Here is a 57,452-nt window from a genome sequence, read left to right on the forward strand (position 1 = left end):
GACCCCGAGTCGAACGGCTACCGCCGCCACGCCTGGACCGGCGCCGACGCGGACTGCCGCACCTGGTTCCAGGAACAGGCCGAGACCCGAGGCCTGACCTACGAGACGGACCGCAACGGCAACCAGTGGGCGTGGCTGGGCGACCCGGCCCAGGGGGATGCCGTGGTCACCGGCTCCCACCTGGACTCGGTCCCCGACGGCGGCGCCTTCGACGGCCCCCTGGGCGTCGTGTCGTCCTTCGCCGCGCTGGACGAACTCCGCGCCAGAGGAGCGAAGTTCACCAGACCCCTGGCCATCACCAACTTCGGCGACGAGGAGGGCGCCCGCTTCGGCCTGGCCTGCGTGGGCTCCCGCCTCACCGCGGGCAGACTGACCCGCGAGGCGGCGTACGAACTCCGCGACGCGGACGGAGTCAGCCTGCCGGAGGCGATGGAGGCGGCGGGCTACGACCCGTCGGCGATCGGCGCGGACCCCGAACGCCTCGCCCGGATCGGCGCGTTCGTGGAGCTGCACGTGGAACAGGGCAGAGCCCTGGACCTGTCCGGCGACCCCGTCGGCATCGCGAGCGCCATCTGGCCGCACGGCCGCTGGCGCTTCGACTTCCGCGGCGAGGCCAACCACGCGGGCACCACCCGCCTGGTGGACCGCAGGGACCCGATGCTGTCGTACGCGGAGACGGTCCTGGCGGCCCGCCGCGAGGCGGAGCTGGCGGGCGCGGTCGCCACCTTCGGCAAGATCGCGGTCGAGCCGAACGGCGTCAACGCCATCCCGTCCCTGGTCCGCGGCTGGCTGGACTCGCGCGCCGCCGACCAGGACACCCTCGACACCGTCGTCACGGCGATCGAGAAGGCGGCCCGCGAGTACGCGGACCGGCACGGCATCGACCTGGATGTCGTACGGGAGTCCTTCACACCGGTCGTGGAGTTCCAGCACGCCCTGCGCGACGAGCTGGGCGCGGTCCTGCGGGAGCGCACCGGCCGGGAGATCCCCGTGCTCGGCACGGGCGCGGGACACGACGCGGGCATCCTGTCCGAGTCGATCCCGACCGCCATGCTGTTCGTGCGCAACCCCACGGGCGTCTCGCACTCGCCCGCCGAGTACGCCGCCGAGGACGACTGCCTGGCCGGGGTGCGCGCACTGGCCGACGTACTGGAGGGTCTCGCGTGCCGCTGACGCACACCTACTGGGCGGAGCACGCCTGGCTGGAGCCGAACGTCGAGCCCGGCGTGGCGCTCGACGTCGGGCCCGACGGCCGGATCGCGGCCGTCCGCACCGGCGTCGGGACCCCGCCGCCCGGCGCGACCGTCCTGCGCGGCCTCACCCTGCCCGGCCTCGCCAACGCCCACTCGCACGCCTTCCACCGCGCCCTGCGCTCCACCGTGCAGGTGGGCAGCGGCACGTTCTGGACGTGGCGCGAGGTCATGTACTCCGTGGCCGACCGGCTCACCCCGGAGACGTACCACGCCCTCGCGCGGGCCGTGTACGCGGAGATGGCGCTCGCCGGGGTCACGGCCGTCGGCGAGTTCCACTACCTGCACCACGCGCCCGGCGGCGCCCGCTACGCCGACCCGAACGCCATGGGCGAGGCCCTGATCGCCGCCGCGGCCGACGCGGGCATCCGCATCACGCTCCTCGACACGGCGTACGTCGCCGCGGGGCTGCGCGGCGCCGCGGAGGGCGAGCCGCCCAACCGCCACCAGCTGCGCTTCTCCGACGGCACGGCCGAGGCCTGGGCCGAGCGGGTGTCCCTCCTGAAGGAGGGAGACCGGGAGCACGTGCGCGTCGGCGCCGCCATCCACTCCGTACGGGCCGTGCCCGCGCGGCAGTTGGGCACCGTCGCCGAGTGGGCCGCCACGCGCGGTGCGCCGCTGCACGTCCACCTCTCCGAGCAGACCGCCGAGAACGACGCCTGCCTCGCCGTCCACGGCTGTACGCCGACCCGGCTCCTCGCCGACCACGGCGTCCTCGGCGCGCGCACCACCGGCGTCCACAACACCCACCTCACCGACGCCGACATCGCCCTCATCGGCGGCTCCGGCACCGGCACCTGCATGTGCCCCACCACCGAGCGCGACCTCGCCGACGGCATCGGGCCCGCCCCCGCCCTCCAGCGCGCGGGCAGCACCCTCTCCCTCGGCAGCGACAGCCACGCCGTCATCGACCTCTTCGAAGAGGCGCGGGCCATGGAGCTCAACGAACGCCTCCGTTCGCGCACCCGGGGGCACTGGACCGCCGCCGCCCTGCTGCGGGCCGCCTCCACCGACGGGCACGCCGCCCTCGGCTGGGCCGACGCCGGTTCCCTCGAACCCGGTGGCCTCGCCGACTTCGCCACCGTCGCCCTCGACTCCGTCCGGACGGCCGGGGCCGCGCCGCGGCTCGCGGCGGAGGTGGCCGTCTTCGCCGCCTCCGCGGTGGACGTGCGGCACACCGTCGTCGGGGGCCGCCATGTCGTCCGTGACGGTGCGCACGTGTCGGTGCCGGACGTGCCGTCGGCGTTGGCTGAGGCGGTGGGGGCGCTGCGCTGAGCCATCCCCCACCCCGCTCCTCACACGCCGGAGGGGCTGGAACTCAGCCGCACATTCTCAGCCCGTCCGGCGATTGAGGACGAGCCGCGAAGCGGCGACAGCGGGGGCCCGGGGGCGGCAGCCCCCGGTTTCGGGAAGGGGCGGGATTGGGGAAACCGCCGGAGGCAACCACCCACCCACGGACAGGACCATGACGACCACCACCCTCATCACCAACATCGCCAGCCTCGTCACCAACGACCCCGCCCTCGGCCAGGGGCCCCTCGGCCTCGTCGAGGACGCCGCCGTCGTCCTGGACGGAGAGACCGTCGCCTGGGTGGGCCCGACCGCCAAGGCCCCGCAGGCGGACGAGACGTACGACGCAGAGGGCCGCGCGGCCATCCCCGGCTTCGTGGACTCCCACTCCCACCTCCTCTTCGCAGGCGACCGCACCAAGGAGTTCAACGCCCGCATGGAGGGCCGCCCGTACGAGGCCGGAGGCATCCGTACGACGGTCGCCGCGACCCGCGCGGCCACGGACGCGGAGCTGGAGGCGAACGTCACCCACTACCTCCGCGAGGCCCTGCTCCAGGGCACGACGACGTTCGAGACGAAGTCGGGGTACGGCCTGACGACCGAGGACGAGGCCCGCGCCCTGCGCATCGCGGCCCGGCACACGGACGAGGTGACGTTCCTGGGCGCGCACATCGTGTCGCCCGACTTCGCCGAGGACCCGGCGGCGTACGTGGCGCTGGTGACGGGCGAGATGCTGGACGCCTGCGCCCCGCACGCCCGTTGGGTGGACGTGTTCTGCGAGAAGGGCGCGTTCGACGGCGACCAGGCGCGGGCGATCCTGACGGCGGGCAGGGCCAAGGGCCTGCACCCGCGGGTGCACGCCAACCAGCTCAGCTACGGCCCCGGCGTCCAGCTCGCCGTGGAGCTGGACGCGGCGAGCGCCGACCACTGCACGCACCTGACGGACGCCGACGTGGACGCCCTGGCGAACAGCGCCACGGTGGCGACCCTGCTCCCGGGCGCCGAGTTCTCGACCCGCGCCGAGTGGCCGGACGCCCGCCGCCTCCTCGACGCGGGCGCGACGGTGGCCCTGTCCACGGACTGCAACCCCGGCTCGTCGTTCACGTCGTCCGTGCCGTTCTGTGTGGCGCTCGCGGTACGGGACATGGGGATGACCCCGGACGAGGCGCTGTGGGCGGCCACGGCGGGCGGCGCGGCGGCCCTGCGCCGCACGGACGTGGGCCGCCTCACCCCCGGCGCCCGCGCCGACCTGGCCCTCCTGGACGCGCCGAGCCACGTCCACCTGGCGTACCGGCCGGGCGTACCGCTGGTGTCGGGCGTGTGGCAGCGCGGCACGCGGGTGCGCTGACGGGGCGGGCGGCGCAGGAGCGCAGGAGCACGCGAAGACGCAGGAGCGGAGAAAAGAGACGCAGGAACGGCTTGGGGGCCGCCCTCTTCAGGGCGGCCCCCAAGCCGTCGGTGTGTCCGGTCGGGACGGTCCCGTACGGACGTCCCGCTACTCCTCCAGCGTCAGCCCCTTGCGGAGCCGCACCAGCGTGCGCGAGAGGAGCCGCGACACATGCATCTGCGAGATGCCCAGTTCCTCGCCGATCTCCGACTGCGTCATGTTGGCGACGAAGCGCAGGGAGAGGATCTTCCGGTCCCGGGGCGGGAGTTCGGCGATCAGCGGCTTCAGGGACTCGACGTACTCGATGCCTTCGAGGCCGTGGTCCTCGTAGCCGATGCGGTCGGCGAGGGCGCCCTCGGAGTCGTCCTCCTCCGGCTGGGCGTCCAGCGAGCTGGCGGTGTAGGCGTTGGACGCCGCCATGCCCTCGACGACCTCTTCGTTCGAGATGCCGAGGCGTTCGGCGAGTTCGGCCACTGTCGGCGCGCGGTCGAACTTCTGGGCGAGTTCGTCGCCCGCCTTGGCGAGGTCGAGGCGGAGCTCCTGGAGTCGGCGCGGCACGCGCACCGACCACGACGTGTCGCGGAAGAAACGCTTGATCTCGCCGACGATCGTCGGCATCGCGAACGTGGGGAACTCGACGCCGCGGCTGAGCTCGAAGCGGTCGATCGCCTTGATCAGGCCGATGGTGCCGACCTGGATGATGTCCTCCATCGGCTCGCTGCGGGAGCGGAACCGGGAGGCGGCGAACTTCACCAGGGCGAGGTTCAGTTCGACGAGGGTGTTGCGTACGTACGCGTACTCGTGCGTGCCTTCCTCGAGGGATTCGAGCCGCTCGAAGAGGGTCTTGGACAGCGCGCGGGCGTCCAGGGGCGCCACTTCGTCGTACGGGGGGATCTCGGGGAGCCCGGAAAGGCTCTCGCCGACGCTCTCGGGCCGCGCGGGGTCGGCGGCGGTGTCGGCGAGCGGGGGCTCGGCCGTCGCGGCCCGTGCGCCCTCGGGGGCGGGACCCGGGATCCGGGTGTCGGTGCGGTTCGGCGGGGGTGTCGACGTCGCCTGGTCAGTGCGCGATTCGTCGAGCCGGGGTGACATGGTCTCCTCCATCGTTCTCGGCATATGGCTGCCGATGCCACTACGTGCACTGCGGTGTGCGGCGCCTCCATGGCCGTCCGTGTCGATTGATGTCTCTTCTACCCCTACCCGCTTCCGCGCCGGAGTCGCAAGTGCGTTCTGTAGTGAAATGTCCGAATTCGGGGGGTTGTTCGGCTACCCGGGACCGTAGGGAAGGCGTAATGTTCAAGGGCGTCATCGCGCGTCATCGCGCGCGGTAAACAGCCCACGACGGTCGGGAAGAGAGTGACGGCATGGACCGCGGGACGGTCGGCAGTGCACACAGGGGCCGGCTTCTGGTCGAAGTCCGGAAAGAGGGCCGCAGCGCCGTCGTGACCCCGGCGGGTGAGTTGGATCACCACACCGCCGATTTGTTGCGCGAGCCGCTTGAGGCCTGCGTCGACGACGGCTTCAAACGGCTCGTGGTCGACTGCTCGCGACTCGAATTCTGTGACTCGACGGGGCTGAACGTGCTCCTCGGTGCCCGGCTCAAGGCCGAGGCCGTGGGGGGCGGGGTCCATCTGGCGGGGATGCTGCCGGTGGTGGCCCGTGTGTTCGAGATCACGGGAGCCGATGCCGTCTTTACCGTCCACGAGACGCTCGAAGCGGCGCTGGACGACTGAGTCGGGGTGATTCTCGCGTATGGCGCAAAGAGTTACGCGTCAGTTGTCGCTGTGTGATCGTTGCGTTACCAGTGTCACACGGTTCGTGCGGAATCCATGGGTGTCCGGGCGGTTCGGCCGGGCAGGAGACACCCTGAGTCCGTCGTCCACATCCATCAAGTCATTCATCAAGTCAAAGTCAGAACGGCAAGCGGCCGGGAAGGCAGCCGGGCGGGCGGGGATCCGCCGGTCGCCGCACTTCCTCCCTTGTCCAGTCCTCTTGTCGGTGAGGTGAAGTGCTGATGAGCACCACCCGGCCTTACTCGCCGGGCGACCGCGGCCCGGAGCCGGACGCCGCCGTCGCGGATGCTCCCGTGCCCGCGGCCACCCCGGAGTCCGGGGGCCGCCAGGTCCGCAGGCTGAGCCTGAACGGGGCGAGCGGTGTCGTGCCGCTCTCGCGCGACTTCACCCGGGAGGCGCTGCACGCCTGGGGCTGGCTGCCCGCGGCGGGCGCCGACCGCCGCGCCGCCGCCGAGGACGTGCTGCTCGTCGTCTCCGAGCTGGTCACCAACGCGTGCCTGCACGCGGAGGGCCCCGAGGAGCTGTGGCTGTCCTGCGACGGCAAGGTCCTGCGCATCGAGGTCTCCGACCGCGGCGCGGGCCAGCCCGCACCCCGCACCCCGCACCGCGCGGGACGGCCCGGCGGGCACGGGATGTTCATCGTGCAGCGGCTGTGCCTCGACTGGGGGGTCGTACGGACGCCCGGGTCGACGGGCAAGACGGTCTGGGCGGAGCTGGGCGCGCCGGGCTAGCGCGGCGGCCCGAGGCCTCTCCCGCCTCTCCCGCCCTTCCCTTCCCTCCCTTCCCTCCCTTCCCTCCCTTCCCTCCCTCGTGGTTCCGGGGCGACTTCGTCCCCGGCCTCCTTCGCACCCCCTCGCTCCGCCCCCCACCCCGCCCCCGGCTTCCGGCCATCCGGCCCCCGCCTCCTGGGCCCCTTCCGCCACCCCGGCGCCCTCGCGCCCCGGCCGCCGTCGCCGAACGGCCGCCGCCCCGCTTTCCCCGACGCGTCGGACCACCATGGATCCGGCGCGTCCTTTGTCTTCCCTCGGCAAGGCCCCGGGCGTACCTTGAGCGCCAAATCTGATGTGCCGTCAGTAAATTCGCACAGCGGCACGGACTCGCCCGCACCACCGGCATGAGGGGAAAACGAGGTGTCGTACCAGAAACAGACGGCCGCGCTCGTGCTCGCCACGGCCATGGCCGGATCGGCTCTGCTCCTTGCCGCACCCGCCGCCCAGGCCGAGGTCCAGGACGTGGACTACCAGTGCAAGACGCCCATCGGGAACAAGGGGGCGGTCTCGCCCATCGAGATCAAGAGCGTCAAGAGCGGCAGCGCCTACAAGCTCACGATGTCCTTCCAGAAGGGCGTCTCCTCCAGCCCCGTCGAACTCGGCAAGGGCGCGATGAAGCCCAGCGCCGTGATCAAGCTGGGCGGCGCCGAGAGCGGCACGGTCGCGGTCTCCGGGCCCACCAACGCGGCGGCGATCCCGGCCAACACCCCCATCAAGATCAGTGACTTGTCGGGCACGTACACGCCGAAGAAGTCGGGGAAGGTCACGTTCACGGCCGGAGTGCTGACGATCAAGGCGCTCGGTACGACCACGACGTGTACGCCCGCGAACAACCCCAAGCCGTCCCTGACCCTGGACGTCAAGGGCTCCGGCGGTTCCGGGGGCTCCGGCGGCACGGGTCAGGACACGGGGGCGGGCGCGACGTCCGGCTCCGGTTCCGACGCGGGATCCGGGTCCGGATCCGGGTCCGGGTCCGGCTCCGGTGACCAGGCCGGCGGCGAGGAACTCCCGCAGACCGGACCCACCGACTCCGCCATCGCCCTCGGCACCCTCGGCGGCACCGTGCTGCTCGCGGGCGCGGCCGGAGTGCTGTGGCTGACCCGGCGCAACCAGGCGGCGCGGTCGCGCTGACCGGCCCCGGGGACCGGGTACGAACGCGGGGAGCCGCCGATGCCGCTGATGCCGTCGACGTGGAGCACGCGCGGGGCGCGGGCGCTGTGCGCGAGTGCCGCCGTGCTGCTCGCGTCGTGGTGCGCGGGACCGGCGCCGGGCGCGCGGGCCGCCGACGAGGGCGGACCGGCGTGCTCCGGCGGCGGCGCGGTCCATGGCCGGGCCGAAGGCCGGGCTGAGAGCCGGGCCGACAGCAGGGTCGAGAGCCGGCCCGGCAGCCGGACCGAGAGCAGGGCCGACAGCGGTCCCGCCTGGTCCATCGCGCCCTCCGCGGGCAGCGGTTCGCGGCCCGCGCGGTCCGACGGGCGGCCCTGCTTCTACGCGGAGGGCGGCCCCGGCTCCGTGCTCCGGGACACCCTGTCCGTCACCAACCCCGGATCCGCGCCGCGCACCGTGACCCTGCGCGGCGCAGGGCCCGCGGGCACCGGGACGTGGCTCGCGTTCGCGCGGCGCGAGGTGACCGTGCCGCCGCGGACACGGGCCGAGGTGCCGTTCACCGTGACGGTGCCTTCGGGGGCCGCGCCCGGCGACCACCTCGGTGAGGTCGTGGCGCGCGGCGACGGGCGGGACGCGCGGGTCGCCGTGCGGCTGCGGGTGAGCGGGCCCGCGCTCGCCGCGCTCACCGTGGAGCGGGTACGCGTCGACGCGGGGGCGCGGCGGATCTCGTACGACCTGGTGAACCGCGGCACCACCGTGCTCGCGCCGAAGGTCGTGGTGCGGACCGACGGGCTGTTCGGCGAACTGCTCGACCGGCGGGCGCGGCAGGTGCCGCGTGATCTCGCGCCCGGTCGGCGGGTGTCCCTGAACGAGCCCTGGGACGGGGTGCCCGCGCTCGACTCGGTGGACGTACGGCTCACGGTGACCGCGGCGGGCGGGGTGGCGGAGCGGGCGAGCGCCTCCGCCTGGATCGTGCCGTGGCCCGCGGTCGCGGGGAGCGCGCTCGGGGGCGCCGCGGTCCTCGCGGGGGGCTTTGTCTGGGTACGTCGGCGTCGGCGGGCGGAGGTCTGCGGTGAAGGTTGAGTCGGCACGAGCCCGCCGCGACGCGGCGGCACACTCCCCGCGGCCCACCGGACGCGGTCGGCCGGACGGCCGCCGCCCCTGGCCCGCCGCGTACGCCCGCACCCGGCGCGGCGACCATCGCCCCCGGCGCGCGATGCCCGTCCGCGCCCCCGCCGCCCTCCTGCGCGCCACCCTGGCCCTGGTGCTGCTGCTCGCCGCCCTCGGCGCCGCCCTCGCCGCGCCCGCGCCCGCCCGCGCCGCCGACAAGCCGACCCTCACCCTCTCCAAGTCCCAAGCGGGTACGGGCGGTTCGGTGACCGTCAAGGGCGAGGGCTGGCGGCCCAGGGCCCTCCTGATGATGCTCGTGTGCGGGCAGGCCACGCCCGCCGTCGGCGTGCCCGGCGGCACCAACTCCTGCGCCAACGCCCGGGGGCGGGCCGTCACCACCGACGGCGACGGCACCTTCAGCAAGGCGCTGCCCGTGGCCGAGCCCCCGGAGGCCTGCCCGTGCGTCGTGCACGTCGCCACGGTGACCGGCGAGAAGGCCGCGGCGGACGCGGCGTTCAAGGTCGCCGGGCACCCGGTGCGGCCGCTGCCCGCGCGGCCGGGCGGCGGCAGGCTGTCCGTCCTCACGGACACCCGGCTCGACGGGTCGAGCGGGCTCCTCACCTGGTTCGGCGCCCCGCCGTCGCGGCGGCTCGTCTTCACCGTCGGCAACGTCGGCTCCACCCCGGTCAAGAACCCGGTGTTCCAGGTCGGCACCTCGCACGGCGTGTTCGCTCCGCAGTGGGAGGAGCAGCAGTGGCGCGGCACGATCGCGCCCGGCAGGAAGGCGCAGATCAAGCTGTCCGTCGACCTCCCGGCGGGGGCGCACGGCGACTATCTGGTGTCGCTGCGGTACGCCGACCGGGTCCTCGCCGAGCAGCCGTGGGGCGTGGGCCGCCCCTGGGGCGTCACGCTGTTCTGGGTCCTGCTCTGCGTCGTCGTGCCCGCGGCCGTCTTCCGCGTCGGCATGGTCCTCGTCGACCGGCTCCGCCCCGCCCGCTCCCGCCGCTCGCCCGGCCGCCACCGCACGTCCCGCGTCGGCGAGTTCACCGTGCGCCTGCCGCGGCTGCGCCTGCCGCGGTCGGCCGTGACCGCCGAACGCGAGACCGCCGCGTCCGCGGCGGCCACCACCACCAACTTGCCCTGGTTCAGCCCGGACGCCGATCCGGGCGCGCCCGCGGCACAGCTCTCCGCACCGTCCGACAACGGCCCCACGACGAAGGGAGAATCATGAGGAGGACGCGGAGGAAAGGGAGCGCGAGGGCGGCGGGAGCGGCACCACCCCGTACGAGAGCGACCGCGGCCGGCGTCGCCCTGATGCTCGGCGGCACGGGGCTCGCGGGCGGGACCCTGCTCGCCGCCGCCGGTCCGGCGCGGGCCGCGGAGGTCGCGTACAGGACCGAGTGCGTGCCGCCCCCGATCTCCAATCTGCCGCCGGTGCACGGCACCACGAAGGTCGACGTGAAGGTGCCCGCCGAGGCGAAGGTTGGCGACGAGGTCGAGGTGGTGTGGAAGACCGTCGAGGCCGCGTCCAAGAACCCCGACATCCTCGACCTCGGCAAGGACACCGTCCTGCCGACCGGCACGATCAAGGTCGGCGGCGCGCAGAGCGGCGACCTGAAGCTGGAGGGGACGCGGACCAACCCGCCGATCCCCAAGGGCGGTGCGATGGTCCTGTCCGACATGAAGGGCAAGCTGAAGCTGACCAAGCCGGGCGAGGTGACGCTCACCCCGGACGCGTACGACATCAACGTCAACAAGCCCATCTCCACGGACACCAAGTGCAAGCCGGAGGAGGCCGTGAAGACCGCGGCGACCATCAAGGTGACCGAGGGCGGCGGCAGTTCGGGCGGAAGCACGTCGGGCGGCAACTCCGGCGGGACCACGTCCGGCGGCAACTCCGGTGGGTCCAGCGGCGGTTCGGCATCCGGTGGCGGGGACAGCGGTGGTACGACCAGCGGCGGCTCAGGCTCCGGCGGCAGCACGTCCGGCGGCTCCGGCTCCGGCGGCTCCACCGGCGGCGGTGACGGCCAGACCGACTTCCCCGGCAAGGAGGTCCAGATCCCCTACCGGTGCAAGACCCCCATCGGCGACAAGGAAGCCACCTCGCCGGTGCAGATCAACGCCAAGAAGAACGGCGGGAGTTACGGCCTCACCGTGCAGTTCAAGAAGTCCGTCATGGACAGCCCGGCCGACATCCCCGCGAACTCCGTCACCCCGTCGATGCAGGTCAAGCTCGGCGGCGCCGACAAGGGCACGGTGCCGGTCGAGGGCCCCGCGAACAAGGAGCCGATCAAGTCCGGCGCCCCGATCACCATCCCCGACCTCAAGGGCACGTACAAGCCGGGCGCCGACGGCAAGTCGACGCTGTCCCCGGGCGTCCTCACCGTGAAGGCGCTCGGCACCACCACGACCTGCACCCCGGCCAAGACCCAGGTGTCCCTGGAGCTGGACACGTCGGCGCAGCCGGGCGGCGCGTCCGGCGGCTCGTCGGGCGGTTCCGCCGCGGGCGGATCCGGTACGTCGGGCGGCTCCGCCTCCGGCTCGGCGGGCGGCGCGGCGACGTCCGGCGGCGGGCTCGCCGACACCGGCGCCGAGGACAACGGAGCGCTGCGGGCGCTCGGCCTGGTCGCGGGCACGGCGATCCTGCTGGGCGGAGCGGTGTTCACGTTCCTGCCGCGCGGACGCCGCCGGTGGCTGCGCTGAGGCGGGGCCCGGGACAGGGCCCGAGGCGGGGCCTGCGCTAGGGCTGGCGGCTGCGGGTGCCCGTGTGCGCCCGCAGCCACGCCAGTACGTCCTGGGCGAGCCCAGGCGCCTTCAGGAGCGGGCCGCCGTGCGCGGAGCCCGGCAGGGTCCGCACGGTCACGTCCCGCAGGCCCGCCCCGCGCTGGGCGGCGGCCAGCTCGGCGGAGTGCGCGGGCGGTACGTAGTCACCGGCCGAGTGCACCAGGTACAGCGGCGCGTCCCGGGCGCCCGACGCGTGCGAGGCCGCCGCCAGGTCGCCCCAGCGCGCCCAGCAGCGCTGCCCCGAGGTGTCCGGGTCGCATCCGGCGAGACGTTTCGCCGCCTGCCGCAGCGCCCGCTGCCGGGCCGGGGCGCCGGGGCGCGCCCCGTCCTGCCAGGCCCGGTAGGGCGAGGCGACGGGGGAGAGGGCGACGACCCCGCGTACGGACGTGCGGCCGTCGCGGTACGCGCCCACGCTCGCCGCGAGATGCCCGCCCGCCGACGAGCCGAGCAGCAGCGGCCGCGCCGCGCCGGGGCCCTCGCGGCGGGCGATCCAGCGCAGGGCGGCGAGGACGTCGGTGCGCTGGGCCGGCCAGACGGCGTCCGACGAGAGCCGGTAGTCGGTCTCGTACACGGTGAAGCCCCGCGCCGCGAACCACCGCGACCAGCCGCCCCAGTCGGTGTCCCGGGCCCACGACCCGCCGTGCAGGACGACGAGGGACGGCCGCTTGCCGCCGCCGGACGGGCCGCCGTACACGGTCACGGTCTGGCGCGCGTGCTCGCCGTAGGAGAAGACGGACGAGCCACGGCCGGGCGGCGGAGCATCGGGCGTGGCCTCGGCGGCGACGCTGGCGGACAGCAGCGTGCCGCACAGGCCCAGGGTCAGCAGCGCGCGGCGCACGGTCGGGGGGCGGTGCCGCACGGCCGGGCGGCGGTGGCGCGCGGTCGGGCGGCGATGGCGCACGGTCATGGGGCGATGGTCCACCGGGGGCCGTCGGCGCGCCCCGGGAAACGCCAAGGGCCACCGCACCGGGTGGTGCGGCGGCCCTCAGTTCGTACGAACGGCCTCAGGCGGGTGTCAGTTGACGTCGCCCATGAGCGCCTTGACCTTCTTGCGGTACATGTACACGGCGATACCCGCGATGACGGCGAGCGTGGCCTCCATGGCGACCACGCCGGTCTTGTTCAGGTCCACACCGGCCGTGGACAGCAGGCCGGTGGTGCAGTCGCCCGCGGTGACGGCGAGGAACCAGACGCCGAGCATCTGCGAGGCGTACTTCGCCGGGGCCATCTTCGTGGTGACCGACAGGCCGACCGGGGAGACGCACAGCTCACCCACGGTGTGCATGAAGTAGATCGCGACCATCCAGTACGCGCCGACCTTCTCGCCGTCGCCCGCCATCGTCAGCGGGATCAGGAAGACGAAGAACGAGGCACCGACGACGACCAGACCGGAGGCGAACTTCACCACCGTGTTCGGCTCCTTGCCGCGGCGGTTCAGCGCCAGCCACAGGAAGGCGGCGACCGGCGCGAGCGCCATGATCAGGACCGGGTTGACCGACTGGTACCAGGAGACCGGGAAGTCGAAGCCGAAGATCGAGGTGTCCGTGGAGTTCTTGCCGAACAGGGCCACGGTGGAGGCGCCCTGGTCGTAGATCATCCAGAAGACGGCGGCGGCCACGAAGAACCAGATGTAGGCCGTCATCCTGGACTGCTCGACCTGGTCCAGCTCCTTGTCCCGCTTGATGCGGGCGAGCACCCAGATCGGGATGACCAGACCCGCGACCGTGATCGGGACGATGGCCCAGTTCAGGGTGTAGACGCCGGTGGCGATCGTGACGCCGTAGAAGACGACGGCGGCGATGACCCACAGCATGGCCTTGCGCAGCAGGCCCATCAGCTCCGGCCGCTCGACCGGCTTCGGGACGACGCTGCTGCGCTCGCTCAGGTGGCGGCCGCCGAGCAGGAACTGGGCCAGGCCGAGGGCCATGCCGAAGGCGGCGAGGGCGAAGCCCAGGTGCCAGTTGACCTTCTCGCCGACGGTGCCGATGGCCAGCGGGGCGAAGAAGGCACCCAGGTTGATGCCGATGTAGAAGACGGTGAAGCCGCCGTCGCGGCGCGGGTCGTCCGGGCCGTCGTAGAGGTGGCCGACCATTGTGGAGATGTTGGCCTTGAGGAGACCGGAGCCCATGGCCACCAGGACCAGGCCGAGGAAGAACACCGCCTGGCCGGGCAGCGCCAGGGTGATGTGACCGGCCATGATCACCAGGGCCGCGATCGTGATCGTCTTGCGCGGGCCCCACAGCCGGTCCGCGAACCAGCCGCCCGGCATGGCGAGCAGGTACACCATCGCCATGTAGATCGAGAAGATCGCCGTCGCCGTGGCGGCGTCCATGTCCATGCCGCCGGGGGCGACCAGATAGAGGGGAAGCAGGGCCTTCATGCCGTAGAAGCTGAAGCGCTCCCACATCTCGGTCATGAAGAGAGTGGCCAGGCCGCGGGGGTGGCCGAAGAAGGTCTTCTCGGAACCAGGAGTGCTGGCCGAGTCCTTCGTCAGGCTGGACGCCATGGGTCGATCCTCGTGGTTCGGGACGCGGCTGGCGGCGGGGGACCGCGGGCGCGCCCGGTGGGGGGCGGTCGGCACCGGTGTCGTACCGCCCACCCCGCACGCCTGAGGAGGGGTTAGTGCCACGGTGTCCGTGGGGCACGAGGGACGGGTGACACCGAGATCCACACCCCGACGCGTCATCGCGTGCGGGGCCCGACCACAGGTCATTCCTTTCGAAGGCCGGCGAGAACCGGCCCACACACAGAAGAGACCTTTGGCGCGCAATAGCGGGCCAAAGGTCCTTGAGTAGTGCTACAGGCGTCTCGCCACCATACGTCACGACAGAGCGGGATTTGGAAGGACTTGAGACATGGATCACAGGTGACGCAGGAACCAACAGCCCACATTCCAAGGTGTACGCGAAACCACCCCAAGGATCTCATGCAGTGGACGGTGGAACGTGTTCCTCCGGTCTTGGGGGAGCGTGGGCGCGGCCGGGGGCGCGGGGCCGTCCGGCGATCACCCTGCTGCGCTGGTCCGGCGCGGACTACCATCACCCCATGACCCGTGTACTGCTCGCCGAGGACGACGCGTCCATCTCGGAGCCGCTGGCCCGCGCACTGCGCCGCGAGGGCTACGAGGTCGAAGTGCGCGAGGACGGTCCCACCGCCCTCGACGCCGGGCTGCAGGGCAGCGTGGACCTGGTCGTGCTCGACCTGGGCCTGCCCGGCATGGACGGCCTTGAGGTCGCCCGCCGGCTCCGCGCCGAGGGTCATACGGTGCCGATCCTCATCCTCACCGCCCGCGCCGACGAGGTGGACACCGTCGTCGGGCTCGACGCCGGCGCCGACGACTACGTCACCAAGCCCTTCCGCCTCGCCGAACTCCTCGCCCGCGTCCGGGCCCTGCTCCGGCGCGGCGCCACCGAACCGGCCCAGCCGCCCGCCACCCACGGCGTCCGCATCGACGTCGAGTCGCACCGCGCCTGGATGGGCGAGGAGGAACTCCAGCTCACCGCCAAGGAGTTCGACCTCCTGCGCGTCCTCGTCCGCGACGCCGGCCGCGTCGTCACCCGCGACCAGCTCATGCGCGAGGTCTGGGACACGACCTGGTGGTCCTCCACCAAGACCCTCGACATGCACATCTCCTGGCTCCGCAAGAAACTGGGCGACGACGCGGCGAATCCGCGGTACATCGCCACGGTGCGGGGGGTCGGTTTCCGCTTCGAAAAGAGCTGACCCAGGCCGGGGGCCTGCACCATCGGGGCCCGGCCCAGGCCCAGGCCCCGGCCCGGGGCCTGGTGCCGCCCTCCGGGTAGTCGGTGCCGCCCGGGTAGTCGGTGCTGACTGGGCGGTGGGTGTCGCTCGGGCGGCAGCCCCCTGCCCGTCCGCTGCGCGGCCGGGCGTCTCCCACCCGCCCGCCCGTTTCTGTGGTCCCCGGCTGACCGCCGAACCACCCGTCGCACCGCGACGGCCACCACCGCCCGCCCTCCGGCCCGCCTCACCCGAGCAAGCAGAGCCTCCGGCCTCGGCCCGTTGGCGAGCGTCGGGGTTCGGGCCTTTGGCTTCGGCCCGTTGGTGAGCGTCCGGGGGCGAGTCTCTGGCCTCGGTCCGCCCGTGAACGCCCGGTCCAAGGCCCCCGTTCCCGCCCTGCCCACGAACACCCAGGCTCAACGTTTCCGCTCCGCCCACGAACACCCGGTCCCAACGCCCCGCCCCCCGGCGAACACCCGGGCCCAACAGCTCCCCTCCACCCCCGCCCCGGCAGCAAGCCGGGTCCGACAGTTCGGGTGGGCGGGTGGGAGGAACCGCCGCGGAGCGGTGGGGAGGGTTGCCGCGGGGGCGTGGTGGCCCGGTGTGCTCCAGGTGAGGGGCACACTGGGGTGGTCCGTCCCCCTGCCCGGCCGGAGGGCCCCGTGCGTCGTCGCCTCATCAACTCGACCCTCGCCGTAGTACTCGTGGTGATCGCCGTGTTCGGCGTCTCGCTGGTGATCGTCGAGACCCGCACGATCAGCAACAGTGCCCAGGAGCGGGTGGACTCGGAGGCCCTGCGCCTGGCGGGCATCGTGGACAGCCGGCTGCTGAGCGACGAGCGCGTCAGCGGGGAGGTGCTGCGCAAGCAGGTCGACACGGACCGCTACGCCCGGATCGAGATCCCGGGCCGCGCCCCCATCGAGGTCGGCACCCGCCCCACGGGCGACGTGATCCGCGCCACCCGGGACGGGGAGGAGGGCGAGAAGGTCACGGTCGAGGAGCCCCGGACGGCCGTCACGCAGGAGGTCGGCCGGACCCTGCTCATCATCGGCGGCGTGGCCCTCCTCGCCATCGTCGCCGCCGTCCTCCTCGCCGTACGCCAGGCCAACCGCCTGACCTCCCCCCTCACCGACCTCGCGGAGACCGCGGAGCGCCTCGGCTCCGGCGACCCCCGCCCCCGCCACCGCCGCTACGGCGTCCCGGAGCTGGACCGCGTGGCCGACGTCCTGGACGGCAGCGCCGAACGCATCGCCCGCATGCTCACCGCCGAGCGGCGCCTCGCAGCCGACGCCTCGCACCAGTTGCGTACGCCGCTGACCGCCCTGTCGATGCGGCTTGAGGAGATCACCCTCACCGACGACCTGGACACGGTGAAGGAGGAGGCGACGGTCGCGCTCACGCAGGTGGAGCGCCTCACGGACGTCGTCGAGCGGCTGCTGACCAACTCCCGCGACCCCAGCACCGGCTCCGCCGTCACCTTCGACCTGGACGAGGTGATCAAGCAGCAGCTGGAGGAGTGGCGCCCCGCCTACCGCAGCGCGGGCCGCGCCATCGTCAGCTCCGGCAAGCGCCATCTGCACGCGGTCGGCACCCCGGGCGCGGTCGCCCAGGTCCTGGCCGCGCTGATCGAGAACTCCCTGATGCACGGCGGCGGCACCGTCGCCCTGCGCACCCGCGTCACCGGCAACCAGGCCGTCGTGGAGGTCACGGACAGCGGCCCCGGCGTGCCCGCCGACCTCGGCGCGCGGATCTTCGAGCGGGCCATCAGCGGGCGCAATTCGACAGGAATCGGCCTCGCGGTGGCCCGGGATCTGGCCGAAGCGGACGGGGGCCGCCTGGAGATGCTCCAGGGCAAGCCGCCGGTGTTCGGGCTGTTCCTGTCCCGTACGCCGTCATATCGGGAGGGCAGGGACGGCAAGTACCACGACGGCTCGGACCCGACCGAGGACACGGTGCGCTGAGCAGTCGCAGTCGCAGCGGTCAGCGCGGCCCAGCCGCCCCGCCCGCGCGACGCCCCTCAGCCCCGCCCCCGAGCCCCCGAAGCCGTGCTCGTCCGCCCCTCGCCGCCGCCCGGCTCCCGCTCCCCGTCCTCCAGGAACGATTCCGCATGCGCCACGGCCTCGCGGGCGGGCAGCGTACGGAACACCCAGGTGCGGTACGACCAGAAGCGGAACAGCGTCGCGATGCCCATGCCGACGAACTTGAAGACGTTGGACTGGAGCCTGCTGTCCCAGTCGAAGCCGTACGTCGCGACGTACAGGACGCCGTTCTCGATGACCAGGCCGACCGCGCTGAACAGCAGGAAGAGCGTCAGCTCCTTGGTGCGGCCGCTCTTGTCGCGGTCACGGTAGGTGAAGTACCGGAACCCCACGTAGTTGAAGGCGATGGCGACGACGGTGGCGATGACGCTCGCGCGCACCACCTGGAGATCCGTGAGATGCCGCACCAGGTTGAACACGGCGAAGTTGACCAGCGTCCCGACCGCCCCCACGGCCCCGAACTTGGCCACTTCACGTGCGAGTCGGTCGAACCGCACCCTCAGTGCGCCGCGCTCCGTCATGGTTGATCGCCCCAGCCCCCGTCGATTGCATGTGGTCCGTCGACGGGATCGATGTCGAGCGGGTGGTCCGCGTCCGCATCGCCGGTCGGTTTCCCCAGTCGATCCGTCGCCTCTCCCGGTCGATCCGTCATTTCGTTCGCGTCAACCCAGCCATGCTAACCAGCGACCTCTGTCGGCGCTCGTGGACGGCGTCACTCCGTGGCACCCCTGTGACGCCCGCGCACGGAATCGGGCCGCTCCCGGATGGCCGATACCCTGTGGGTGTGACGTTCCCGGTAGTCGGCATGGTCGGCGGGGGGCAGCTCGCTCGTATGACACACGAGGCGGGCATCCCGCTCGGCATCAGGTTCAAGCTCCTCAGTGACACCCCGCAGGATTCCGCGGCGCAGGTCGTCAGCGATGTCGTCATCGGCGACTATCGCGACCTCGACACGCTGCGTGACTTCGCGCGGGGCTGCGACGTGATCACTTTCGATCACGAACACGTACCCACCGAGCATCTACGGGCCCTGGAGGCGGACGGCATCCCCGTGCGCCCGGGGCCCGACGCGTTGGTGCACGCCCAGGACAAGGGGGTGATGCGCGCGAAGCTGGATGAGCTCGGGGTGCCCTGCCCCCGCCACCGCATCGTGAAGGATCCGGTGGACGTCGCGGCCTTCGCGGCCGAGGGGGCCACGGAGGGTGACGGGTTCCCCGTCGTCCTCAAGACCGTGCGCGGGGGGTACGACGGCAAGGGCGTGTGGGTCGTGCGCTCCGTGGAAGAGGCCGCCGAGCCGTTCCGCGCGGGCGTCCCGGTCCTCGCCGAGGAGAAGGTCGCCTTCGTACGGGAACTGGCGGCGAACGTCGTCCGGTCCCCGCACGGGCAGGCAGTGGCGTACCCGGTCGTGGAGTCGCGGCAGGTCGACGGCGTCTGCGACACGGTGATCGCACCCGCGCCCGGGCTCGGCGAGGAGCTCGCGGGGCAGGCCCAGGAGCTGGCGCTGCGCGTGGCCAAGGAGCTGGGCGTGGTCGGGCACCTCGCCGTCGAGCTGTTCGAGACCGCCGACGGCCGGGTCCTGGTCAACGAACTCGCGATGCGACCGCACAATTCCGGCCACTGGAGCCAGGACGGCGCGGTGACCTCCCAGTTCGCCAACCACGTCCGCGCGGTCCTCGACCTGCCGCTCGGCGACCCCCGCCCGCGCGCGAGGTGGACGGTCATGGCGAACGTCCTCGGCGGCGACTACCCCGACATGTACACCGCGTACCTGCACTGCATGGCACGCGACCCGCAGCTGAAGATCCACATGTACGGCAAGGACGTGAAGCCCGGCCGCAAGGTCGGCCACGTCAACACCTACGGCGACGACCTTGACGACGTGCTTGACCGCGCCCGTCACGCGGCCGGCTACCTCAGAGGGACGATCACCGAATGACTTCTCCCGTTGTTGGCATCGTCATGGGCTCCGACTCCGACTGGCCCGTGATGGAGGCCGCCGCGAAGGCCCTCGACGAGTTCGAGATCCCCTACGAGGTCGACGTCGTCTCCGCGCACCGCATGCCGCGCGAGATGGTCGCGTACGGCGAGCAGGCCGCGGACCGAGGCCTGAAGGCGATCATCGCGGGCGCGGGCGGCGCCGCCCATCTGCCCGGCATGCTCGCCTCCGTCACGCCGCTGCCGGTCATCGGCGTCCCGGTGCCGCTGAAGTACCTGGACGGGATGGACTCCCTCCTGTCCATCGTGCAGATGCCCGCGGGCGTGCCCGTCGCGACGGTCTCGGTGGGCGGCGCCCGCAACGCGGGCCTGCTCGCGGCCCGCATGCTCGCCGCGCACGACGAGGAACTCCTCGGCCGGATGCGGGAGTTCCAGCAGGAGCTGAACGACCAGGCGACGGAGAAGGGCAAGCGCCTTCGCGCCAAGGTCGAGGGCGCGGGTTCCGGTTTCGGCTTCGGCTCGGGAAAGTGAGCGCATGACCATGCTGTCCGAACGCTTGCCCGAACCCCTGGCCGAAGCCCGTGCCCTGCTCGCGGAGTTCCCCGTCGTCGACGGTCACAACGACCTGCCGTGGGCGCTGCGCGAGAAGGCCGGGTACGACATCGACCGCCTCGACATCGCCGCCGACCAGACGGGCCGGCTGCACACGGACATCGGGCGGCTGCGGGCGGGCGGCGTCGGCGCGCAGTTCTGGTCGGTGTACGTCCGCGCGGACATGGCGGGCGACACGGCGGTCAGCGCGACGCTCGAACAGATCGACTGCGTACGGCAGTTGCTCGCCCGCCACCCCGCGGACCTGCGCGCCGCGCACACCGCCGCCGACATGGAGGCGGCCCGCAGCGAGGGCCGCATCGCCTCCCTGATGGGCGCCGAGGGCGGCCACTCCATCAACAACTCCCTGGCCACGCTGCGGGCCCTGTACACGCTCGGCGTGCGCTACATGACGCTCACGCACAACGACAACATCGCCTGGGCGGACTCCGCGACGGACGAGCCGGGCGTCGGCGGGCTCTCCCCGTTCGGCCACGAGGTGGTCCGGGAGATGAACCGCGTCGGCATGCTCGTGGACCTCTCGCACGTCGCGGCGACGACGATGCGGGCCGCCCTGGACACCTCGGTCGCGCCGGTGGTCTTCTCGCACTCCTCCGCCCGCGCGGTGTGCGACCACCCGCGCAACATCCCGGACGACGTCCTGGAGCGGCTGCCCGCGAACGGCGGCGTGGCGATGGCCACCTTCGTACCGAAGTTCGTGCTCCGGGCGGCGGTCGACTGGACCCTCGCCGCCGACGAGAACATGCGCGCCCACGGCTTCCACCACCTCGACACCACCCCCGAGGCGATGAAGGTGCACGCCGCCTTCGAGGAGTCGACCCCGCGCCCGATCGCCACCGCCGCCACGGTCGCCGACCACCTCGACCACATGCGCGAGGTCGCCGGCGTCGACCACATCGGCATCGGCGGCGACTACGACGGCACCGCCTTCACCCCGTCCGGCCTGGACGACGTGGCGGGCTACCCGAACCTGATCGCGGAACTCCACACCCGCGGCTGGTCGAAGCCGGACCTCGCCAAGCTGACCTGGCAGAACGCCGTCCGCGTCCTCGGCGCGGCGGAGGACGTGGCCCGCGACGAGCAGTCGCGGCGGGGGCCGTCGATCGCGACGCTGGAGCAGCTGGACGGCTGACGCTGGCGGCGGGCCAAAGGGCTTTCGGGGCGCGGCTGTTGGGGCCGCGCCCCGGCTTCGCGGCAAGTTATGGACTGATCGATCTAAATGGGTTAGCGTTCTCGTGCCGGGGTGAAGCGAACCCGCTCGCCCCGATATTGGGATGACCGGTACACAACTCTGCTGGGGGAGAACGACATGACCGACGCACGACTGACGGACGCCGATCTGGCCCGCTCCCTGGAGGGCGACTTCACCAGCGCCCACGCCGACGTGAACGGCACCACGCTGCACTACGTCACCGGCGGCAGCGGCGAGCCGCTGGTCCTGCTCGGCGGCTGGCCGCAGACCTGGTGGCAGTTCCACAAGATCATGCCGGCCCTGGCCCGCCACTACCGCGTCATCGCCGTGGACCTGCGCGGCATGGGCGGCTCGGCAAAGCCGGCGGGCGGCTACGACAAGAAGACGATGGCGCGTGACGTGCACGAACTGATCCGCCACCTCGGCCACGACCGCGTGCACCTCGTCGGGCACGACATCGGCGCCATGGTCGCGTACGCCTTCGCCGCCAACCACCCCGAGGCGACCGGCAAGCTGGCACTCCTGGACGTGGCGCACCCCGACGAGAACCTCCGGAAGTTCCCCCTGCTCCCCGCGGTCGAGGCCGGAACCGACTGGGAGACCGACCCCGGCATCTACCTGTGGTGGTTCGCCTTCAACCAGGTCAAGGGCCTCCCGGAGCGACTGCTCGACGGCCGCATGGACCTCTTCGCCGACTGGCTGTTCGGCTACCTGCTCAAGGACCAGTCCTCGATCGACGCCCACTCCCGCGCCGTGTACGCGGCGGCGTACGACACCCCGGACGCCGTCCGCGCGGGCAACGCCTGGTACCAGGCCTTCCGCCAGGACATCGCCGACTTCACGACGTACGACCGGGTGGCGGCCCCGATCCTCGGCCTCGCCGGCGACCGCAACCTCGACTACCTGCGCGAGACCCTCGCCCACCACGGCACGGACGCGGTGGTGCGCGCGGTCCCGGACGCGGGCCACTACCTGCCGGAGGAGCAGCCGGAGACGGTCACCGGGCAACTGGTCGCGTTCTTCGGCTGAACCGGCCCGGACACGCGCGTCGCCCTCTCCCCGGCGCGGGGAGGGGGCGACGTTTCGTACGGCGGGGCGGCCCCGGAACTACGGCAGGTTGCGGGCCATGACGATCCGCTGCACCTGGTTCGTGCCCTCGTAGATCTGCGTGATCTTCGCGTCGCGCATCATGCGCTCGACCGGGTAGTCACGGGTGTAGCCGTAGCCGCCGAGGAGCTGGACGGCATCCGTGGTGACCTCCATGGCGGTGTCCGAGGCGAAGCACTTGGCGGCGGCGCCGAGGTAGGTCAGGTCGGCGTCGCCGCGCTCCGAGGCCGCGGCGGCCTGGTAGGTGAGGGCCCGGGCGGCGGAGATCTTCATGGCCATGTCGGCGAGCATGAACTGCACGCCCTGGAAGTCGCCGATCGGCTTGCCGAACTGCTTGCGCTCCTGGACGTAGCCCTTGGCGTAGTCGAGGGCGCCCTGGGCGATGCCGAGGGCCTGGGCCGCGATGGTGATGCGGGTGTGGTCCAGGGTCTTCATGGCGGTGGCGAAGCCGGTGCCCTCGTCGCCGATCATGCGGTCGGCGGGGATGCGGACGTTGTCGAGGTAGACCTCGCGGGTGGGGGAGCCCTTGATGCCGAGCTTCTTCTCCGGGGCGCCGAAGGACACGCCCTCGTCGCCCTTCTCGACGACGAAGGCCGAGATGCCCTTGGAGCGCTTCTCGGGGTCGGTCACGGCCATCACCGTGTAGTACTCGGAGACGCCCGCGTTGGTGATCCAGCGCTTCACGCCGTTCAGGACGTAGGAGTCGCCGTCCCGGACGGCCCGCGTCTTCATGCCCGCCGCGTCCGAACCGGCGTCCGGCTCGGAGAGGCAGTACGAGAACATGGCGTCGCCCTTGGCCAGCGGCGTCATGTACTTCTTCTTCAGGTCCTCGGAGCCGGAGAGGATCACGGGGAGCGAGCCGAGCTTGTTCACGGCCGGGATGAGGGAGGAGGACGCGCAGACGCGGGCCACCTCCTCGATCACGATGACCGTGGCGAGGGCGTCGGCGCCCGCGCCGCCGTAGCTCTCCGGTACGTGCACGGCGTGCAGGTCGGAGGAGACCAGGGCGTCGAGGGCCTCCTGCGGGAAGCGGGCCTCCTCGTCCACCGCGGCGGCGAACGGGGCGATCTTCGCCTCCGCCAGCGAACGGATCGCGTCGCGGAGCATGTCGTGCTCCTCGGACGGGCGGTACAGGTCGAAGTCAGCCGATCCGGCCAAGGTATCTCACGCTCCAAGCACGCTGAGGACGCTAATTACCGTTAAGTAACCCAAATTTTAGGGGCCCGCCCACGTGAGGGATACGTGAGCTTGACGACAGCGGAAGTTGTGCCCGGTGAGAGCCCCTGTTACGCCAGGACTATGCTCGGGCACCGCGCAGCCGTCGTACCCGATCCACTGGAGCACCGCATGGCCCTCAAGATCACCGTGATCGGCACCGGCTACCTCGGCGCCACGCATGCCGCGGCCATGGCCGAGCTCGGCTTCGAGGTCATCGGGCTCGACGTGGTGCCGGAGAAGATCGAGACGCTGCGCCGCGGCGAGGTCCCGATGTACGAGCCGGGCCTGGACGAGCTGCTTCGCAAGCACGTCGCGGGCATCGAGGGCTCCACCGGGCGGCTGCGCTTCACGATGGACTGGGCCGAGGCCGCGGACTTCGGCGACGTGCACTTCGTGTGCGTGAACACCCCGCAGAAGCACGGCGAGTACGCCTGCGACATGAGCTACGTCGACGCCGCCATGGAGTCGCTGGCCAAGCACCTCACCAAGCCCGCCCTGGTCGTCGGCAAGTCCACCGTGCCGGTCGGCAGCGCCGAGCGCATCGCCGCCCGCCTCGCCGAGCTGGCCCCCGCGGGCGGCGACGTCGAGCTGGCCTGGAACCCGGAGTTCCTGCGCGAGGGCTTCGCGGTCAACGACACCCTGCACCCCGACCGGATCGTCGTCGGCGTCCGCAGCGAGCGCGCCGAGAAGATCCTGCGCGAGGTGTACGCGACGCCGGTCGCCGAGGGCTCCCCCTTCATCGTCACCGACTTCCCCACCGCCGAGCTGGTCAAGACCTCCGCGAACTCCTTCCTCGCCACGAAGATCTCCTTCATCAACGCCATGGCCGAGGTCTGCGAGGCCGCGGGCGGCGACGTGGTGAAGCTCGCCGAGGCCCTCGGCCACGACGACCGCATCGGCAAGAAGTTCCTGCGCGCGGGCATCGGCTTCGGCGGTGGCTGTCTGCCCAAGGACATCCGCGCCTTCATGGCCCGCGCCGGCGAGCTGGGCGCCGACCAGGCCCTGACGTTCCTGCGCGAGGTCGACTCGATCAACATGCGGCGCCGCGGCCACATGGTGGAGCTGGCCCGCGACGCCGTCGGCGGCGGGTCCTTCCTGGGCAAGCGGGTCGCGGTCCTCGGCGCCGCCTTCAAGCCCGACTCCGACGACGTGCGCGACTCGCCCGCCCTGAACGTGGCCGGGCAGATCCACCTCCAGGGCGGCCAGGTCACCGTCTACGACCCCAAGGGCATGGCCAACGCCCGCCGCCTCTTCCCGACCCTCGGCTACGCCGACACCGCCGAGGACGCCGTGCGCGGCGCCGACGTCGTCCTGCACCTCACGGAGTGGCAGGAGTTCCGGGACCTCGACCCCGAGGCCCTCGGCGCGGTGGTCGGCCGCCGGGTCCTCCTGGACGGCCGCAACGCGCTGGACCCGGAGCGGTGGCGCGCGGCGGGGTGGACGTACCGGGCGATGGGGCGGCCCGCGGCCTAGGACGGGTCAGCCAGGGCCTGCCCGGCGCGCCCGGTACGCGCGCATCTTGGCCCGCGCCCCGCACACCCCCATGTCGCACCAGCGGCCCCGGCCCCCGGGGCTGCGGTCGAAGTACGCCCAGCGGCAGGTCTCGGCCTCGCACCCCTTGAGGCGGGACCACGTGCCCGCCACGACGGCCTCCGCGACGGCCGCCGCCACCCGGGACGCCAGCGGGCCGGGGTCGGCGGGCGCGAGCGACGCGGCGCCGTCGGGCTCCTCCACGCGCACCAACAGGGGCGCCCCGGCCAGGAGTTCGCCGAGCGGGCGCACCTCCTGGTGCGGCGGGTGTCCGGCGTGGGCGAGGCAGACGGCCCGCAGGGACTCGCGCAGCTCCCGGGCCGCGTCCACGTCCCCCATGGCGAGGCCGAACCGGGCCCGCCCCGCCTCGGTGTCGAGCTGGTCGGTGCCCGCCTCGATGTCCAGCGTGTTCACCAGGTCCTGGATCAGCGCGAGGCCCCCCGGTGCGGGCGCTCTGTCGTTCATGGTTGCGACGTTACCCGTAAGGGGCCACTATGGGGTAACCGAAGCGGTTACCGGAGAACGCCGATTGCCGGTAACGGAGATTTCGACCGAGGAGAGGTCATGGCCACCCCTGTCGTCCGCCTGCGCACTGTCGCCCTCGACTGTCCCGACCCGCACGCCCTCGCCGAGTTCTACGCCGGGCTCATCGGCGGCACGATCCACGACGACGACGGCGACGGCGAGTGGGTCGAACTGCTCGCCCCCGGCCGCGTACGGCTCGCCTTCCAGCGCGCCGAGGGCCACACCCCGCCCGAGTGGCCGCGCTCCGACGCCAACGGCCAGCAGTTCCACCTGGACTTCGACGGGGGCTCGACCTGGGCCGAGATCGACGCGGCCCAGGAGCGCGCCTTCGCCCTCGGCGCCCGCCCGCTCGACCTGGACGACGACGGCGGCAAGCGGGACTGGCGGGTGTACGCGGACCCGGCGGGGCACCCGTTCTGCTTCTGCCTGGTGCCCTGACCGGGCCGACCCGACTCGACCCGACCGGGGCGGGGCGGGCAACCCGCGGCCGCCCGCCCCGGGGCGCCCGCGGCCCACCTCAGCCGCCCGCAAGCGCCCGCGGCCGCCCGCGGACCGCCCTCAGCCGTCCAGCCGCCCGATCGTCGCCGTCGACGCCCCCCGCCGCTCCCGCGCCGCCCGCGCCGTGAAGTCCGCGCCGCGCAGCACCCGCTGCACATTGCCCCAGGTGAGCGCCGTGACATCGGCCTCGGTCCAGCCCCGCCTGAACAGTTCGGCGACCAGCCGCGGATAGCGCGAGGCGTCGGCCAGCTCCCCGGGGTGCCCGGACCTGGTGTCGTACATCCCGGAGATCCCGACGCACTCGACCCCCGCCATCCGGCGCACATGCTCCAGGTGGTCGGCCACGTCCCCGAGCGTCGGCCCCGTGCGGTCGGCCGTGAGCGGCACCAGGCACAGGCCCTTCGCGGCGCCCACCGCGGCCAGCAGCTCGTCGCTGAGGTTCGCGGGGTGCTCGCGCAGCGCGCGGGCCCCGGAGCGGGTCCAGAGCGAGGGCGCCTTGGAGACGGCGAGGACCCGGTGCGCCGTCGCTTCGGACGCCCCGGAGAGGTCCGCGAGGACGCCGAGGCGGTTCATCTCCCGCACGACCTCCTCGCCGAACGTGCTCAGCCCGTCCGCGCCCGCCCAGGAGGTGCCCGCCAGGGTGAGGGAGCTGAGGCCCAGCGTGTGCAGGGAGCGCAGGGCGCCGAGCGAGTCGCCGATGGCGCGGGCGCTCGCCGGGCCGATCAGGGTGGCGATGCGGCCGCAGTTGCGGGCGTCGGTGGTCTCGGAGGCGTCCCGGGCCACCCGCAGCCCGCCCGCGTACCGGGCGACCACGTGCTTGACCAGGTCGAGCTGCTCCAGCGCCGAGCTGACCGCGCGGTCGCCCTCGGGCTCCGCGTCCGGCATCTGGAGCGACCAGAACTGCATGCCGACCCGGCCGGCCCGCAGCCGCGGCAGGTCGGTCTGCAGCCCGCTGTCGCCCAACTCCAGGTCGTACCAGGGGAGTTCACGCAGTGCGCCGGGCAGGCCGCTGTAGCCGTCGGCGACGGGGTGCGCGGCGAGCAGGGCCTCGGCCCGCTCCAGCGCGTCCCGCAGCTCCGGCTCCAGGGGCTCCGGCGCGGGCTCGGGCGTTCGGCCGTCGTCGGTGGGGGCGGGCACCGGGCGCACATCGTGGGTGGGCGCGGTGCGCTCGTCGTCCGCCCCGGCCTCGGCGGGGGAGTCGAGTTCGTCCTGGAGGTCCGCCATGGCAGGGCTCCGCTCGGTGGTGGGGCTTCTGGGTGGTGGTCGGTCCACCGTGCCACGGGGTCCGCGAGGCTTCGCGGCGGACGAGGCGTTCGGGGTACGCCCGTGCTCGTACGCCGACGGCCCCGGCACCGCGCGAGCACGCGGTACCGGGGCCGTCGCCGTGAGCGGCGAGCCGGACGGGCCGGCTACTTGCTGGACACCGTCACCTTCTCGTCGTTGTTGAGCTGCGACACCAGCTCCTTGACCTTGGCCTTGTCCCAGACGACGTTGCCGCCCGAGAACCCCGAGATCGGCATGTTCATGGACTTGCCGTCGCCGCCGGTGACGCCCTTCATGGCCCAGAACATGGAGGCCACGTCCATCAGGTCCATGTCCTTGTCGACGACCAGGGTGTCCAGGCCCGCGCCCATCGTCGGGTACAGCTTGAACGGGTTCATGACCGTCCCGGGCGTCGCCGCCTGGTTGGCGAGGGCCGCGAGGAACTTCTGCTGGTTCTTGGTGCGGTCCAGGTCGCTGCCCGGCAGGGCGTAGCGGGTGCGGACGAAGGCCAGGGCCTCCTCGCCGTTCAGGGTCTGCTTGCCCGCCTCGAAGTCGGCGCCGGACTTCTTGTCCTTGAAGCCCTTGGGGATGTTCATCTCCACGCCGCCGACCGCGTCCACGATCTTGGCGAAGCCGCCGAAGCCGATCTCCGCGTAGTGGTCGATGCGCAGGCCGGTGTTGGCCTCGACGGTCCGCACGAGCAGCTCGGGGCCGTCCTCGGCGTACGCGGCGTTCAGCTTCGTCTGGCGGCCGGTGCCCGGGTAGAGCTTGCCGGACTCGGCGCCCTTGAAGGAGGGGATCGTGACGTTCGAGTCGCGCGGCAGCGAGACCATCGTGTTCCCGCCGTCGTCCGCGACGTGCAGGATCATCATCGAGTCGGTGCGCTTGCCGTCGGCGGAGCCGGTGTGGAGCTTCTTCTTCTCCTCGTCGGACATCCCTGCGCGGCTGTCCGAGCCCACGATCAGGTAGTTCGTGCCCTTGCCGCCCTCGGGCCGCTCGATGACCTTCGACAGGTCGACCTCGCGCTTGAGCTTGGAGTCCGCCCAGAAGTACGTGCTCACGGAGACCACGATCAGCAGGGCGAGGAACGTGACCAGGCCCCAGGTGATGCGCTTCTTCCAGTTCACCGGCGGCTTGGGCGCGCGCGGCGGCGCGGGCGGGCCGCCGGGACCACCGGGGCCCTGGGGACCGCCGGGGCGGCCGGCCGGCGAGCCGTACACCTGGCCGGTGTTGTAGCCGCTGTCGTAGCCGTCCTGGGCGTGGCCGTCCGGTCCGCCGGGACGGGCGTGCGGGTCCTGCCCGCGCTGGTCGCGGTAGAGGTCGTCGTAGACGTTGTCGTCGTACGAAGGCTGGCGAGGCTGGCGCGGGACCGAGCCGGGCTGGCCGGGGGCCGAGGGGCCGCCGCGCTGGACATGGCGCATCACACGGGCGCCCTCGGGCTGTGCGCCGTCGCTGCCGTACCCGTGGCGGTCACCGTTGTTGTTCCGCGCGTCTGGCCAATCGCTCATGTGGCTTAGTGTGCAGTGCCGCACCCCGCGCCTCACAGAGAGGGCGTTGTTTCGGGTCAGGGCTGTTGCAGAGCTGATGCAATGTGCCGCACGCCACTTCGGCGCTCGGGCGGGGACTCGCGATCGTTTTCGGCCGGTGGATGGCGCGTACCGGGCGTTTACGCTGGTTCCATGACTGATCACGCCCCGATAGGGGCCGGAGACGACCTTTCCGGCAAGCCGACCTCGGCCTCGCGCACCACGCTGAGCCACATCATGACCGCGGGTGACACGAACCTCCTCGGCACGGTGCACGGCGGCGTGATCATGAAACTGGTGGACGACGCGGCGGGCGCCGTCGCCGGACGGCACTCCGGCGGGCCCGCGGTCACCGCCTCCATGGACGAGATGGCGTTCCTTTCGCCGGTCCGCGTCGGCGACCTCGTGCACGTACATGCGCAAGTGAACTGGACCGGACGCACCTCCATGGAGGTCGGCGTCCGCGTGATGGCCGAGCGCTGGAACGAGTCCACGCCCGCGCAGCAGGTCGGCTCCGCCTACCTCGTCTTCGCCGCCGTCGACGCCGACGGCAAGCCGCGCACGGTGCCCCCGGTCCTGCCGGACTCCGAGCGCAACGAGCGCCGCTTCAAGGAGGCTCAAATTCGCCGTACGCACCGCCTGGCGCGCCGCCGCGCCATCAAGGAGCTGCGCGCCCAGGAGCCCGACGCGAGCTGAGCCGGGCTGAGCTGAGCGGGACGGGGCGGGACGGGGCGGGGCGGGGCGGCGCTGGGCGCCGGGGTTCTGGTGGCCCCCGGAGCCCCGTCCTACGCTTGGGGGCATGGCGGATGCGCAGCGGCACCCGAACATCGACACGGCGATCCGGTACCACCGGGCCGTTGCCCGCGGCGCCCTCGGCGAAGAGCTCGCGGGGTTCTTCCACGACGAGGCCGTGCACCGCGAATACCCCAACGCCTTCCTGCCGGACGGCGCGGTGCGCGACCTGACCGCCATCCTCAAGGCGGGCGAACAGGGTGCCAACCTGCTCAGCCGGCAGTCCTTCGACGTGCTCAACGCCGTCGCGGCGGGCGATCAGGTCGCCCTCGAAGTGACCTGGACCGGAGCCCTCGCCGTGCCGCTCGGCGATCTGCCCGCCGGGCAGATCCTGCGGGCCCACATCGCCACATTCCTGACATTTCGCGACGGCAGGATCGTCGAGCAGCACAACTACGACTGCTACGAGCGCACCGACGCCGTACGGGAGGACGAGCCGCCGGAGGGACCCTAGGACCCCGCCCCGCCTACGGGCACACCACCTGGTCCCCGGTCAGAGCCCCGTACTCGCCCTGGTACGCGTCCTCCGCCCGCACCGGACGCACGCCCTTGAAGTCGCTGCCCGCGATCACCTTCAGCGTCGCGCCCTGCCCCTTCACCACCCGCATCTCGCAGCCGGGCAGCGCCGTGGCCAGGGACTTCGCCGAGCGGTCCCAGCGCGGGTCGTAGGCGACCACGCTGCGCGTGACGGGCCGCGCGCCGGGTGGGGGCAGCGCGCTCCCCGGTGCCCGCGTGGTGCGGAACCCGCTGGTGCGCAGCGCCGCGTCGACCCGCTTGCCGAGGTCCGGCGTGCGCGTGCCGTTGTCCACCTGCACCCGGATCTGCTGCGGCGACACCGGCACCATCGCGGCCTTCCGCTTGACCCGGTGCGGGGCGAGCGGCTTGTCCTCGCGCAGGGCCTGGAACAGCTTCCCGGCCTTCACGGGGTCCCACTTCAGGGTGGAGCCGATGCCCGGCACCTTGAAGCCCATCTTGCCGATCGGCACCGTCGTGAACTCCGACGACGACGGCGAGAAGTTCCGCATCGCCCGTCCGAGGGTGAGCATCTCGGTCGTCCCGAAGCCCTTGTCGGCCCGCACCGACTCCAGGAGCGTCCTGGTGACGTCGTTGAACTTCACCGGGTTCAGCAGCACGCCACTGCTCGTCGCCTTCGCGATGAGCGCCGCGAGGAAGCGCTGCTGGCGCTGCATCCGGCCGAGGTCGGCGGCCCCGTCGACGTACCGCGAGCGGACGTACTGCAGGGCCTGGCCGCCGTTCAGCTCGTGCGTGCCGACGGGCAGGTTCAGGCCGGTGTGGGAGTCCTTCAGGGGGCGGGTGGTGCAGATCTCGACGCCGCCGAGGACGTCCACGGTCTTCATGAAGCTGGTGAAGTCGACCTCCAGGTAGTGGTCGATCTTCACCTTCGTCATGTTCTCGACCGTGCGCACGGTCAGATTCGGGCCGCCCTCCGCGTACGCCGCGTTCAGCTTCACGGGGTGCGCCCGGTGGTGCTTGCGGGAGTTCTGGTCGATGTGCTCGGGCATCTCGGCGTACGAGTCCCGGGGCAGGCTCACCACGCTCGCCCGGTCCCGGTCCTCCGAGATGTGCACGATCATGACCGTGTCCGTGCAGTGGCAGGGCGCTCCGCCGAGGCGGTACTTCCTGCGCTCCTCGCGGGTGATCCTGTCGCGGCCGTCGGTGCCCACGAGCAGCACGTTCATGCCGTTGCCCGCCTCGGGCCTGTTCTTCATGTCCTTGAAGGCGTCGACGCGGCTGATGCCGGTCTCCAGGCCCGAGACCACGGAGTGCCCGATCCCGGCGGCGGCGAGCACCCCGACGGACAGGGTGGTCGCGACCCGCATGGCCCAGCGGGGGCGCCGCACCCGCCGGCCCGCCCGGGGGCCCGCCTGCGGACCCCCCTTCGGGACCGGTCGCGGTGGTCGCGGGGGGCGCGGTGGGGTGGCGGGGGAGCGGGGCGGTGTGGGCACTGCGGGGCACCTCCGCGGTCGTGGTCCTGGGCGGGGGACGCCAGAACCGTAGGCCCATACGATCTGCGGACCGGGGTAGCGACCCGGACGGCGCGCGCCGGTGTCCCCCGTTCGCGGTAACGTGACGCCCGATGTTCCACTTTCCCGGGGGCGACCCCCGGGCTCCCCGGCCGAGCGATGCCGTGTCTCCCGGGGGCGACCCCGGACCCCCGGCCGAGCGACGAAAAGGAACCCGCGCAGTTGAAGTCCGACGTGCATCCCCCCGCTGTCTCTGTGATCATGCCGGTCCTCAACGAGGAGCGGCACCTGCGTGAAGCCGTGCACGCGATCCTCCAGCAGGAGTACGCGGGCGAGATGGAGGTCGTGGTCGCGCTCGGCCCCTCCACCGACCGCACCGACGAGATCGCCGCGGAGCTGGTCGAGGAAGACCCGCGGGTGCACACGGTCCCGAACCCCACGGGACGTACGCCCGCGGCCCTGAACGCCGCGATCAAGGCCTCGCGCCACCCGATCGTGGTACGCGTCGACGGCCACGCCGCGCTCTCGCCGGGCTACATCACGACCGCCGTGCGCCTCCTGGAGGAGACCGGCGCGATGAACGTCGGCGGCATCATGCACGCCCAGGGCACCAACGCCTGGGAGCAGGCCGTCGCCGCCGCCATGACCTCGAAGATCGGCGTGGGCAACGCGGCCTTCCACACCGGCGGCGACGCCCAGCAGGCCGAGACGGTCTACCTGGGCGTCTTCCGGCGCGAGGCCCTGGAGCAGCAGGGCGGCTACAACGTCGAGTTCATCCGCGCCCAGGACTGGGAGCTGAACTTCCGGATCAGGGAGGCCGGGGGCCTCATCTGGTTCTCGCCGGAGCTGAAGGTCTCCTACCGCCCGCGCCCGAGCGTGAAGGCCCTCGCCAAGCAGTACAAGGACTACGGCCGCTGGCGCCACGTCGTCGCCCGTTACCACCAGGGCTCCATCAACCTGCGCTACCTCGCGCCGCCGGTCGCCGTCTGCGCCATCGCCGCGGGGCTCGTCGTGGGCGCGGCCCTCACGCCGTGGGGCCTCGTCGTGCCCGGCGGGTATCTCGCCGCCATCGCCGCGGGCTCCGTCCCCGCGGGCAAGGGCCTGCCCCTGAAGGCGCGGCTTCAGATCCCCGTGGCGCTCGCGACGATGCACATGTCGTGGGGCTGGGGCTTCCTCACCAGCCCGCGCTCGCTGGCCAAGCGCGTCATCGCCTCGCGGCGCCCGGCGGTGCTCGGGGAGACCCAGGAGGCCTGAGCCCGGGCAGTCGGCAGCTTGTCAGGGGCCTTGGAGGGCGGAAGTCGCCCTCCAAGGCCCCTGCGGCTCCCGGGCTACCAGGTGAAGTTCGGGTCCACCTTCATGCAGGCCTTCTTGTCGGAGCCGCTCAGGGCGTCCGCCGAATCCGGTGTCGAGTCGTCCTGCTTCGCGGCCTTCTTCGGCCTGTCGCCCTCGCGCCAGTCGGCGCCGACGACCAGCGTGACGCCGGAGACGTCCGTCGACTTCTTCACCGAACTCAGCCGCATGCCGAGGGACTTGGCGACCCGCTGCGCGTCACCCTCCAGGTCCACGCTCGGATACCGGATGACCGTCTTGGCCTCGGTCACCGACGCCGAGGTGTCCGCCGCCGCCTTCACGAAGCCGAGACCGGCGAGGGACTGCGCGACCGCGTTCGCCCGGCCACCGACGGCGGGCTCGGTGGCCGTGCGCGTGCCGTTCTGCACCTGAAGGGCGATCTCCCCGTCCGGCGCCGCCGGGTCGTCCGACAGCTTCTCCTTGGCGGGCTTGCGCTTGCCCTTGCCGTCGAGGGCGATGTCGTCGCGTACGAGCCGGAAGAGCTGCTCGGCGTCACCGGGCTTGGGGACCACCCGGGAACCGGAGTACTCGAACGGCATCGTCGTCATCGTCGTGCGCTCCGGCGAGACCTTCTTCAGCTCGTTGCCGAGGCCGATGAGCTTCAAGGGGGAGCCGATGCCCGGGTCGACCTTCAGCGCCCTCGTCGCGTTCTCGGCGAGCTTGCGCAGCCGGTTGGGGCTGGTCAGACCGGTGTTCTCGCGGAGCGTGCGGACCAGCGAGTTCATGTACATGTGCTGGGCCTTGGCGCGGGATATGTCGGTGCCGCCCTCGAAGCCGTAGCGGGTGCGCAGCCACTGCAGGGCCTGCTCGCCCTTGATGTTCGTGGTGCCCTTCTCCAGCTTCAGGCCCGAGCCCTTGCCCTCGCTGGTGCGCGAGTGGATGTTCTTGTCCACGCAGACGGGCACGCCGCCGATCGCGTCGGCCATCGACACCACACCCGAGAAGTCGACCATCATGAAGTGGTTGATGTGGATGTTGGTCAGCTTCTCCCAGGTGGCGACCGTGCAGCCCGGGCCGCCGCGGCCCAGGGACTCGTTCGTCATCATGCGCGGGCCGCTCTCCGGGTACACCTTGCCGTCGTCCGGGTCGGTGCACTTGGGGATGGTCAGGAGGGTGTCGCGCGGCATGCTGATGACGGACATGTTGCTGCGGTCCGCCGACAGGTGCAGCAGCATCTGTACGTCGGCCAGGGGCGGGCCGCCGAAGGTCTCCTTGGCGCCGCCGAGCTTCTGGTTCTCCTTGGAGTCCCGGGCGTCGGAGCCGATCAGGAGGATGTTCAGGGGCGTCTGACCCGCGGAGTTGGGCGTGGGCTCGGGGGCCCGGTGGTCGCCCAGGTTCAGGTCGTCCGTCTCCAGGTTGCCGTTCAGGTGCTGGTAGTAGAGGTAACCGGCGCCGGCCGTGCCGAGTATCAGGACCGACAGGATGATCGCCGACCAGCGCAGGACGCGGCGCTTGCGGGGGCGTCTGGGCTTGCCGCCCCCGTCGCCACCGCCCCGCGTGCCCTTGCCGGGCGGGCCCGAGGCGCCGCCTTTGACGGTGCCGTTCCTGGTACGTCCGCCTTTGGCGCCCGCGCCCCCGGTCCGCGCCCCGTCGGCCCCCGCCGCACGGGATCCCGCCGCCGCGGCGGTGTCGCCGATGCCGGATTCCTCCGCCGTGCCCGAGTCCGTGTCGGGCGACGTGTTCCGCGTCCCCGCCCCACCGGACGCTCCCTCCCCACGGACACTGTGCTGCCCCATCCCTGCCCCTCCCCGCCCTGCTTCACAAGTGAGGCCGCCCCACGGCGACTTGCGGCGCGGTGCCGCCGCCACACCTGGCGGCGGTCGCCGGCCCGCCGCCAGGTGTGGCGTTCTGTGAGACGTCAAACAACTGTCTCAGGTCACTTGGCACACACGGATTTGTCGGCACCGACCTTCTGGATGCCGTCCGGTGCCTTCGACGGAGCACTTATGGGCACCCCCGCGCCCTTGAAGTCGGCACCGAGGGTCAGCACCATCGCGGGCAGCCCCTGCGCGTTCTTCTCGCTCTCGCCCGGCTTCAGCGCCGACCCGGGCAGCCCCATCAGCTGGGCGAGCCGCCGCGCCTGGTCGGCCTCGCCCTTGCCGTACTCCAGGGTGGTCTTGCCCAGGTTCTTCGGCGCGTTGCCGAGCTGGCTGGACTTCGTCACGCCCTCGTTGTTCTGCAGCCAGGCGAGGGTGGCCTGCGCGGCGCCCGTCTTCCCGCTGCCGTTGTAGATGTCGACGCGCACGTCGGAGGGGTCGGCCTTGGGGCCCTTGAGGCGGGCGGCCACCGCGGCCTTCTCCTTCTTCTCCTTCTTCTTGACCTCGGTCAGCGACACGTCCTCGCGCATCATCGAGAACAGCTCGTCGGACTTGGGCTTGTTGAGCACGACCGTGATGGGCGTCTTCTCGGCGGGGTTGTCCACCACCGGGGTCGTCGCGAAGGTCAGGTTCTTCATGTCGAGCTTGCCGAGCTCCATGCCGAGGTCACGGAGTTTCATTATGTCGGCGATCTTGGAGTCGACGGTCAGCGCCTTCGTGCCCGCCTCCGCCAGACTTATCATCTTCTTCGGGCTGGTCAGCGTGCCCCCGGACTTGAGCTTGCGCATCAGGGAACTGAGGAACTGCTGCTGCAGCTCGATCCGGCTGAGGTCGCCGCCGTTGCCCACGGTGTGCCGGGTGCGCACGAACGCGAGCGCCTCCTCGCCCTCGATCGTGTGCTTGCCCTTGGGCAGCTTCAGATGGGACTTCGGGTCGTCGATGTCCTTGGCGAGGCACACGTCCACGCCATCGACCGCGCTGGACAGCGTCTTGACCGCGTTGAAGTCGGCCACCATGAAGTGGTCGAGCTTTATGCCGGTGATCTCGGTGACGGTGCGCATGACGCAGCTGGGCGTGCGCTCGCTCTGGCCCAGGCTCTCGTTGAAGCGGACCTGCTTCGAGCCGGGGATGGTCTTCATGGAGCCGTCGTCCTGCTTGGTGGGGCAGTCCGGAATGTCCGTGATCATGTCGCGCGGGATGCTCAACGCGGTCGCGTTGGAGCGGTCCTTGGAGACGTGCAGCAGGAGAGTGGTGTCCGCGTGGCCGACGCTGCCCTCGTCGCCGTAGCCCTTGTTGCCGCTGCCGCTGCGCTTGTCCGTGCCGACGAGCAGGATGTTGATGGCGCGGTCCTTGCTGAACCCGCCGGTGCCCGCGCCGTCGTCGGAGACGGCCGTGATGTTGTCGTTGAGGTGCTGGTAGTAGAGATAGCCGCCGACCGCGGCGACGACGACCACGAAGGCCACCGTGCCGCCCGTCCAGATGGCGATCTTCTTGCCGGTGTTCTTCTTCTTGGGCCGCCTGTTGCGCCGCCCGGTCGGCTCCGGCTGCGCGCCGCGCCGCCTGCGCTGGCCCGGCACCTGCTCGCGGCCGTGCTCCCGGCCGCCGGTGGAGCCGTGCTCGGATCCCTGGCGGCGTCCGTGGTCACGGCCGGGCTCGCGGGTGTGGTCCCGGCCCTGGTCGCGGCCGCGCTCACGGCCGCCCGGGCGCTCGGAACCGTGCCCCGGCGGCCGGGGCGCGGCGCCCCGGGGGCCGGGCACTCCAGGCGGCGCCGACTGCCCTGCGGAAGGACTCAGTCGCAGTTCGTAGTCGCCTGTCTGCGGGTTCAGTACCCACTGGTCTGCGGGGTCGATGTCATCAGCCCGCCCACGGCCTTGCGCGTCCACGGTTGTTTGCGTCCTCCGTCAGGGCCACGCGGCGCCTTTCCCCCCTCAAGAAGGCGCTCGGTCAGTCGTACAACGGTGCGCGGTCGCGAAGACCGGGCACCGGATCGGCTCACACTATCCGCCCAGTTCAGCGTCCAACGACGCCGGTGACAAATTCCACTCCCCCTCAGGGCACCTACAACTGGGCAATCCACCCAATTTCTTTGGCGAGGTGCCCTTCCCGGCGATGCCGGTCCTACTCGCAGCTGGTCCGGTCGGCCGTGTTGCCCCGGAATGTGGGCGCGGGGCTCGGCGTATGACTCGGGTCGTCCGGCTTCTCGTCGCTCTCGCCGTCGTAGCTCCCTGAGGAGTCGCCGTCGCCGGTGTATTCGTCCGATTCGCCGTCCTCGTACGCGGATTCGCCTTCGTCGTACGTCTCTTCGGAGTCGTCCTCGTACGCCTTGGAAGCCGTCCGTTCGTACGTGGCCGCCGCGGCGTCGCGCGTCACGCGCACCGGCTCGTCCTTCCGCAGCCGCGTGAAGAGTTCCTCCGCGGCGGGTTCGACCAACTCGTCGCGATTCGCGTCATAGGCGTAGGAACGCCGTGGCACGGTGAGGAACTGAACCCGTTCTGTGGGGATATTGCGCACCCCGCGCACCAGTTCGTACAAACCGCGCAGACTCGCCAGGCCCGGGTCCGTCGTCAGCGAGGACGTGGCCGCGTCCAGAACGGGATAGAGCTTCACCGGATTCAGCAGGACGTCATTGCTGCGCACCTTGTTGACGAGCGCGGCCAGGAACTCCTGCTGCCGGTCCATGCGATCGGTGTCGCTGCCGTTGCCGAGCGACTTGCGGGCGCGTACGTAGCCGAGGGCCTGCTCGCCGTCGAGGGTCTGCGGACCCGCGGGCAGCCGCACCTTCGCGGCGCGGTCGTCGACGGGCTCCTCCAGGCAGACCCGCACCCCGTCGACGGCGTCCACCATGTCCTTGAACCCGGCGAAGTCCACGACCATGTGGTGGTCGATCCGGATGTCGGTGAGCTTCTCCACCGTACGGATCGTGCAGGCCGTGCCGCCGAACTCGAACGCCCAGTTGAACTGGGCGAATTGGGCGCGGGTGCGGGAGCCGTCCGGGCGGCGGCAGCTCGGGATGTCCACCATCAGGTCGCGCGGCAGCGACACGGCGGTCGCGCTCTGCCGGTCCGCGGCCAGGTGCAGCAGGATCGTGGTGTCCGAGCGCTGGGTGCCCGGGTCGCGGCCGTACTTGCGGTTGTCGCGCCCGGAGCGGGAGTCGGAGCCGATCAGCAGGATGTTCTGGGCGTCGTGCACGAGCGGCGTCGGCCGCTCCGCGTCGTAGCGCGCCAGCTCGGCCGCGGCACCGGTGTCCTTGGTGATGTTCCCGTTCAGCTTCGTGTACGCGGCCCAGCCGACACCGCCCGCGGCGAGCACGAGGACGGCGGTGGCGAGCGCGGCCCAGCGCAGCCAGCGGAGCCTGCGGCGGCGCGGCCCGAACCCGGCGGGGCTCGCGCCCGCCCCCGGCGCGTACGTGGCCTCGCGTGGCGCGGAGGCGGCCCCTGCCGCCTCCTCGCCCGGCTCGGACGGCGTGCGCGCGGTGTCGGTCACGTGGCGGTCCACCCCTCATGGCTGCGGTCGGTGCACGGTCGCTCTGCTCGCTGTGCGCTCTGCGTGCTCTTACGACCATGGACCGGCGCGCGCCGGGGGGCCTGCGGGCCAGGGGCTCGGCTGGGCCGAACGGGGGATGTCGGCGGGGCTCCGGCGGGGGCGGGGTGGGCCGGGGTGGTGGGTGGCGGGGCCGCCGAGGCGCCTGTCGGGGCCGCCGAGGGGGCCCCGCCGGGACCTCGGCTCGACCTCAGCGGGCCGTCGCCGTGACCCGCTCGCTCTCGATCCGCTTCTCCAGGCCGCCCTCGCCCAGCCGGTCGAGATGGCGGCACAGGACCACCGAGCCGCCCGCGGCCAGCGGCGCGTAGAGCCCGGCGCTCAGGCCGTCCCAGCTGCCGTAGGGCAGGTCGGAGAGCAGCCGGGAGCCCGGGGCGAGGCCCAGCTCGGCGGCGTCGGCGCGGGCCCGCGCCACCAGCTCGGCGCCGGTCAGCTCCAGGCCGTCGACGGCGAGCGCGGGCTCGTCGGGGTCCACGGGCGCGTACGGGGCGAAGCGGTCGCCCTGGCTCGGCACCTCCACGGCGTAGTCGGCGAAGCCCGCGGGGGCCTCGGGGAAGCGGCCGCCGAGGGGGCGCAGGGCGAGGGCCACGCGCTCGCCGGAGCAGGCCCGCGCCGCGGCCAGGCTGTCGGGGTCGGGGCCGCTGACGACGAGGTCGGCCGCCGCCGGGTCGCCGCCGACGTCCGCGACGACGCCCACGGAGGAACAGGCGAGCAGCCACACCGCCGTCTGCCAGTGCGCGGGCAGCAGCAGCGCGAGCCGGTCGCCGGGCTCGGCGGACAGCTCGCCCTGGAGGAGGTTGGCGGTCTTGGCCACCCAATTGGCGAAGGTGGCCACGGACAATTCGACGCGCTCTCCGGTGGCGTCGTCGTAGTACGTCACGAGCGGGCGCGCCGGGTCCGCGGCGAGCGCGGATCGCAGCAGGTCGGCAGGGGTGCGGTCGTTGGCGTTCACGGCCGCAAGGGTACGCGGGCCACGGCGTGTCGCCGCTGCGGGACGCCCAGTTGGGGCCGCCGGTCGGGCGGTCGGCGGGCCGACGGGCCGTCAGTTCCGGGCGGTCCCCGATGGACAGATATGTACCGGTGTGTCAACTATCAGTTGTATGCGTGGATTCCTTGCTTCCTCGATCGGTGTCACCTGCGCCACGGCGCTCGCCCTCCCCCTCGCCCTGACGGCGTCCGATACCGCGGCCGTCACCCGGCCCGCCGCGGCGACGCTGCCCGGCAGCACCCAGTCGCTGCCCCTGGGACCGCTCGGCGCCGACCGCGCGGGCGGCGCGGAGCAGCGCGACCAGGGGCTCGCCCGCCGCGACGTACGCCCGTTCTCCCTGGTGGGCGTCGTCTGGGACGACCCGGACGTCGAACTGCACGGCCAGGTCCAGGTCCGCACCCGCGCGACCGGCACGACGAGCTGGTCCTCCTGGCAGGAGGTCGAGACGCACAACCACGAACACGCGGCCGACCCCGGCACGGCCGAGGGCGACTCAGGACGCGTCCGCGGATCGACGGCGCCCCTGTGGGTCGGGGACTCCGACGGGGTCGAGCTGCGGGTGCGGGCAGCCCCCGATGGCGGCGAGGGCGGCGCCGGGCGGGCCACCGGACGGGCCGGGCGCGCGCTGCCGGAGACGGAGGCGGCGCTGCCCGCGGGCCTGCGCCTCGAACTCGTCGACCCCGGGGAGCACCCGGCGCCGCCCGCCGACCTGTACGAGGGCGGGGCGCCGCAGGGAGCCCCGGCGAAGGCCGACGGCGTCCAGGCGGGGCTGCCGGACGCGGCCGGGGGCCTCATGACCGCCGAGTCCGCGGCCGCCTCCGCCGTGAACGCCGACCTCGCCCCGCTCGGTGCCTCCGCCGTCGCCGCGCTCGACCGGGCGCACACACGGGCGGACCTCGTCGCCGCGCACGGCGGTGACGTCACCAGGGCCAGGCCGTACATCGGGCCGCGGCCGCGCATCGTCACCCGGCGCGGCTGGGGCGCCGACGAGAGCCTGCGCGAGCGGAACTTCGCGTACACCAGGACCGTCAAGGCGGCCTTCGTGCACCACAGCGCCACCGGCAACAACTACAGGTGCTCGCAGGCGCCCTCCGTCCTGCGCAGTATCTACCGCTACCACGTCAAGAGCAGCGGCTGGCGCGACTTCGGCTACAACTTCGCCGTCGACAAGTGCGGAAACATCTACGAAGGCCGTGCCGGGGGAGTGGCCAAGGCCGTCCTCGGCGCGCACACTCTCGGTTTCAACAGCAACAGCATGGGCATCGCCGTCCTCGGCACGTTCACCAACACCAAGCCGCCCAAGGCAGCGGTGACCGCGGTCGCGAAGCTCACCGCGTGGAAGCTCGGCCTGTACGGCGCGAATCCCCGCGGCACGACACACCTGACGTCGGGCGGTGGGAACCTCTACAGGAAGGGCACCAGCGTGCGGCTCAACGTGATCTCCGGCCACCGGGACGGATTCGCCACGGAGTGTCCCGGCCGCCTGCTGTACAAGAAGCTCGGCACGGCCCGGTCCGCGTCGGCCCGCTACCAGGGCCGCTGAGGGCCGTCCCACCGGGACCGCCGCTCCCCGTCCACCGGGGCCGCGGTGGTCCCTCGCCCCGCGGACCCGCTCATCCATCTGCATACACTGGCCGGCCGACACGAAACCTCGGCCGGCCCCAGCAGGAAGCAGAGACGACAGGTGACAGAAGCGATCCTCCTGGTCGGCGGCAAGGGCACCCGGCTGCGTCCGCTCACGGTGAACACACCCAAGCCGATGGTCCCGGCGGCGGGTGTCCCCTTCCTCACCCACCAGCTGGCCCGCGCCCGCGCGGCGGGCGTCGACCACATCGTGCTCGCCACCTCCTACCTCGCGGAGGTCTTCGAGCCGTACTTCGGCGACGGCTCGGCGCTCGGCCTCCACATCGAGTACGTGACCGAGGAGGAACCCCTCGGCACCGGCGGCGCCATCCGCAACGTCGCCTCGCGGCTGCACTCGGGCCCCGAGGACCCCGTCCTGGTCTTCAACGGCGACATCCTCACGGGCCTGGACATCCGGGCCCTGGTCGCCGAGCACCAGCGCGTCGACGCGGACGTCTCCCTGCACCTCACGAAGGTCTCCGACCCGCGGGCGTACGGCCTGGTCCCCACCGACCCGACCGGGCGCGTCACGGCCTTCCTGGAGAAGCCGCAGACCCCGCAGGAGATCGTCACCGACCAGATCAACGCGGGCGCGTACGTCTTCCGGCGCTCCGTCATCGACACCATCCCCGCCGGTCGGCCCGTCTCCGTCGAACGCGAGACCTTCCCCGACCTGCTCGCCTCCGGGGCCCACCTCCAGGGCATGGTCGACTCCACCTACTGGCTGGACCTCGGCACCCCCCAGGCCTTCGTACGTGGCTCCGCCGACCTCGTCCTCGGCCGCGCCCCGTCCCCCGCCGTGCCCGGCCGCTGCGGCGACCGCCTCGTCCTGCCCTCCGCCCGCGTCTCGTCCGGCGCCAAGCTCACCGGCGGCACGGTCATCGGCGAGGACGCCTTCGTCGGCGAGGGGGCGCGGCTCGTCGGCAGCACGGTGCTCTCCGGCGCCGTCATCGAGCCCGGCGCCGTCATCACCGACTCCCTCATCGGCGCCCGTGCCTCGGTCGGGGCGCGCTCGGTGCTCACCGGGGCGGTCGTCGGCGACGGCGCGTTCGTCGGCGCCGACAACGAGCTGCGGGACGGGGTCCGCGTCTGGTGCGAAGCTCGCCTCCCGGCGGGTTCGGTGCGCTTCTCCTCCGACCAGTAGCCCCGGCACGCCTGCCCGCCGCCCCCGAGGCGCGCAGCGCCGATCGGGGGCGGTCCGTCCCACCCGGAGGGGACACCCGCCCCCGGGGTCCAGGGGCGCAGCCCCGGTTCCGGGAAAGGGGCGGGATCGGGGAGCCCCCGGCAGGGCCACCACGTACCCTCAACGGATGTCGTCCCGTTTCGCCCCGCGCCCCACCCGCACCACCGTGCGCGGCGGCGAAACGACGATCCCCCGAGGCACCCCCCGCCAGAACACCGCGGCGGCAACCCGCACCTGGAAACCCCCCACCCCCCTGAACCTGAGCCTCACCCTCGGCCCCCTCCGCAGGGGCCCCGCCGACCCCACCTTCCGTACCACCCCCGACGGCTCCGTCTGGCGAGCCACCCGCACCCCCCAGGGCCCGGCCACCCTCCGCGTCGCCCTGCGCGCGGACACGGCGGAGGCGGAGGCCTGGGGCCCGGGCGCGGACTGGCTCCTGGACGGCCTCCCGAACCTCCTCGGCGCCCGGGACACCCCGGAGGACTTCGCGCCCCGCCACCGCCTGGTCGCGCGGACCGAGCGCCGCCGCCAGGGCCTGCGCCTGCTCCGCACGGGCCTGGTGATGGAGACCCTGATCCCGTCGATCCTGGAGCAGAAGGTCACGACGGACGAGGCGTACCGCGCCTGGCGCCTCCTGGTCCGCAAGTACGGCGAACCGGCCCCCGGCCCGGCCCCCGCCCAGGCCCGTATGCACGTGATGCCGGACCCGCGCACATGGTCACGCATCCCGTCCTGGGAGTGGCACAAGGCGGGCGTGGACGACAAGCGCGCGGCGACGATCCTGCGCGCGGCCCGGGTGGCCCCCCGCCTGGAGGAGGCGGCGGCGATGGACCCGGTGGCGGCCCGCACCCGCCTCGAACTGATCCCCGGCATCGGCCCCTGGACCTCCGCCGAGACCGTCCAGCGCAGCAACGGTGCCCCCGACGAGGTGACGGTCGGCGACCTCCACCTCCCCGGCATCATCGGCTACGCCCTCGCAGGCGACCGCACAGCCGACGACACCCGCATGCTGGAACTCCTGGCCCCCTACGAGGGCCAACGCCACCGAGCAGCCCGCCTGATCCTCCTCAGCGGCCACACCCCACCCCGCCGCACCCCGAGGATGCGCAAGGGAAACATCGCGGCACTCTGAGTGGGACGCCCCTTCCCGCCCGACTCGGCGAACTCACCAGCCCGTCATGGGGGTACCCCCTGCTCCTCAAGAGCTTGGGGGAGTTTGAGGACGAGGCCGCAGGCCGATCGGCGGCGGTCCGTCCCACCCGGAGGGGACACCCACCCCCGGGGTCCAGGGGCAGAGCCCCGGTTTCGGGAAAGGGGCGGGCCTGGGGCGCCCCGCGAGGGAACCGCTACCGCACAGCCACGAACCCCTCGACCCCTCGCTCCCCCCGCGCCACCGCAGGCGAAGCCGCGTGCCCCACAGCAACAGCCCCCATCGGATCCCACTCCCCAGGAAGCTCAAGAGCCTTTCGCACGACATCCCGACAGAACATCGTCGAAGAAACCCAAGCGGACCCGAGCCGCTCCCCGGCCAACGCGACAAGGAAGTTCTGCACCCCGGCCCCGGCGGCGACGACGAACATCTCCCGCTCGGCCCCGTCCCGCCGAGCGTCCCCGTACGTATGCGCCCCGTCCATGACGAGGCACGGCACCACGAGGTAGGGGGCGTTCCGCAGCACGTCCCCACGCCGCACCCGCCGGGCGATGGCGTCCTCGGACTTCCCGTCCCGCCGCAGATCGGCGATCCAGGCGTCCCGCATGGCGTCGAGCAGCCGCACCCGCGACTCCTCGGACTCCAGGAGCACGAACCGCCAGGGGGTGGTGTGGTGCGGCGCGGGCGCGATGACGGCGGCGGCGACGGCGCGTCGTACGGCTCCGGGGTCGACGGGTTCGTCGGTGAACTCCCGGACGGTCCGCCGCAGCGACAGCGCCTCGCGCACGGCCTCGGACGTACCGAGCCGGAACATGTCGTCCCGGGCGCTGCGCACCAGGGCCCGGGCCCCGAGCTCGGCGCCTTCCGACTCCGAGCCGCCCTGCGCCCCCTCTGAACCAGCTGAGCCCTCTGAGCCCGCTGAACCCTCTGAATCCGCCGAGGCCTCCGCACCCCGGGTGACCACATGCCCAAGCCCCCGCACGACCGCGACCGGCAGCCCCGCCGCCTTCCCCTTGACGAGGTCACCGGCGGCGGCCAACTCGTCGGCGGTGGCGACGACGGTGGCGACGAGCGGATTCCCGTACGAGTCCGTGCCGCCGCGCAGGTCGTCGAGGACCCGCACGCCCGCGGCGCCGATGGCGACGTCGGTGAGCCCGGCCCGCCAGGGCCGCCCGAAGGTGTCGGTGACGAGGACGCCGACGTCGACGCCGAGCGCGTCCCGCAGGCCCTGGCGGATGGCGCGGGCGGAGGCGTCGGGGTCCTCGGGGAGCAACAGGACGGTCCCGGCGGGGGTGTTGGAGGCGTCGACCCCGGCGGCGGCCATCACGAGGCCCTGCCGGTTCTCGACGATGCGCAGCGTCCCGCGCCGGGCCACGACGCGTACGGTCTCCGCGTCGATGGCCGCTTCCCGGTCGGCCGCGGCGACGACGCGCCCCTCGGCCTTGCTGACGATCTTCGAGGTGACGAGCACGACGTCCCCGTCGGCGAGCGCGGGCTCGGCGACGGCGATCAGCTTCGCGACGTCGTCACCGCGCCGCACCTCGGGCATCCCGCCCACGGCCCACACCCGGAACCCGGGCACGTCCCCGGACGGGGACGCGGCCCCGTCGGACCGGGACCCCGCAGCGCCCGCACCCGCGGAACCCGCAGCACTCGCGGAACCCGCAGCACCCGCCCCCGCGGGCCCCACGGCCCCCGAAGAACCCGCGGAATCCCTCACGCCCGCACCTCCTCAGCCAGCGCCAGCGCCTCCCGCGCCATCGCCGTGGTGGCGTCCTCGTCCGTCATGAGCAGCGGGATGGCCCGGCACCGGATCCCGGCGGACTCGACGCGCTCGACGGCGGACGCGTCCACCGTGTCGACGAGCCAGCCGTCGAGGAGTCCGCTGCCGTAGTGCTCGGCGACGGCGGCGGCCGTGGTCTCCACGCCGACGGCGGCGAGGACCTTGTCGGCCATGCCGCGCACGGGCGCGCCGCCGACGATGGGGGAGAGGCCGACGACGGGGACCCCGGCCTCGGCGATGGCCTCGCGGATGCCGGGCACGGCGAGGATCGTGCCGACGCTCACGACGGGGTTGGACGGCGGGAACAGCACGATGTCGGCCTCGGCGATGGCTTCCAGGACGCCGGGCGCGGGCTTGGCCTGCTCGGCGCCGACGGGCACGATCGCGTGCGCGTCCACGGAGGCGCGCAGCCGCACCCAGTACTCCTGGAAGTGCACGGCCTTGCGCTCGCCGTCGAGTTCGATGCCGACGTGCGTCTCCACGCGGTCGTCGGACATGGGGATGAGCCGCACGCCGGGCTGCCAGCGCTCGCACAGCGCCTCGGTGACGGCGCTGAGCGGATATCCGGCCGCGAGCATCTGGGTGCGCACGATGTGCGTGGCGAAGTCCCGGTCGCCGAGCCCGAACCAGTCGGGTCCGACGCCGTACGCGCCGAGTTCCTCCTTGACCCTGAAGGTCTCGTCGGCCCGCCCCCAGCCCTGTTCCTCGTTGATGCCGCCCCCGAGCGTGTACATCACCGTGTCCAGGTCGGGGCAGACCTTCAGGCCGAACAGGTGGATGTCATCACCGGTGTTGCCGATGACCGTGATCGCCGCGTCGGGCGCGGCCTTCTTGAGGCCGCGGAGGAAACGGGCGCCGCCGATGCCGCCGGCCAGAACCACAATGCGCATGCGCCCAGCATCGCAGGCGGGTACGACATCGTGTCAGGCGGTCACGGGATTCAGGCGGTCACGGGATCGTGCGGCGCGCGGGCCTCGCAACGGGCCGTGTGCATCGGCATCTCGGTGAGGCCGGGGTAGTACACGTGCAGGCTCACGGCCGGTTCGAGGGAGTCGTTGACGACCTCGTGGACGTACCCCGGCGCGAAGACGCGCTGCGCGCCGGAGCCCAGGGTCCGCGCGGCGCGCTCCGTACGCTCCGTCAGTTCGCCCTGGAGGACGGTGAGCACGCCGCTGGAGCGCCCGTGGTCGTGGGATCCGCTGCCCTGTCCGGGCACCCACGACAGGAGCCACACCTCGTAGCCGGGCCCGGTGCGCAGGCGGTGGTACCAGCGGGTGGCGGCGTCGTACTGGACGAGGGGGGCCCACTGGGAGCGGTCGGCGGCGATGGCGCGGGCGAGGCCCGCGAACTCGGCGACGGTGACGGGGTGCTCGCGCGCGGGCTGCAGGAGGTGCGGGACTTCGAGGATGTCGCCGGCGATCTGGAGGTCGCTGTCGCTGTTCATGGTGCGGTGGTTCCTCAACGTATGAGTGCTGGGGTGTCGCAGGATGGGGTCGTACGAAGCCGTGCGGTGGAGACGAGCTGTACGAAGCCGTACGACGCTGTGCGAAGCAGTCGTACGAGGGGGAGTGGCTCAACAGCCGGAGGCGCGCCTCAACAGCTGGAACAGATGCCCGTACAGCGACAGCGCGCGGGGGCAGCACCGGAAGACCCGCCAGTGCGGGTCACGGAAAGCGCCAAGTTCGCGAGCATGCCCACCAGGACAGCGGCTCACACCCGTGGTGTCAACTCGACGTCCGAATTGTGGACAATGTTTCACCTCATCCGGTTCCTCTGAGCGGCGAAAGGTTTGTGCAGTCGCCCCGGGGGACACATGCCGCATCAACCAGCGCTCGCGGGCGCGTCAACCGGCGCGTCAACCGGCGCTCGTCCGCCGTTGTGATCCTGTGATCCGAATGTGATCCGGTTCGCTTCGGCGTCGTCCGATGCAACGGGAGTGAGTGCCGTGGCGTCCCTGTCGTCGAGGCCACTGAGTGCCCATGACAGGGCGGGCGGCGGACCGGCCGCAGGCAAGTGTCACGTTTTAGGTAGATTTGAACACTTTCCGCAAAGCCTTGGTTCCGCAGAGTGAATAAGGGGCCCAATAGCAGATCTCGGCTTGACTGCCCCGGATCGGCACACTTGTAATTTCACTCGTGTCGTTCAGCCGAAATCGGTAACGGCAGCACCACGGGGACGCGAAGACAGACGAGGGGCGCACATGACCGAGCTGGTTCAGGAACTGCTGGTCGAGGACGCGGACGAAGAAATCGGCTGGCAGGAGCGCGCACTGTGCGCCCAGACCGACCCCGAGTCCTTTTTTCCCGAGAAGGGCGGCTCCACGCGCGAGGCCAAGAAGGTCTGCCTCGCCTGCGAGGTCCGCTCCGAATGCCTTGAGTACGCGCTTGCGAACGACGAACGATTCGGCATCTGGGGCGGCCTCTCGGAGCGGGAACGCCGCCGCCTGAAGAAGGCGGCCGTCTAGCCCGACGGCCGTCCGCCCCCGCCCCGGGGCCGTACGACCGCCGGTGCCCGATCCTCCGCATTGCCCCCTTCGAGCGGCACTCATACCCCTTGTCGCCGCTCGTCGCCGCACAACGAACAGCCCGTCGCCCAAGGGTTATCCACAGGCGGCGGGCTGTTGTGGTGCCAGCCGTTAGTGTGGGGCCCCGTCCGAGACGCCAGAGCGCCCCCACGGGGCGCGGGCGTCCACCGCAGTCCAGCGAACCGGGGCCCGTACCTCGATGTCCGTGCACAGCCACCCGGCAGCCCACGAAGGCGCTGCCGCCGGGTTCGACCCGTCCCGCGCGGCCGGCTTCGACCCGGCAAGCCCACCCGAGTTCCCGCGGCATGTCGTCACCGCCGTGCTCGTCTCCCACGACGGCGCCCGCTGGCTGCCCGACGCCGTCGCCGGACTCCTCGGCCAGGACCGCCCCGTGCAGAACGCGATCGCGGCCGACACCGGCAGCGCCGACGACTCCGCGCGCCTGCTCACCGAGGCCCTCGGCCCCGACCGCGTGCTGCACCTCGCCCGCCGCTCCGGCTTCGGCACCGCCGTCGACGAGGCGGTCCGCACGGCACCCGTGCTCACCCCCGAGGACCTGCCGTACCTCAAGCGCCCCAGCGGCTGGGACCCGGTGAGCCGCAGCTGGCGCGACGACGCGTACGACATGCCGGAGCTGCCGCACGGCGAGCCCGAGCAGTGGCTGTGGCTCCTGCACGACGACTGCGCCCCCGAGCCCGGCGCCCTCGCCGAGATGCTGCGCGCCGTCGAGAACGAACGCGAGCTCGGCCAGGACACCCAGGACATCGCGATCGTCGGCCCCAAGCTCCGCGGCTGGTACGACCGCAGGCAGCTCCTCGAGGTCGGCGTCTCCATCGCCCACTCCGGCCGCCGCTGGACGGGCCTGGACCGGCGCGAGCAGGACCAGGGCCAGCACGACCACGTGCGGCCCGTGCTCGCCGTCTCCACCGCCGGGATGCTGGTCCGGCGCGAGGTCTTCGAGCAGCTCGGCGGCTTCGACCGGCGACTGCCCCTGATGCGCGACGACGTCGACCTGTGCTGGCGCGCGCACACCGCGGGACTGCGCGTCCTGGTCGCCCCGGACGCCGTCGTGCGGCACGCCGAGGCGTCCTCGCGCGAGCGCCGCACCGTCGACTGCGTGGGCCGCACGGCCACCTCGCCGCACCGCGTGGACAAGGCGGGCGCGGCGTACACCCTGCTGGTGAACTCCCGCACGGCGGTGCTGCCCTGGGTCTTCGTGCGGCTCGTCGTCGGCACGGTCCTGCGCACCCTCGCCTACCTGGTCGGCAAGGCCCCCGGGCAGGCCCTCGACGAAGTCGCCGGGCTCTTCGGCACGTTGCTGCGGCCCGAGCGGATCCTCGCCGGACGCAGGAAGCGCGGCAAGCCGGTCGTCGAGGCCAGTGAGACGCGGCCGCTGTTCCCGCCACCGGGCGCCACGGTCCGCGCCACCGTCGAGCAGGTCGCGAGCAACCTGGTCGGCCGCTCCGACCCGGAGGTCACGGCCGCGGGCCGGCACGGCGGCGCCGTCGAGTCCGGACCCGGCGGCGACGACGCCGACTTCCTGGAGATCGAGCAGTTCGCCCGCGTCAAGCGCATCGCCCGCAAGCCCGGCCCCGTGCTCTTCGTAGTGCTGCTGTTCGTCTCCCTCATCGCCTGCCGGGCCCTGCTCGGCGGCGGCGCGCTCGCGGGCGGTGCGCTGCTGCCCGCGCCTGCCGACGCCTCCGGGCTGTGGTCGCGGTTCCTGGACGGCTGGCATCCGGTGGGCATCGGCGGCACCGAGTCCGCGCCGCCCTACCTGGCGCTCCTCGGCCTCCTCTCGACCCTCCTGCTCGGCTCCAGCGGCCTCGCCGTCACGGTGCTCCTGGTCGGCTCGGTGCCCCTCGCGGGCTTCACGGCGTACTTCGCCTCCCGGCCCCTCGTCCAGTCGCGCCTCCTGCGCGCGTGGGCGTCCGTCGCGTACGCCTTCCTGCCCGCCGCCACGGGCGCGCTCGCGGGCGGGCGCATCGGCACGGCCGTCCTCGCGATCCTGCTGCCGCTCATCGCGCGCGCGGGCGTCTCGGCCAGCGGCCTGGCCGCGACCGACGGCGCACGCGGCAGCTGGCGCGCCACCTGGGCGTACGCCCTCCTGCTGACCGTCACGACCGCCTTCACGCCGATCGTGTGGCCCATCGCGCTCGTCCTCGGCCTCGCGCTGCTCGCGGTGCACCGCAGGGACCTCGCCGCGTACGGCCCCCGGTTCCTCGCCGCGCTCGGCACGCCCCTGCTGGTGCTCGCGCCCTGGTCGCTCTCGCTGCTGCCGTTCGGCTTCTTCAAGGAGGCCGGGCTCGAGTACGGCACGGGGGCCGCGTCGGCGCTCGACCTGCTCGGCGCCAGCCCCGGCGGGCCCGGCACCGTCAGCGGACTGCTGCTCATCGGCGTCGTCCTCGCCGCGCTCGGCGCGCTCCTGCGCGGCCAGCGGCAGGCGGCGATCCGCACGGCCTGGGCCGTCGCCCTGGTGGCGCTCGTCTTCGCGGCCCTGTCGAACGGCTCCGCGTGGGCGGGCCCGGCCACGCTCGCGTACGGCATCGCGCTGCTCGCCGCCGCCGCGCTCGGCGCCGACGGGGCCCGCGCGCGGGTCGCCGAGCAGAGCTTCGGCTGGCGGCAGCCGGTGGCCGCGCTCATCGCCTTCGCCGCGGCCGCGGGCCCGCTGCTCGCCGCCGCCGGGTGGATGATCGGCGGCGCCGACGGCCCCCTGGAGCGGCGCGACCCGGTGCAGGTGCCCGCGTTCGTCGCCGAGGAGAGCGGCACCCAGGACCAGGCCCGCACCCTCGTCCTGGACAGCGCCACGCCCGCCGAGGTGTCCTACACCCTCGTCCGCGGCTCGGGTGCCCGCCTGGGCGACGCCGAACTCGCCGCGGCCGACGGCACCCACAAGCGGCTCGACCGGATCGTCGGCCGCCTCCTCGCGGGCTCCGGCGCCGACCAGGCCGACCAGCTCGGCGGCTACGCGGTGCGCTACGTCCTCGTCCGCGACGGCGCCCCCCGCCAGCTGAGCCGCACCCTCGACGCCACCCCCGGCCTGACCCGGCTCAGCCAGGAGGACGGCAGCGCCCTGTGGCGCGTGGACCGGCAGGTCGCCCGCGCCGCCATCGTGCCGAGGACCGGCGACCCGGAGCCGGTGGCCGCCGGCCCCGTCGAGCTGCACACCCGCATCCCCGCGGGCAAGGAGGGCCGCGTCCTGCGCCTGGCCGACTCGGCCGCCCCGGGCTGGACGGCCACCCTGGACGGCCGCGCCCTGACCCGCACGACCGTCGACGGCTGGGCGCAGGGCTTCGAGCTGCCCGCGACCGCGGGCCGCCTCGACGTCACGTACGAGCCGACGGCCGGCCACACGGGCTGGCTGTGGGCGCAGGGCGCGCTCGCCGTGGTCCTGGTGGTCCTCGCGCTGCCCGGGCGGCGCAGGGACGTCGACGACGACCTGCCCGAGGAGCCCGTGCTGCCCGCCCAGGCCGTCGCGGGCGAGGGCCGCAGGGCGCGCAGGCTGCGGGCCCAGGGCGAGGCCGCCCAGGACGGCGCCGACGGGGTGCCCGGGGAGGAGGGTCTGGGCGCCGTCCCGGCCCAGCACACGCCCGACCAGGCGGGGGCTTCCGGGTACGACGGGTGGCAGACCCCGGCCCCCGCGGGCGCCGACCACGGCGCGTACGGCGGCGAACAGGCCTACCAGGGCGGGCAGTACGGCTCCTACGAGCAGCCGTACCAGGCCGACCCCTACCAGGCGGGCCCCGGCGGCGCCGCGCACGGCGGACAGTACGACCCGTACGCCTACGGCGGGTCCTACGGAGGCGACCAGCCGGGCTACGGACAGACGTACGACCCGGCGGGCGGCACCGGCACCGGGGGTGTCCCCGGCCCGGCCGGCCCCGCCGACCCCACGGATCCCGGCTACGCCCAGCAGCTCCCGCCGATGCCGCCGCAGTCCCCGCCGATGCCGCCGCGACCCCCGCGCGGCCCCGACAGTGAGCGTCCCGACGGGAGCCAGCAGTGAACCGCACCACCGTGTCCCTGATCGCCGCGACCGCCGCCCTGGCCGCCGTCACCGGCTTCGCCTCGGTCAACGCCCCCGACGGCGGCGACGACGCGGCGAAGACCGCGAAGCGGCTGCCCGTGGAGCGCACCAGCCTGCTGTGCCCCGAGCCCAGCACGTCCGACCTCGCGGAGACGGCCTACACCGCGTTCACGCCCCCCTCCGGGGGCGCCGCGAGCGGCGGCAAGGCCGAACTCCTCCCGGCCCCGAAGGTCCTGACGGACACCCACCAGGGCGGCAAGGACCGCACGAAGGGCCTCAAGCCGTTCCTGACCCAGAAGTCCCCGGGCAAGCCCGTGACCGGCGAGGAGTCCGGCGCCGAGGCGCCCGCGCTCGTGGGCAGCGCCGACGGCGCCCTCGCGCCCGGCTGGACCGTCCAGCAGACCACCACGGTCAGCGCGGGCTCCGGGCGCGGCGTCCAGGGCGCCAACTGCGGTGCCCCGGACACCGAGTTCTGGTTCCCGGGCGCCAGCACCGCCAAGGGCCGCAGCGACTACATCCACCTGACCAACCCGGACGACGCGGCGGCGGTCGTGGACGTCGAGCTGTACGGCCGCGACGGAAGCATCAAGGCCGACGTCGGCCAGTCCATCCAGATCCAGCCGCACTCCAGCGTCCCCGTGCTGCTGTCCACGCTCACCGGCAAGCCGTACACGAACATCACGATGCACGTCGCCGCGCGCAGCGGGCGCGTGGCCGCGGCCGTGCACTCCTCGGACGACAAGCTCGGCGGCGACTGGCTGCCCGCCTCCACCGACCCCGCACCCAGCCTGGTCCTGCCCGGCATCCCCAAGGACGCCACCTCGGTGCGCCTGGTCGCCTTCGCGCCCGGCTCCGACGACGCGGACCTGAAGGTGCGCCTCGCCTCGCCGACGGGCGCGATCACCCCGGCCGGGAACGAGACGCTGCACGTGAAGTCCGGCATGACGGCCGCCGTCGACCTCGGTGACGTCACCAAGGGGGAGGCCGGTTCGCTGCTCCTGACGCCCACGGAGGACGCGGTGCCCGTGGTCGCGGGGCTGCGCGTCACGCGCGGCAAGGGCGACAAGCAGGAGACGGCGTTCATCCCGGCGACGAGCGCCGTCGGGGCCCGCGCCACGGTCGCCGACAACCGCGCCAAGGGCTCCACGCTGTCCCTGGTGGCGCCCGGGAAGACGGGCCGCGTGAAGGTCACCGCGTCGGCGGGCACGGAGGCGGGGGAGCCCGTCACGAAGACGTACACGGTCAAGGGCGGTACGACCCTCGCGGTCGAGCCGCCGGTCCCTTCCGGCCTCAAGGGGGCCTACGCCCTCACCCTGGAGACCGAGTCCGGCGGCCCCGTGCACGCCGCCCGGATGCTGGAGCTCCCGGAGAACGGCATCCCCATGTTCACGATCCAGACGCTGCCGGACGACCGGGGGACGGTGGCCGTCCCTGAGGCCGAGCAGGATCTCGAAGTGCTGCAGAAGTGAGGCTTGGGGGCTGCGGCAGCGGGGCCTGGAGGGCCGCGGAAGTGCGGCCGGGGCTGCGTCAGCGAGGACGGGGGCTTCCTGCGGGCCCCTGCTACTCCTCGCCGTAGCGCGGGTCCACGGACTCCGGGGAGAGGCCGAGCAGCTCCGCCACCTGCTCCACGACCACTTCGTGGACCAGCGCGGCCCGCTCGTCGCGGCCCTTGGTGCGGATCTCGACCGGCCGCCGGTAGACGACGACCCGCGCGGGCCGCCCCTCGGAGGCCGAGATCGTCCCGCCGAGCGGCACCGTCCCGGCGCCCCACTCCTCGTCACCGGCGTCCCCGCCGATGGTCGGCGGCACGTCGAGCACCAGGAAGTCGATCTCGGTGAGCTGCGGCCAGCGCCGCTCCAGGCGCTCCACGGAGTCCTGCACGAGGTCCGTGAAGGCCTCCGCGCGGCTGGCGGAGAGCGGCACCTGGGGAGGCGCCACGGGGCCGCGCATGCCCCTGCCGTGACGGTCGCGTCGGCGGGGCCTCGGCTCACTGGAGCGGGGTTGTACGGGGTCGTCCATCACTGGGGAAGCGTAGTCCTCGAGATCGCCCTTTCCGCACGGAGCACGGCATGTCGCTTCCTGACCATTCCAGCCAAGCTTGGGCTCGATTGCGTATCTCTCCGGGACCGTCGATCTCGCGACGATTGGCCGCATTTGTACCGAGTGGTGACCGCGTTCAACACCGCAGGCCCCTCTGGCCCCTTGCGTCTTCGCAGGTCAGCGGCGCGCCCACGGGTGGCCCTGTGCGTGGGATCACAGCACGACACGGGGGAGTGACCTCATGGAGAGTCGTCGCGGCCCGCTCAAGAGTGCGGTACCGTCCAACGTCGTGAGCCCTGTACGTCGCTGTTCGCGCACCGCTTGCGGCCGTCCCGCCGTCGCGACGCTGACGTACGTCTACGCCGACTCGACCGCGGTCCTCGGCCCCCTCGCCACCTACGCCGAACCCCACTGCTACGACCTGTGCGCCGAACACTCCGAGCGCCTCACCGCGCCGCGCGGCTGGGAGGTCGTCCGCCTCGCCGACGGCTCCGGCCCGGCCCGGCCCAGCGGCGACGACCTGGAAGCGCTCGCCAACGCCGTGCGGGAGGCGGCGCGGCCGCAGGAGCGGGCCGCGGAGGCTGGCGGGAGCGGGGCGCGGGGAGCGGGCCCGATGGAGGTCGGACGCCGCGGGCATCTGCGGGTGCTGCGCTCGCCGGACTCCTGAACGGCGCTTCCGTGGTGCCGGACTCCTGAACGGCGCCTCCGTAGAGAGCCGTTATTCACCCTTGAACAACCCACCCCGCACGCCCCATTGACGGGTCGTTGGCGCGGACACGACCATTCCCCCCAGCCGTGAGAGATCGCTTTCCACATCACGGAATTCGGGGAGGCCCCTGTGTACGTCCAGGAACTGGAGCCCGTAGCCGACTCGCTCGGCCTGTCCGCCCTCGTCGCGACCCTGCCCCTGCTCACCGTCCTCGTCCTGCTCGGCGCCGTCCGGATGAAGGCCCACCGCGCGGGACTCATCGGCCTCGCGGTCGCCGCCGCCGTCGCCTGGCTCGCGTACGGCATGCCGCTCGGCCAGACCGCCTCCAGCGCCGCCCAGGGCGCCGTCTTCGGGCTCTTCCCCATCCTGTGGATCGTCGTCAACGCCCTGTGGGTGTACCGGATGACCGTCCGCACCCGGCACTTCGACATCCTGCGCCGCTCCTTCGGACGGCTCTCCGACGACCCGCGCATCCAGGCGCTCGTCGTCGCCTTCTGTTTCGGCGCGCTCCTGGAGGCGCTCGCGGGCTTCGGCGCGCCCGTCGCGATCTGCTCGGTGATGCTGGTCGCGCTCGGCTTCGACCCGGTGCGCGCCGCCGTCGTCGCCCTCGTCGCCAACACCGCGCCCGTGGCCTTCGGCGCCATGGGCACCCCCGTCGTGACGCTCGCCCAGGTCACCGGCATCCCGCTGGACACCGTCGCCACCGTCGTCGGCCGCCAGACCCCGCTGCTCGCCCTCGTCGTGCCGCTCCTCCTGGTCGCCCTGGTCGACGGGCGGCGCGGGCTGCGCGAGACCTGGATGCCCGCCGCGGCCTGCGGACTCGCCTTCGCCGCCGCCCAGTTCGCGGCCTCCAACTACGTCTCCGCGCAACTGGCCGACATCGGGGCCGCCTTGGCGGGCGCGGGAGCCCTCGTCGCCGTCCCGGGCGCCCGCAGGCCGGCCGCCGAGCCCGTCCGCGCCGCCGTCCTCACCGGCGCCCGCAGCACGGACCTGGACCACGACGACCCGCGCCCCGACGTGATGCGCGCCTACGCCCCGTACGCCCTCATCGTCGCGATCTTCTCCGTCGCCCAGATCCCGCCCGTGAAGGACTTCCTCGCCGAGGCGACCCGCACCTTCGACTGGCCCTTCCTGAACGTCGGCGACCCGACGGGCGACCCGGTCGGCGGGAACGTCTTCTCGCTGCCGATCGTTTCAACCGGTGGCACGCTCGTGCTCCTCGCGGGCGTCGGCACGGCCGTCGTCCTCGGCGTCCACGCGCGCGTGGCCGTGCGCGAATGGCTGGCGACCGTGCACGAACTGCGGTTCGCGATCCTCACCGTGACGAGCGTGCTCGGGCTCGCGTACGTCATGAATCTGTCCGGACAGGCCGCCACCATCGGGCACTTCGTGGCCGACGCGGGCGCGGGCCTCGCCTCCCTCTCGCCGGTGCTCGGCTGGTTCGGCGTCGCCGTGTCCGGCTCCGACACCTCCGCCAACGCGCTGTTCGGCTCGCTCCAGGTGACGGCCGCCGAGCAGTCGGGGCTCTCGCCCGAACTCCTCGCCGCCGCCAACAGTTCGGGCGGCGTCCTCGGCAAGATGATCTCCCCGCAGAACCTGACGATCGCCTGCGCGGCCGTCGGCCTCGCGGGCAAGGAGGGCGACCTGCTGCGCAAGGTGCTGCCCTGGAGCATCGGTCTGCTCCTGGTGATGTGCCTCATCGTGGTCGGCCAGAGCACGGCGGTGCTGGGATGGATGCTGCCCTGACGCGGCTTCCGGCTCGGCGTTGCGGGTAGTTTGTTGCCACCGACGAGGGCTTGCCGAGCTCCCTGAACCTTGCAGAGAGGGTTGCCGTGACTGCTGACCTGTCCCAGCTCGTGAAGGCGTACGACGTGCGCGGGGTGGTCCCGGACCAGTGGGACGAGTCCCTCGCGGAGCTGTTCGGCGCGGCCTTCGCGAAGGTGACGGGCGCGACGGCGATCGTCGTCGGGCACGACATGCGGCCCTCGTCGCCCGGCCTCTCCGGCGCCTTCGCGCGCGGGGCGACGGCGCTCGGCGTCGACGTCACCGAGATCGGCCTGTGCTCGACGGACCAGCTGTACTACGCCTCCGGCGCGCTGGACCTGCCCGGCGCGATGTTCACGGCCTCGCACAACCCGGCGCAGTACAACGGCATCAAGATGTGCCGCGCGGGCGCCGCCCCCGTCGGCCAGGACACCGGTCTCGCCGACATCCGCGCGCTGGTCGAGCGCTGGTCGGACGAGGGCGCCCCGGAGCCCGCGGCGACGCCCGGTACGGTCGTGCGTCGCGACACCCTCAAGGACTACGCGGCGCACCTGCGCTCCCTGGTGGACCTCACCACCATCCGCCCCCTGAAGGTCGTCGTCGACGCGGGCAACGGCATGGGCGGCCACACCGTCCCCACCGTCTTCGAAGGCCTGCCCCTCACGCTCGTCCCGATGTACTTCGAGCTGGACGGCACCTTCCCCAACCACGAGGCCAACCCGCTGGACCCGGCCAACATCGTCGACCTCCAGGAGCGCGTGCGCGAGGAGGGCGCCGACCTCGGCATCGCCTTCGACGGCGACGCCGACCGCTGCTTCGTCGTCGACGAGAACGGCGGCCCCGTCTCGCCGTCCGCGATCACCGCCCTGGTCGCCGCCCGCGAACTCGCCAAGCACGGCGGCTCCGGCACGGTCATCCACAACCTGATCACCTCCTGGTCCGTCCCGGAGGTCGTCCGCGAGAACGGTGGCACGCCCGTGCGCACGCGCGTGGGCCACTCCTTCATCAAGGAGGAGATGGCCAAGTCGGGCGCCATCTTCGGCGGCGAGCACTCCGCGCACTACTACTTCCGCGACTTCTGGAACGCCGACACGGGCATGCTGGCCGCCCTGCACGTCCTCGCGGCGCTCGGCGGCCAGGACGGCCCGCTCTCCGGCCTCGTCGAGCAGTACGACCGCTACGCGGGCTCCGGCGAGATCAACTCCACGGTCGACGACCAGACGGCACGCCTCGCGGCGATCCGGTCCGCGTACGAGGGCCAGGACGGCGTCACCATCGACGAACTCGACGGCCTGACGGTCACGTCCACGGACTGGTGGTTCAACGTCCGCGCCTCCAACACGGAGCCCCTCCTCCGCCTGAACGCGGAGGCCCGCGACGAACAAACGATGACAAAGGTCCGGGACGAGGCCCTGGCCATCATCCGAGCCTGACCCACGCCCCCCCCACACGCCGCGCCGGTCGGCGCCCCACGAACACGAGGGTGCGCCGACATCGGCTGCCCACACGCGG

General features: G+C 72.9%; 46 protein-coding genes (1 of these 46 running past the window's edge). 29 read left to right on the top strand and 17 right to left on the bottom strand.

The annotated features are described in order from the left end of the window. The 3 genes from ACZ6AA_RS21130 to hutI form a co-directional block, all read left to right on the top strand. Positions 1 to 1,173, top strand: partial view of an allantoate amidohydrolase gene (locus ACZ6AA_RS21130; protein ID WP_468459796.1) — the 3' portion only. 30 nt of this gene lie to the left of the window's left edge; 1,173 of the gene's 1,203 nt are visible here — the last part of the coding sequence; the start codon falls outside the window, past its left edge; its stop codon occupies positions 1,171 to 1,173. Then, on the top strand, positions 1,170 to 2,525 hold the full coding sequence (locus ACZ6AA_RS21135) for a formimidoylglutamate deiminase (protein ID WP_468459998.1): 1,356 nt from the start codon (positions 1,170 to 1,172) through the stop codon (positions 2,523 to 2,525). Before ACZ6AA_RS21130 ends, ACZ6AA_RS21135 begins: the two co-directional genes overlap by 4 nt. Before the next feature lie 190 nt (positions 2,526 to 2,715). Beyond that, complete coding sequence (hutI, locus tag ACZ6AA_RS21140; protein WP_471459392.1) at positions 2,716 to 3,888, top strand: imidazolonepropionase; 1,173 nt, start codon at positions 2,716 to 2,718, stop codon at positions 3,886 to 3,888. 147 nt (positions 3,889 to 4,035) lie between these two features. On the opposite strand, the gene ACZ6AA_RS21145 is transcribed toward hutI, so the two are convergent. Further along, entirely contained in the window at positions 4,036 to 5,028 is a 993-nt protein-coding gene (locus tag ACZ6AA_RS21145; protein WP_471459394.1) for an RNA polymerase sigma factor SigF, read from the bottom strand. 260 nt (positions 5,029 to 5,288) lie between these two features. Between ACZ6AA_RS21145 and ACZ6AA_RS21150 the strand changes: the two genes are divergently transcribed. The 6 genes from ACZ6AA_RS21150 to ACZ6AA_RS21175 all read left to right on the top strand — a co-directional run bounded on the left by ACZ6AA_RS21150 (position 5,289) and on the right by ACZ6AA_RS21175 (position 11,407). Continuing rightward, positions 5,289 to 5,657 (top strand): STAS domain-containing protein, encoded by a 369-nt coding sequence (locus ACZ6AA_RS21150; RefSeq protein ID WP_468459790.1) that lies wholly within the window; start codon positions 5,289 to 5,291, stop codon positions 5,655 to 5,657. A 281-nt stretch (positions 5,658 to 5,938) separates the two neighbouring features. Beyond that, on the top strand, positions 5,939 to 6,448 hold the full coding sequence (locus tag ACZ6AA_RS21155; protein ID WP_468459788.1) for an ATP-binding protein: 510 nt from the start codon (positions 5,939 to 5,941) through the stop codon (positions 6,446 to 6,448). Between the two features lie 399 nt (positions 6,449 to 6,847). Beyond that, positions 6,848 to 7,618, top strand: coding sequence for an LPXTG cell wall anchor domain-containing protein (locus ACZ6AA_RS21160; RefSeq protein ID WP_468459786.1), 771 nt, complete (start codon positions 6,848 to 6,850; stop codon positions 7,616 to 7,618). A 39-nt stretch (positions 7,619 to 7,657) separates the two neighbouring features. Continuing rightward, the gene (locus ACZ6AA_RS21165; RefSeq protein ID WP_471459396.1) at positions 7,658 to 8,677 is read left to right on the top strand and encodes a COG1470 family protein; all 1,020 of its coding nucleotides are present in this window, start codon (positions 7,658 to 7,660) and stop codon (positions 8,675 to 8,677) included. A 133-nt stretch (positions 8,678 to 8,810) separates the two neighbouring features. Further along, positions 8,811 to 9,935 (top strand): hypothetical protein, encoded by a 1,125-nt coding sequence (locus tag ACZ6AA_RS21170; protein ID WP_471459462.1) that lies wholly within the window; start codon positions 8,811 to 8,813, stop codon positions 9,933 to 9,935. Positions 9,936 to 10,018: 83 nt separating this feature from the next. Beyond that, complete coding sequence (locus ACZ6AA_RS21175) at positions 10,019 to 11,407, top strand: hypothetical protein (protein ID WP_471459398.1); 1,389 nt, start codon at positions 10,019 to 10,021, stop codon at positions 11,405 to 11,407. A 37-nt stretch (positions 11,408 to 11,444) separates the two neighbouring features. On the opposite strand, the gene ACZ6AA_RS21180 is transcribed toward ACZ6AA_RS21175, so the two are convergent. Continuing rightward, positions 11,445 to 12,395, bottom strand: a complete 951-nt coding sequence (locus tag ACZ6AA_RS21180; protein WP_471459400.1) for an alpha/beta hydrolase family protein — start codon at positions 12,393 to 12,395, stop codon at positions 11,445 to 11,447. Between the two features lie 108 nt (positions 12,396 to 12,503). Further along, the gene (locus ACZ6AA_RS21185; RefSeq protein ID WP_468459779.1) at positions 12,504 to 13,994 is read right to left on the bottom strand and encodes a peptide MFS transporter; all 1,491 of its coding nucleotides are present in this window, start codon (positions 13,992 to 13,994) and stop codon (positions 12,504 to 12,506) included. A gap of 539 nt (positions 13,995 to 14,533) precedes the next feature. Here ACZ6AA_RS21185 and ACZ6AA_RS21190 point away from each other — a divergent pair. Together ACZ6AA_RS21190 and ACZ6AA_RS21195 are read left to right on the top strand one after the other, a co-directional pair. Beyond that, complete coding sequence (locus ACZ6AA_RS21190; RefSeq protein WP_016644465.1) at positions 14,534 to 15,211, top strand: response regulator transcription factor; 678 nt, start codon at positions 14,534 to 14,536, stop codon at positions 15,209 to 15,211. 677 nt (positions 15,212 to 15,888) lie between these two features. After that, positions 15,889 to 17,187, top strand: coding sequence for an ATP-binding protein (locus ACZ6AA_RS21195; protein ID WP_468459776.1), 1,299 nt, complete (start codon positions 15,889 to 15,891; stop codon positions 17,185 to 17,187). A gap of 56 nt (positions 17,188 to 17,243) precedes the next feature. Here ACZ6AA_RS21195 and ACZ6AA_RS21200 read toward each other — a convergent pair whose 3' ends face one another. Then, complete coding sequence (locus tag ACZ6AA_RS21200; protein WP_468482497.1) at positions 17,244 to 17,786, bottom strand: GtrA family protein; 543 nt, start codon at positions 17,784 to 17,786, stop codon at positions 17,244 to 17,246. 263 nt (positions 17,787 to 18,049) lie between these two features. On the opposite strand from ACZ6AA_RS21200, the gene ACZ6AA_RS21205 reads away from it, so the two are divergent. The 4 genes from ACZ6AA_RS21205 (at position 18,050) to ACZ6AA_RS21220 (ending at position 22,033) form a co-directional block, all read left to right on the top strand. Further along, on the top strand, positions 18,050 to 19,201 hold the full coding sequence (locus ACZ6AA_RS21205; RefSeq protein WP_468482496.1) for a 5-(carboxyamino)imidazole ribonucleotide synthase: 1,152 nt from the start codon (positions 18,050 to 18,052) through the stop codon (positions 19,199 to 19,201). Further along, complete coding sequence (gene purE, locus ACZ6AA_RS21210; RefSeq protein WP_468459770.1) at positions 19,198 to 19,731, top strand: 5-(carboxyamino)imidazole ribonucleotide mutase; 534 nt, start codon at positions 19,198 to 19,200, stop codon at positions 19,729 to 19,731. Before ACZ6AA_RS21205 ends, purE begins: the two co-directional genes overlap by 4 nt. A gap of 4 nt (positions 19,732 to 19,735) precedes the next feature. Beyond that, a complete protein-coding gene (locus tag ACZ6AA_RS21215) occupies positions 19,736 to 20,944 on the top strand; it encodes a dipeptidase (protein ID WP_471459403.1) in 1,209 nt (402 codons plus the stop codon). Between the two features lie 177 nt (positions 20,945 to 21,121). Further along, positions 21,122 to 22,033 carry an alpha/beta fold hydrolase gene (locus tag ACZ6AA_RS21220; RefSeq protein WP_471459405.1) on the top strand — a complete coding sequence of 304 codons (912 nt, stop codon included), beginning with the start codon at positions 21,122 to 21,124 and terminating at the stop codon, positions 22,031 to 22,033. A gap of 78 nt (positions 22,034 to 22,111) precedes the next feature. Here the strand turns inward: ACZ6AA_RS21220 and ACZ6AA_RS21225 are convergent, their stop codons facing one another. Continuing rightward, positions 22,112 to 23,269 carry an acyl-CoA dehydrogenase gene (locus ACZ6AA_RS21225; RefSeq protein WP_468459764.1) on the bottom strand — a complete coding sequence of 386 codons (1,158 nt, stop codon included), beginning with the start codon at positions 23,267 to 23,269 and terminating at the stop codon, positions 22,112 to 22,114. 189 nt (positions 23,270 to 23,458) lie between these two features. On the opposite strand from ACZ6AA_RS21225, the gene ACZ6AA_RS21230 reads away from it, so the two are divergent. Further along, complete coding sequence (locus tag ACZ6AA_RS21230; protein ID WP_471459407.1) at positions 23,459 to 24,802, top strand: UDP-glucose dehydrogenase family protein; 1,344 nt, start codon at positions 23,459 to 23,461, stop codon at positions 24,800 to 24,802. Positions 24,803 to 24,808: 6 nt separating this feature from the next. Here the strand turns inward: ACZ6AA_RS21230 and ACZ6AA_RS21235 are convergent, their stop codons facing one another. Continuing rightward, a complete protein-coding gene (locus tag ACZ6AA_RS21235) occupies positions 24,809 to 25,324 on the bottom strand; it encodes a CGNR zinc finger domain-containing protein (RefSeq protein ID WP_468459761.1) in 516 nt (171 codons plus the stop codon). A gap of 99 nt (positions 25,325 to 25,423) precedes the next feature. On the opposite strand from ACZ6AA_RS21235, the gene ACZ6AA_RS21240 reads away from it, so the two are divergent. Next, positions 25,424 to 25,822: a VOC family protein gene (locus ACZ6AA_RS21240; RefSeq protein ID WP_468459759.1), complete on the top strand. Its 399-nt coding sequence runs from the start codon at positions 25,424 to 25,426 to the stop codon at positions 25,820 to 25,822. A 120-nt stretch (positions 25,823 to 25,942) separates the two neighbouring features. Here the strand turns inward: ACZ6AA_RS21240 and ACZ6AA_RS21245 are convergent, their stop codons facing one another. Then, positions 25,943 to 27,106 (bottom strand): dipeptidase, encoded by a 1,164-nt coding sequence (locus ACZ6AA_RS21245; RefSeq protein ID WP_471459409.1) that lies wholly within the window; start codon positions 27,104 to 27,106, stop codon positions 25,943 to 25,945. Between the two features lie 185 nt (positions 27,107 to 27,291). After that, positions 27,292 to 28,653 (bottom strand): LCP family protein, encoded by a 1,362-nt coding sequence (locus ACZ6AA_RS21250; RefSeq protein WP_471459411.1) that lies wholly within the window; start codon positions 28,651 to 28,653, stop codon positions 27,292 to 27,294. Between the two features lie 171 nt (positions 28,654 to 28,824). On the opposite strand from ACZ6AA_RS21250, the gene ACZ6AA_RS21255 reads away from it, so the two are divergent. Both ACZ6AA_RS21255 and ACZ6AA_RS21260 read left to right on the top strand, forming a co-directional pair. Continuing rightward, entirely contained in the window at positions 28,825 to 29,367 is a 543-nt protein-coding gene (locus ACZ6AA_RS21255) for an acyl-CoA thioesterase (protein ID WP_468459753.1), read from the top strand. Positions 29,368 to 29,470: 103 nt separating this feature from the next. Beyond that, positions 29,471 to 29,917 carry a nuclear transport factor 2 family protein gene (locus ACZ6AA_RS21260; RefSeq protein WP_471459413.1) on the top strand — a complete coding sequence of 149 codons (447 nt, stop codon included), beginning with the start codon at positions 29,471 to 29,473 and terminating at the stop codon, positions 29,915 to 29,917. A 13-nt stretch (positions 29,918 to 29,930) separates the two neighbouring features. Here ACZ6AA_RS21260 and ACZ6AA_RS21265 read toward each other — a convergent pair whose 3' ends face one another. Beyond that, complete coding sequence (locus ACZ6AA_RS21265) at positions 29,931 to 31,430, bottom strand: LCP family protein (RefSeq protein ID WP_468459749.1); 1,500 nt, start codon at positions 31,428 to 31,430, stop codon at positions 29,931 to 29,933. 252 nt (positions 31,431 to 31,682) lie between these two features. On the opposite strand from ACZ6AA_RS21265, the gene ACZ6AA_RS21270 reads away from it, so the two are divergent. Next, on the top strand, positions 31,683 to 32,702 hold the full coding sequence (locus ACZ6AA_RS21270; RefSeq protein ID WP_468459994.1) for a glycosyltransferase family 2 protein: 1,020 nt from the start codon (positions 31,683 to 31,685) through the stop codon (positions 32,700 to 32,702). A gap of 74 nt (positions 32,703 to 32,776) precedes the next feature. Here the strand turns inward: ACZ6AA_RS21270 and ACZ6AA_RS21275 are convergent, their stop codons facing one another. From ACZ6AA_RS21275 to ACZ6AA_RS21290, 4 genes are all read right to left on the bottom strand, one after another. Further along, positions 32,777 to 34,534 (bottom strand): LCP family protein, encoded by a 1,758-nt coding sequence (locus ACZ6AA_RS21275; RefSeq protein WP_468459747.1) that lies wholly within the window; start codon positions 34,532 to 34,534, stop codon positions 32,777 to 32,779. Positions 34,535 to 34,674: 140 nt separating this feature from the next. Beyond that, positions 34,675 to 36,498 carry an LCP family protein gene (locus tag ACZ6AA_RS21280; protein WP_471459415.1) on the bottom strand — a complete coding sequence of 608 codons (1,824 nt, stop codon included), beginning with the start codon at positions 36,496 to 36,498 and terminating at the stop codon, positions 34,675 to 34,677. Between the two features lie 235 nt (positions 36,499 to 36,733). Next, entirely contained in the window at positions 36,734 to 38,098 is a 1,365-nt protein-coding gene (locus tag ACZ6AA_RS21285; protein WP_471459417.1) for an LCP family protein, read from the bottom strand. A gap of 247 nt (positions 38,099 to 38,345) precedes the next feature. Continuing rightward, on the bottom strand, positions 38,346 to 39,104 hold the full coding sequence (locus tag ACZ6AA_RS21290) for a TIGR03089 family protein (protein WP_471459419.1): 759 nt from the start codon (positions 39,102 to 39,104) through the stop codon (positions 38,346 to 38,348). Positions 39,105 to 39,252: 148 nt separating this feature from the next. Here ACZ6AA_RS21290 and ACZ6AA_RS21295 point away from each other — a divergent pair, with 148 nt between their 5' ends. The 3 genes from ACZ6AA_RS21295 (at position 39,253) to ACZ6AA_RS21305 (ending at position 43,078) form a co-directional block, all read left to right on the top strand. Next, positions 39,253 to 40,683, top strand: a complete 1,431-nt coding sequence (locus tag ACZ6AA_RS21295; RefSeq protein ID WP_468459739.1) for a peptidoglycan recognition protein family protein — start codon at positions 39,253 to 39,255, stop codon at positions 40,681 to 40,683. A gap of 141 nt (positions 40,684 to 40,824) precedes the next feature. Then, positions 40,825 to 41,907, top strand: a complete 1,083-nt coding sequence (gene manB / locus ACZ6AA_RS21300; protein ID WP_468459737.1) for a mannose-1-phosphate guanylyltransferase — start codon at positions 40,825 to 40,827, stop codon at positions 41,905 to 41,907. A gap of 166 nt (positions 41,908 to 42,073) precedes the next feature. Beyond that, the gene (locus ACZ6AA_RS21305; protein ID WP_468459735.1) at positions 42,074 to 43,078 is read left to right on the top strand and encodes a DNA-3-methyladenine glycosylase family protein; all 1,005 of its coding nucleotides are present in this window, start codon (positions 42,074 to 42,076) and stop codon (positions 43,076 to 43,078) included. Between the two features lie 214 nt (positions 43,079 to 43,292). Here the strand turns inward: ACZ6AA_RS21305 and ACZ6AA_RS21310 are convergent, their stop codons facing one another. The 3 genes from ACZ6AA_RS21310 to ACZ6AA_RS21320 form a co-directional block, all read right to left on the bottom strand. Then, complete coding sequence (locus ACZ6AA_RS21310) at positions 43,293 to 44,678, bottom strand: coenzyme F420-0:L-glutamate ligase (RefSeq protein WP_471459421.1); 1,386 nt, start codon at positions 44,676 to 44,678, stop codon at positions 43,293 to 43,295. 134 nt (positions 44,679 to 44,812) lie between these two features. Next, complete coding sequence (gene cofD, locus ACZ6AA_RS21315) at positions 44,813 to 45,769, bottom strand: 2-phospho-L-lactate transferase (protein WP_471459423.1); 957 nt, start codon at positions 45,767 to 45,769, stop codon at positions 44,813 to 44,815. 50 nt (positions 45,770 to 45,819) lie between these two features. After that, positions 45,820 to 46,323 carry a cysteine dioxygenase gene (locus tag ACZ6AA_RS21320; RefSeq protein ID WP_468459731.1) on the bottom strand — a complete coding sequence of 168 codons (504 nt, stop codon included), beginning with the start codon at positions 46,321 to 46,323 and terminating at the stop codon, positions 45,820 to 45,822. A gap of 756 nt (positions 46,324 to 47,079) precedes the next feature. Between ACZ6AA_RS21320 and ACZ6AA_RS21325 the strand changes: the two genes are divergently transcribed. The 3 genes from ACZ6AA_RS21325 (at position 47,080) to ACZ6AA_RS21335 (ending at position 52,896) form a co-directional block, all read left to right on the top strand. Further along, positions 47,080 to 47,343: a WhiB family transcriptional regulator gene (locus ACZ6AA_RS21325; RefSeq protein WP_030363272.1), complete on the top strand. Its 264-nt coding sequence runs from the start codon at positions 47,080 to 47,082 to the stop codon at positions 47,341 to 47,343. Positions 47,344 to 47,602: 259 nt separating this feature from the next. After that, complete coding sequence (locus ACZ6AA_RS21330) at positions 47,603 to 51,406, top strand: glycosyltransferase family 2 protein (RefSeq protein ID WP_471459425.1); 3,804 nt, start codon at positions 47,603 to 47,605, stop codon at positions 51,404 to 51,406. Beyond that, the gene (locus tag ACZ6AA_RS21335) at positions 51,403 to 52,896 is read left to right on the top strand and encodes a DUF5719 family protein (RefSeq protein ID WP_468459727.1); all 1,494 of its coding nucleotides are present in this window, start codon (positions 51,403 to 51,405) and stop codon (positions 52,894 to 52,896) included. The genes ACZ6AA_RS21330 and ACZ6AA_RS21335 overlap by 4 nt, the downstream gene beginning before the upstream one ends. 91 nt (positions 52,897 to 52,987) lie before the next feature. On the opposite strand, the gene ACZ6AA_RS21340 is transcribed toward ACZ6AA_RS21335, so the two are convergent. Continuing rightward, on the bottom strand, positions 52,988 to 53,446 hold the full coding sequence (locus tag ACZ6AA_RS21340; protein WP_468459990.1) for a metallopeptidase family protein: 459 nt from the start codon (positions 53,444 to 53,446) through the stop codon (positions 52,988 to 52,990). A 262-nt stretch (positions 53,447 to 53,708) separates the two neighbouring features. Between ACZ6AA_RS21340 and ACZ6AA_RS21345 the strand changes: the two genes are divergently transcribed. The 3 genes from ACZ6AA_RS21345 (at position 53,709) to ACZ6AA_RS21355 (ending at position 57,373) form a co-directional block, all read left to right on the top strand. Then, positions 53,709 to 54,134, top strand: a complete 426-nt coding sequence (locus ACZ6AA_RS21345; protein ID WP_468459725.1) for a DUF3499 domain-containing protein — start codon at positions 53,709 to 53,711, stop codon at positions 54,132 to 54,134. Positions 54,135 to 54,305: 171 nt separating this feature from the next. Then, a complete protein-coding gene (locus tag ACZ6AA_RS21350; protein WP_471459427.1) occupies positions 54,306 to 55,922 on the top strand; it encodes an L-lactate permease in 1,617 nt (538 codons plus the stop codon). A gap of 86 nt (positions 55,923 to 56,008) precedes the next feature. Then, positions 56,009 to 57,373, top strand: coding sequence for a phosphomannomutase/phosphoglucomutase (locus ACZ6AA_RS21355; protein WP_468459721.1), 1,365 nt, complete (start codon positions 56,009 to 56,011; stop codon positions 57,371 to 57,373). Positions 57,374 to 57,452 lie beyond the last annotated feature (79 nt).

It is taken from the genome of Streptomyces sp. NPDC040610, from assembly GCF_055594065.1.

Excerpts from the sequence above, each read along its gene's own strand:
- hutI (WP_471459392.1), top strand. The coding sequence starts at position 2,716 with ATGACGACCACCACCCTCATCACCAACATCGCCAGCCTCGTCACCAAC.
- ACZ6AA_RS21145 (WP_471459394.1), bottom strand. The coding sequence starts at position 5,028 with ATGGAGGAGACCATGTCACCCCGGCTCGACGAATCGCGCACTGACCAG.
- ACZ6AA_RS21150 (WP_468459790.1), top strand. The coding sequence starts at position 5,289 with ATGGACCGCGGGACGGTCGGCAGTGCACACAGGGGCCGGCTTCTGGTC.
- ACZ6AA_RS21155 (WP_468459788.1), top strand. The coding sequence starts at position 5,939 with ATGAGCACCACCCGGCCTTACTCGCCGGGCGACCGCGGCCCGGAGCCG.
- ACZ6AA_RS21165 (WP_471459396.1), top strand. The coding sequence starts at position 7,658 with ATGCCGCTGATGCCGTCGACGTGGAGCACGCGCGGGGCGCGGGCGCTG.
- ACZ6AA_RS21170 (WP_471459462.1), top strand. The coding sequence starts at position 8,811 with ATGCCCGTCCGCGCCCCCGCCGCCCTCCTGCGCGCCACCCTGGCCCTG.
- ACZ6AA_RS21175 (WP_471459398.1), top strand. The coding sequence starts at position 10,019 with ATGCTCGGCGGCACGGGGCTCGCGGGCGGGACCCTGCTCGCCGCCGCC.
- ACZ6AA_RS21180 (WP_471459400.1), bottom strand. The coding sequence starts at position 12,395 with ATGACCGTGCGCCATCGCCGCCCGACCGCGCGCCACCGCCGCCCGGCC.
- ACZ6AA_RS21185 (WP_468459779.1), bottom strand. The coding sequence starts at position 13,994 with ATGGCGTCCAGCCTGACGAAGGACTCGGCCAGCACTCCTGGTTCCGAG.
- ACZ6AA_RS21190 (WP_016644465.1), top strand. The coding sequence starts at position 14,534 with ATGACCCGTGTACTGCTCGCCGAGGACGACGCGTCCATCTCGGAGCCG.
- ACZ6AA_RS21200 (WP_468482497.1), bottom strand. The coding sequence starts at position 17,786 with ATGACGGAGCGCGGCGCACTGAGGGTGCGGTTCGACCGACTCGCACGT.
- purE (WP_468459770.1), top strand. The coding sequence starts at position 19,198 with ATGACTTCTCCCGTTGTTGGCATCGTCATGGGCTCCGACTCCGACTGG.
- ACZ6AA_RS21215 (WP_471459403.1), top strand. The coding sequence starts at position 19,736 with ATGACCATGCTGTCCGAACGCTTGCCCGAACCCCTGGCCGAAGCCCGT.
- ACZ6AA_RS21220 (WP_471459405.1), top strand. The coding sequence starts at position 21,122 with ATGACCGACGCACGACTGACGGACGCCGATCTGGCCCGCTCCCTGGAG.
- ACZ6AA_RS21230 (WP_471459407.1), top strand. The coding sequence starts at position 23,459 with ATGGCCCTCAAGATCACCGTGATCGGCACCGGCTACCTCGGCGCCACG.
- ACZ6AA_RS21235 (WP_468459761.1), bottom strand. The coding sequence starts at position 25,324 with ATGAACGACAGAGCGCCCGCACCGGGGGGCCTCGCGCTGATCCAGGAC.
- ACZ6AA_RS21240 (WP_468459759.1), top strand. The coding sequence starts at position 25,424 with ATGGCCACCCCTGTCGTCCGCCTGCGCACTGTCGCCCTCGACTGTCCC.
- ACZ6AA_RS21245 (WP_471459409.1), bottom strand. The coding sequence starts at position 27,106 with ATGGCGGACCTCCAGGACGAACTCGACTCCCCCGCCGAGGCCGGGGCG.
- ACZ6AA_RS21250 (WP_471459411.1), bottom strand. The coding sequence starts at position 28,653 with ATGAGCGATTGGCCAGACGCGCGGAACAACAACGGTGACCGCCACGGG.
- ACZ6AA_RS21255 (WP_468459753.1), top strand. The coding sequence starts at position 28,825 with ATGACTGATCACGCCCCGATAGGGGCCGGAGACGACCTTTCCGGCAAG.
- ACZ6AA_RS21260 (WP_471459413.1), top strand. The coding sequence starts at position 29,471 with ATGGCGGATGCGCAGCGGCACCCGAACATCGACACGGCGATCCGGTAC.
- ACZ6AA_RS21275 (WP_468459747.1), bottom strand. The coding sequence starts at position 34,534 with ATGGGGCAGCACAGTGTCCGTGGGGAGGGAGCGTCCGGTGGGGCGGGG.
- ACZ6AA_RS21295 (WP_468459739.1), top strand. The coding sequence starts at position 39,253 with ATGCGTGGATTCCTTGCTTCCTCGATCGGTGTCACCTGCGCCACGGCG.
- ACZ6AA_RS21305 (WP_468459735.1), top strand. The coding sequence starts at position 42,074 with ATGTCGTCCCGTTTCGCCCCGCGCCCCACCCGCACCACCGTGCGCGGC.
- cofD (WP_471459423.1), bottom strand. The coding sequence starts at position 45,769 with ATGCGCATTGTGGTTCTGGCCGGCGGCATCGGCGGCGCCCGTTTCCTC.
- ACZ6AA_RS21320 (WP_468459731.1), bottom strand. The coding sequence starts at position 46,323 with ATGAACAGCGACAGCGACCTCCAGATCGCCGGCGACATCCTCGAAGTC.
- ACZ6AA_RS21325 (WP_030363272.1), top strand. The coding sequence starts at position 47,080 with ATGACCGAGCTGGTTCAGGAACTGCTGGTCGAGGACGCGGACGAAGAA.
- ACZ6AA_RS21330 (WP_471459425.1), top strand. The coding sequence starts at position 47,603 with ATGTCCGTGCACAGCCACCCGGCAGCCCACGAAGGCGCTGCCGCCGGG.
- ACZ6AA_RS21340 (WP_468459990.1), bottom strand. The coding sequence starts at position 53,446 with ATGGACGACCCCGTACAACCCCGCTCCAGTGAGCCGAGGCCCCGCCGA.
- ACZ6AA_RS21345 (WP_468459725.1), top strand. The coding sequence starts at position 53,709 with ATGGAGAGTCGTCGCGGCCCGCTCAAGAGTGCGGTACCGTCCAACGTC.